This is a genomic window from Ensifer sp. ZNC0028 (genome assembly GCF_000799055.1).
GTDB lineage: Bacteria > Pseudomonadota > Alphaproteobacteria > Rhizobiales > Rhizobiaceae > Ensifer.
Window position 1 is genome coordinate 1 of sequence record NZ_JTLA01000108.1, and the last position, 56973, is coordinate 56973.

Consider the following 56973-nt stretch of genomic DNA (forward strand, 5'->3'; position numbering starts at 1 on the left):
GGCCCGCCTCTGGCGGGCCGTCGCATGAGGAGGAATGAATGCGCCGAACAAAGGCCGATGCAGAAGCAACGAGGCAGAAGATCCTGAGCGCCGCCGAGCGCGTCTTCTACGAAAAGGGCGTCTCGAACACGACGCTGGAAGAAATCGCCAAGGCCGCCGGCGTGACCCGTGGCGCCATCTACTGGCACTTCGCCAACAAGACCGACCTGTTCCTCGCGCTGCACGACGCTGTGCCCCTGCCGCAGGAAGACATGGTCGCCCGCGAGATCGAAGCGGAAGCTGCCGACACCCTCTCCATCCTCGAAGGCGCCATGGGCGACTGGTTGGATGTTCTCGCCGCCGACGAGCAGCGCCAGCGCATCCTTACGATCATGCTGCGCACCAATTACGACGGCGACCTCGGCGAGGTGCTCGCCCGCCAGAAGGAACTCGACGAGCACCATAACGTCGTGCTCGAACTCGCTTTTTCCCGCGCGCTCGCCAAGGGGCAGATGCACGAGACCTGGACCCCGGCCTCGGCGACGCGGACGCTGCACTGGATGATGCTGGGGCTCTGTACGGAATGGCTGCTGTTCGGCCGCCGCTTCGACCTTACGGCCGAGGGGCGCGAAGGGTTGAGCCGGCTCTTTGCCAGCTTCCGCGCGCCGGCCGTTACGGCAACGGCCGTCGCCGCACGCCTGTAACCACCGTAGCCGGCACCCCAGAGAGTACCGGCTACACAAGGGCCTTCCGGACCCCTTAGCTGAATACCACGGTCTTGTGGCCGTTGAGCATGGCGCGCCGCTCCAGGTGCAGCTTGACGGCGCGCGCCAGCACCCGGCTTTCGATATCGCGACCGGTGGCGACGAAATCTTCCGCTGTCAGCGCATGGCTGACGCGCTCCGTCTCCTGCTCGATGATAGGCCCCTCGTCGAGGTCCGGCGTCACGTAATGCGCGGTCGCCCCGATCAGCTTCACCCCGCGCTCATGCGCCTGATGATAGGGCTTTGCCCCCTTGAAGCTCGGCAGGAACGAGTGGTGGATGTTGATCGCCTTGCCGTAGAGGCGCCTCGACAGATTGTCCGAGAACACCTGCATGTAGCGGGCGAGGATGACGAGATCGGCGCCGGTCTCCTGAACCAGGCGCAGAAGCCTCTCCTCCTGCTCGGCCTTGTTGTCCTTCGATACCGGCCAACAGTGATAGGCGAGCCCTTCGGCTTCGGCCGTGCGCCGGCTGTCTTCGTGGTTGGAGACGATGGCGACGACCTCCGCGTTCAGCCAGCCCACACGGATCTGGTAGAGCAGGTGCAGCAGCGCGTGGTCGAACCTGGAGACGAGAACGAGGATCTTCGGTTTGACCGCAGCATCCGTGAGCGTGGTCCGCATCTGGAAACGCTCGACGGCCGGGCGAAGCGCGCGCTCGACATCACCGGCCTGAACGCTCGCTGCAACCTGAAAGGCGATGCGCATGAAGAAGCTGTTGGTCCTGGTATCCCAAAACTGGTTGCTCTCGGCGATGTTTGCGCCAAGGGCGGCAAGTTCCGTGGTGACGGCGGCGACGATGCCGGGTTTGTCGTCGCAGGACAGGACAAGAATGAAGGTCTTCGGCGCCATGATCTCCTCCGATTGCAGCCGTTTCGGACGAGGCTTCCAGCCCCTTCCTTAGGGCTGCCTATGAGGAGTTGAACGCGCCGGCAATCGTTCCGGCTGCGGCGGCTTACGCTTTCTATCATCCTGATGGAAAGGCGCCCGGGAGCATGAAATGCCCCCGGGCGCTGCAAGATTCGTCGCATCCGGCTTTTGAGGTTTTCTGAGAGGATTCCATCAGAAAACCCGGTGTGCACGGCTGGATCAGTGCGCCTCGTCCCAGTTGGTCGCCGCGCGCGCGTCGACCTTCAGCGGCACCTTCATGTCGAGCGCCGGCATGGCGGCGTTCTCCATCACCGAGACGACGACCGGAATGGTCTTTTCGACCTCGGCGTCCTCGACTTCGAAGATCAGTTCGTCGTGCACCTGCAGCAGCATGCGGGCCGAAAGCTTCGCCTCCGCAAGCGCCGGTTCCATCTTGACCATGGCACGGCGGATGATGTCGGCGGCCGAACCCTGGATCGGCGCGTTGATCGCTGCGCGCTCGTTGAAGGCGCGATGCGAGGGGATCGACGAGCGGATGTCGGGATAATGCGCGCGACGGCCGAAGATCGTCTCAACGTAGCCGTGCTCGCGGGCAAACACCTTGGTGCCTTCCATGTAGTCGCGAATGCCCGGGAAGCGCTCGAAATAGCGCTTGATGTAGTCACTGGCTTCCGAGCGTTCGATCGACAGCTGGTTGGCAAGACCGAAGGCAGAGATGCCGTAGATGATGCCGAAGTTGATCGCCTTGGCGCGCCGGCGGATTTCGCTCGGCATGCCCTCGACCGGCACGCCGAACATTTCCGATGCGGTCATCGCATGAATGTCGACGCCGTCGGCAAAGGCCTGACGCAGCTGCGGAATGTCGGCAACATGGGCAAGCACGCGCAGTTCGATCTGGCTGTAGTCGGCCGAGAGCAGCTTGTGGCCCGGCGTCGCGATGAAGGCGGTGCGGATCTTGCGGCCTTCGGCGGTGCGCACCGGAATGTTCTGCAGGTTCGGGTCGGACGACGACAGGCGGCCGGTGGTCGTGGCAGCGAGCGCGTAGGACGTGTGCACGCGCTTCGTCTGCGGATGGACGAAGCCCGGAAGCGCATCGGTGTAGGTGGACTTGAGCTTGGTCAGCTGTCGCCAGTCGACGATCTTGCGCGGCAGTTCGTGCCCTTCGGCTGCGAGGTCTTCCAGAACCTGCGCCGAGGTCGACCATTGCCCGGTCTTGGTCTTAGAGCCGCCGGCAAAGCCCATCTTGCCGAAGAGGATATCGCCGAGCTGCTTCGGCGAGCCGATGGTGAAGGTTTCGCCGGCAAGCTTGTAGATCTCGTCCTCGAGACCGGCCGCACCCTGGGCGAGCTCGCCTGAAAGCCGCGACAGGATCTGTCGGTCGACGGTGATGCCGCGGTCTTCCATGCGTGCCAGAACGTCAACCAGGGGCCGCTCCAGACGCTCATAGACGCGCGTCAGCCCCTTGGCGGCCAATCGGGCCTTCAGGATATGCCAGAGCCGCAGCGTGACGTCCGCATCCTCGGCGGCGTAGGCGGTCGCCCGGTCGATGTCGACGAAGTCGAAGGTCACCGACGACTTGCCGGTTCCGGTGATGTCCTTGTAGGCGATCGGCTTGTGGTTCAGCCAGCGCTCGGACAGCGAGTCCATGCCATGGGTGCCGTTGCCGGCATCGACGACGTAGGACATCAGCATCGTGTCGTCGAAGCTTTCGACGGTGACGCCGTGCCGCTTCATCACGAGGTAGTCGTATTTCAGGTTCTGCGCGACCTTGAGGACGGAGGGGTCCTCCAGCAGGCGCTTCAGCCGGCTCAAGGCTTCGGCGACCGGGATCTGGTTTTCGGCGAGCCCGCCGCCGAGCAGGTCGCCGACGCCGGTCTTGTGGATCAGCGGCACATAGGCCGCCCGGATCGAGGCGCCGGTCGGATCGGCCTTGTGGTCGGCGATCGCCAGCGAGAAGCCGACAAGGTCGGCCTGCATGGCATCGAGCGAGGTCGTTTCCGTGTCGAAGCCAACGACACCGGCTTCGCGCGCGTCCGATATCCACCGGTCGAGGGTGGCGATGTCGCGGATCGTCACATAGGCGCTCCGATCCATCGGCGCCTTGGCGAAGATCTCAGCGCGCGCGGCAGCGAGCGCCTCGGGCGTCGCGTCCGCGCCATTCGCTTCGGCGGCACGCGACAGGACGGCGGCCGCTTCCGCGGCCTCGCCACGGGCGACAGCCGCGGTGGAAGAGCCTTCGCTGACCTTTTCCGCTCCATCGCCCTTGTCGAGATCAGGGCCGCGCGCATCGGCGCCCCATTCCACCGGCACTGCGGCTGCTTCGACGGCATCGGCGTCCGTGCCGGTCGCAGCGGCGACACGACGCGTCAGCGTGGTGAATTCCATCGCCTTCAGGAAGGCGATCAGCTTCGGACCGTTCTGCGGCTCCAGGCTCAGCTCTTCCAGCGGAACGTCGAGCGGCGTGTCGGTCTTGAGTTCGACGAGCTGTCGCGACAGCCGGGCGAGGTCGGCATTGGCGATGATGTTTTCGCGGCGCTTGACCTGCTTGATCTCGCCGGCGCGGGCCAGCAGCGTTTCGAGATCGCCGTACTCCTCGAGCAGCTGTGCGGCCGTCTTCGGGCCGATGCCGGGAATGCCGGGAACGTTGTCGGTGGAATCACCGGTCATCGCCTGCAGGTCGATCATCTTTTCCGGCGGCACGCCCCATTTCTCGATCACTTCCGGGATCGAGATCTGCTTGTCCTTCATGCTGTCGTACATCGACACGTTCGAGGTCACGAGCTGCATCAGGTCCTTGTCGGACGAGACGATGGTGACGTCGGCGCCGGCGGCTTCTGCAAGCCGGGCGTAGGTGGCGATCAGGTCGTCGGCCTCATAACCTTCCTTCTCGATGCAAGGCAGGTTGAAGGCGCGGGTCGCGTGACGGATCAGGCCGAACTGCGGGATCAGATCTTCCGGCGGCGCCGTGCGGTTTGCCTTGTACTGATCGTAGAGCGCGTTGCGGAAGGTCTTCGACGAATAGTCGAAGATAACCGCGAAATGGGTCGGCGTAACGCCGACCGACGTGTCGCGCGCATCGGTGAGCAGCTTCCACAACATGTTGCAGAAACCCGATACCGCGTTGACCGGAAGGCCATCGGATTTGCGGTTGAGCGGCGGGATGGCGTGGAACGCCCGGAAGATGAATCCGGAGCCGTCGACGAGGAAGAGATGATCACCGTTTTTCATGGGCAAATGGATAGCGCGGGGCAAGCCAAAGGTCCATTGCGGTTTTCCCGCCAGACACTACATTCTCCACCGGTCGCGGTAGCCGGGATCGCCACCGCGGATTGCGGAAACGGGGGCCGATTTCGCCCTGGGATCGAGCGCCCGAAGGTGCCGCAAGCGGCCACTTAGCTTCACGCAAACGTTACGTATTTGTAATGTCCGATTCAGCGCTGGTATCCTTGAAAAGCCACATTTGAATCCTCAAATCTTACTCAACGGCACCGAGTGATGCCGTCTTCTGGTGATTGGCCTGTCCCCCGCCCGCACCAGATGAGGACAAAGGCCTTATCCCCCTCTCCGGGCCTTTGTCCCGTTTTCAAAAGACCGTCACGGCGCCGCCTCCGCACCGTGACGGTTTTTTGTTTCTGCCGTCCGATCACCTCCGCTCAAATCCCGGTGAACCCCGACAGTCTCAAGGTCCATCGCCTGCATTGTAACTTGTCTTCATGGCGGTTCGGGCGTACCGATAGGCATGGCCTTCAATCGTATGGAATCTGCGACCTACCTGGCCAGCCTGCTGGCGAAGAGCTTTTCGCGCGCGCTTCACGAGCGCGGCCAGAAGCTTGGTTTCGCGCCAGGTCAGTTTCCCATCCTGCTCGAGCTTTGGGCCGAAGAGGGCCTGACGCAGAAACAGTTGCTCGATCGGCTCGACATCGAACAGGCGACGATGGCCAACACGCTCGCTCGCATGGAGCGTGACGGGCTCATCCTGCGCCGCAAGCATCCGCAGGACAAGCGCTCGCAGCAGATCTACCTGACCGAAAAGGCAAAGGAGATGGAGGCGGCCGCCAAGGAGGCAGCGCTCGCCGCCGACCAGTCGCTGCTTGCCGGCCTCAGGAATTTCGAGCGCGAACTGATGCTCGAATATATGCGCATGGCGCTCGCCAGCGTGGCACGCGGCGACAGTCGCGCCTGACGCGCCATCGCCCGGCCTGATCGTTCCATCAAAAAATTTGGCTTAAAGCGGGCGTGCGCCCGTTCTAAAGCAGGGGCAGACGCGCCGATCCGGGCGCCCCGGCACTCCCCTTGCCAAGGCGCCAGGCTCTCCGTTCACCGTCACCTGAGACCTCTGCCCAAAATCGCTCAAATCGATTTCGCTTTGGCGGCACATGCAGTAGGTTCCGGCGAAACTTGAAGCAAGGATATGCATGATGGCTGACATCACCCCCGTTCTCGAACGCGCAGACGCCAACCTGCCAAAGAGCCTCGACCGGCTGTTCGACCTGGTTCGCATCAAGTCGATCTCGACCGACCCGGCCTTCAAGGCGGAATGCCGCAAGGCGGCAGAATGGCTGGTGGCCGAGCTCAACGCTCTCGGCTTCACCGCATCGGTGCGCGACACCCCCGGCCATCCAATGGTCGTCGCCCAACACGACGGCGCCAAGCCCGATGCGCCGCATGTATTGTTCTATGGCCATTACGACGTGCAGCCGGTGGATCCGCTGAACCTTTGGGACACCGACCCGTTCGAGCCCGGCATCAAGGAAATCGAGCCCGGCCGCAAGGTGATCACCGGCCGTGGCACGGCCGACGACAAGGGCCAGCTGCTGACCTTCGTCGAAGCGGTGCGCGCCTACAAGGACGTGCATGGCGCCCTGCCCTGCCGCGTCACCATCCTGTTCGAAGGCGAGGAGGAGTCCGGCTCGCCGTCGCTGAAGCCCTTCCTCGAAGCCAATGCCGCCGAACTCAAGGCCGATTATGCGCTGGTGTGCGACACCAGCATGTGGGACCGCGATACGCCGGCGATCTCCGCTGGCCTGCGCGGCCTCGTCGGCGAAGAGGTCATCGTCCGGGCTGCCGACCGCGACCTGCATTCCGGCTACTTCGGTGGTGCTGCCGCCAACCCGATCCGCATCCTCACCACCATTCTCGCCGGCCTTCATGACGAAAACAGCCGCGTGACGCTGCCGGGCTTCTACGACGGTGTCGAAGAGACCCCGGCCCAGATCAAGGCTGCATGGGAAACGCTGGGACAGACGGCAGAAAAGTTCCTCGGCGAAATCGGCCTGTCGATCCCGTCGGGTGAAAAGAACCGCTCGGTTCTGGAACTGACCTGGGCGCGACCGACCGCGGAAGTCAACGGCATCACCGGTGGCTATACCGGCGAAGGCTTCAAGACGGTGATCGCGGCCGAGGCTTCGGCAAAGGTTTCCTTCCGCCTTGTCGGCAACCAGAACCCGGAAAAGATCCGCGAAGCGTTCCGCGCCTATGTGCGCTCGAAAGTTCCGGCCGATTGCTCGGTCGAGTTCCACGCCCATGGCGGCTCGCCGGCGATCCACCTTCCGTACGAATCGCCGCTGCTCAACACCGCGAAGGTGGCCCTTTCCGACGAGTGGCCGAAGCCGGCCGTCATTATCGGCATGGGTGGCTCGATCCCGATCGTTGGCGACTTCCAGAAGATGCTCGGCATGGAATCGCTGCTGGTCGGCTTCGGGCTCTCCGACGACCGCATCCATTCGCCGAACGAGAAGTACGAGCTGCAGTCCTATCACAAGGGCATCCGCTCCTGGATCCGCATCCTCGACGCGCTCGCCGCCTGATGATCCGTGCGGGACGGGGCGCGGTTTTCCGCGCATCCCGCCCCGCATATTTGACCCGAAAGCCGTGGCGAAGCCCTCCGCCACGGCTTTTTTCGATTTGATTGCGCGGCCGCCGATGATGCAGCCCTTGCGCGCAAACCCCGCTTCGACGCGCACGCATCGCTGCCCGATCGGCGCCATGCCCGCGCTTTACCGTTTCCCCTTCGCTGTTTCCCGGCGGTTTCTCCGCTGTCGGCGGGCCGTCAATCCTTGACCTCCGGGGTCTCAGGTGCTTCCTTTTTGTGAAACAAATCACAAAGGGAAATCGGATCGTTGGCAAGGGTAAGGACCGAAGCGTCGCGCTGCGGGCGTGATGCTATGACAAAGCGGCTCAGAAAACAGATCGTCTCCGCTCGGAGAATCCCTCCGGCCGCTGCAATGGAAGTGTCCTTGAAACACCCCTGCCACGCCCTCGCACCGATCGCGGCACCGGCATGAAGCGGCTGCAGACCTATTTCTGGCCCGTCGTCGGCCTTCTCGCGATCCTGTTTTCGGTCAACGCGCTCTACCATGAGCTGCGCGGCCTGTCGTTCGACGAGTTTCTCGCAAGCTTCAATGCGATTTCGCTGAAGAGCTGGCTTCTGGCGATCGGCTCGACGCTGCTCGCCTATGCGGCGCTGGCGGCCTACGACCGGCTAGCACTCGACCACCTCGGCCACCGCATCTCACTCTGGTTCATCACGCTCTGCTCGTTCACGACCTACGCGCTGTCGCACAATCTCGGCGCCTCGGTGTTCTCCGGCGCGGTCGTGCGTTACCGCGCCTATCGCTCCAAGGGGCTTTCCCCGGGCGAGGTCGGCGTGCTGGTCGCCTTCTGCTCCTTCACCTTCACGCTCGGCACCTTGGTTCTATCGGCCGTCGTGCTGCTGATGCGTCCCGACATCATCGAACGTTTTGCCGAATTCCTGCCGGTGGAAATGTCGCTGACCACGGGCGTGCTGATCCTCATCGTCATCGGGCTCTATGTCATCGGCAGCCTCGTCGGGCTGCCGTCGTTCCGCACCCGCTGGTTCCAGCTGCACTACCCCAAGCCGAAGATCGTATTCCGGCAGCTGGTGGTCGCGCCGGTGGAGCTGATCGGCGCCGCCGGGATCATCTATTTCGCCCTGCCGGAAGCCGGCAATCCGGGTTACATCGTCATTCTCGGCATCTTTCTCGCGTCGTTCTCCGCGGCCCTGCTTTCGCATGCGCCGGGCGGGCTCGGCGTGCTGGAACTGATCTTCATCGCCGCCTTGCCGGAAATGGATCCGGCGGCCGTGCTTGCGGCGCTTGCGATCTTCCGGCTGCTCTACCTGATCATCCCCTTCATCCTGGCACTGGTTGTGATCCTGGTGTTCGAGCGGGCGCGGTTCGTGGCGGAGCGCCACCAGCCGAAAGGAAGCGACCTCCCCTAGGCGAGGCGCGTGTCCATTATCAGGGCGCGTTGCAGACCGTCGGCAGCGCCTGTTCGAGCGGCCCCTTCACCTCGTGCAGGCGCGCCGCTTCGATTTGGTAGGGCGTGAACGGCGGCACCTGCAGCGACGGATTAATGATGCGGGTGACGTAGCAGCCGGCGAAAAACCGCACCCGCCCCCGCTTCTCGATCGATTTCACCGCGACGGGAACGGCGGAATAGATGCTGCCCGCCCCGGCCTCCGTCTTCACCTTGCCGACCTTGATCTCGACAGACACCGTGCGCTCATAGCCGCGGGTGAAGGCCTTGAAGCCGCCGACAGGCTTCGATTCGCCGAAATAGCCATAGGCGCGGGCATATTCCTTGCGGTTGACGGCATTGTAGAGCGAGCGCACGAGCGCTGCCCCATCGGACCGGTCATCGACATAGGCGACGCTGTCTTGCGCCAGAGCCTCGCCGTTCAAGGCCGCAAAGGCGCCGAGGGCGAAGACGGTGGATCGAAGCTTCATGGCAGTCCTCCTTTGTCGTGGCGGCAGCCGAACATAACAATGAGGCGAAGCCATAGCAGGATTCGCGAGGTGATCGATAACGGCATAGGCCATCGTCCGGCGCGGCGCCGGCGATCCGTATGACCTCAGGAGATATGGGAGGCGACGGGTGCCGATGAGCAAAAAGCCACGGCCGTAAGCGCAAATGAAAAGAGCCCCGTGTGGGAGGAGGTACACGGGGCTCTCGAACTTGATCGACAGCTGGGAGGAGGAGTGCCGCCGATCCGCATCGGGCGCCGCGGGAGGAGGTGCAGCGCTTCGATAAGTCGTATAATAATTATGCGTCGCAACAATTTCAAGACATCATTTTTGCACTGCACAAAATCGTGAAGGGAAGGCAGGGTCGAGAGGCATCTTTCCTGATGCCCAGCCTCAAGGCGGCGCTCCGATGGCCAGCCGAGCCTCGGTAACTTCATGGAAACCACAACCACTGATGGATGTTTCCTTTTATTCAGCTTTTTCGATATACGACTATACGTAAGTTTATAAGAAATTTTCACTCAGTAATTGCAGGCGCTCAGATGAAATTGCTGCTCCAGATTCCGACCGCGCTCATCGTTGTGCTGATACTCGCGACCTGGCTTGCCAGCCTGCGTCTCGTCGTGCTGCCGCCCGGCTCCCTGAAGCTGAGGTCAATGACGGCGCTCGTCTATCAGGGGCATGGCTTCCGCCTGGTCGACAGCCCGCTCGGCATGTGCGGACGTCAGGCCTACCCGGCGGCCGACTGCGAGGAGGTGGCCGTGAACCATCTGGGCAAGCGGGTTCTGCTGCGCCTGCCCTTCAGCCAATGGCTCTACGATTTCACCGATCCCTATCCGGTGAGCCCCACGGCATCGGTCGAAGCGACACCGTTGCGGACCTCCATCCAGTAGGAACCGGCGCGTGCAGGCGGGACTTGAGGGCGTATGCGAGCCCACCGTCAAGGTTTTGAACCGTCAGGCTTTTTCACAACGACTTTCTTAACCACCCCTTAAATTGCCGCATTTAAAGTTCACCCGGTCGCCGTGGCGGATGGGCGTGGGACGCCGTTACCGCCGTCGAAATCGATTGGCCGCAACGATAGCGCCAAGGGCCACCGCTGGGCGGTGAGGGATAGATCAAACGGCATGGCAGCAAGCGGCAGATCAGGACAGCGGATCGAGCCATCGTTCGGCGGAAACGAGGACGATGACGACGACGATTTTCGCGTCGAGGCCAGCGACCGCGTGACCACCAGCCGCAAGGCGCCCCGCAGCAAACCTTCCGGAAACAGCAGCAGAGGCAGCGGCAAGAAGAAGCCAGCAAGCAAGCGCGGCGGCGGACGTCGCGGCTCCGGTGGGGGCGGTCTTATCGGCCTTGTCCGCACCCTGTTCTACTGGTGCATCGTGCTTGGGATCTGGGGCGCCATGGGCGTCGGCGGCCTTGTGCTCTACTACGGCGCGCGCATGCCGAGCGCCGAAAGCTGGTCGATCCCGGAGCGCCCGCCGAACGTCAAGATCCTTGCCGTCAGCGGCGACATCATCGCCAATCGCGGCACCACCGGCGGCGAAGCGCTGTCGCTGGAAAACATGTCGCCCTATATTCCGCAGGCCGTCATCGCCATCGAGGACCGCCGCTTCTATTCGCATTTCGGCATCGATCCGCTCGGTCTTGCCCGCGCCATGCTGACGAACCTCACCACCGGCCGCATGGTCCAGGGCGGTTCGACTCTGACGCAGCAGCTGGCCAAGAACCTGTTTCTCTCGCCGGAGCGCACGCTGGAGCGCAAGGTGCAAGAAGTGCTGCTCGCCTTCTGGCTCGAGCAGAAATATTCCAAGGACCAGATCCTGGCGATGTATCTCAACCGGGTGTTCTTCGGCTCCAACGCCTATGGCGTCGAAGCGGCCTCGCGGCGCTACTTCAACAAGTCGGCGCGCGACGTGAACCTCGGCGAGGCGGCCCTGCTCGCCGGCCTTTTGAAAGCACCGTCCCGCCTGTCGCCGGCGCGCGACCCGAAGGCGGCGGAAGAGCGCGCCCAGGTCGTTCTCGGCGCCATGCGCGAGGAGGGCTACGTCACCGACAGCGAAATCAAGACGGCGATGTCGCAGACCCCGACCAAGGCCAAGAGCTATTGGTCGGGCGCCGAGCACTATGTCGCCGACATGGTGATGGACCAGCTTCCGGGCATGATCGGCGAGATCAAGGAAGACCTGGTCATCGACACGACCATCGACCTCAATCTCGAAAAGAAGGCCGAGGAAGTGATCGCCGCGACGCTCGACGCCGACGGCAAGAAGCTCGACGCCTCGCAGGCCGCCCTCGTCTCGGTCGACGGCACCGGCGCCATCCGGGCGCTCGTCGGCGGCAAGGACTATGCCGAGAGCCAGTTCGACCGCGCCTCCAAGGCCAAACGCCAGCCGGGCTCGGCCTTCAAGCCCTTCGTCTATGCCGCGGCCATGGAGATCGGCCGTACCCCGATGTCGATCCGCAACGACGGCCCGGTCCGGATCGGCAACTGGACACCCGAAAATTACGACCAGAAATACCGCGGCGAGGTGACGCTGGCCGATGCGCTCGCCAATTCGCTGAACACGATTGCCGCGCAGCTCGTCATGGAGGTCGGCCCCTCGAACGTCGTCAAGGTCGCGCACCGCCTCGGCATCGATTCCGAGATGCAGGCGAACGCCTCGATCGCGCTCGGTACTTCGGAAGTGAGCCTCGTCGAACTGACGTCGGCCTATGCCCCGTTCATGAATGGCGGCTTCAAGGCAACGCCACACGTGATCCGCCGCATTTCCAAGGCGGACGGCACCGTGCTTTACGAAAACACCTACGACAACCCGCCCCGCGTGCTCGATCCGGCGATCGTCAGCGAAATGAACCAGATGCTGCTGCGGGTGCTGACCAAGGGCACAGGCAAAAAGGCGCAGCTGAAAGGCTGGGAAGCGGCCGGCAAGACCGGCACGACGCAATCCTTCCGCGACGCGCTGTTCGTCGGCTACACCTCGAATCTCACGACCGGCGTCTGGTTCGGCAACGACGACGGCAAGTCGATGAAGAAGGTCACCGGCGGCGGCCTGCCGGCCAAGGCCTGGCACGACTTCATGATGGCGGCCCACGAGGGCCTCTCGCCGTCGCCGCTGTTCGGCACGACCGGCGTGCAGCCGGTCTTCGACGACGGCACCGCGCCGCCTTCGGGCGACCTGATGTCCGGCGATCCGGAAGCCTTTCCGGACGCACCCGTCGGCGTTGATGGCGGCGTTGCGGTCGGGCAGCGTCCGGTCGACCAGGGCGGCGCCCCGTGGGGCGGCCAGACGGCGGACCAGGGCAACGGCGGCATGGTGCCGCCGGCCGATGTCGGCCAGACGACCGGGGCCACGCGCCGCACCACGCTTTTCGATATTCTGACCGGAGGCTGAGCCCGCCTGAACCGCGATTTTACAGGGGATCCGGCCCGCGGGCAGGCTCCGGCGCGTGAGCCATTTCGGGCCTGATAAATACCGGGCTTGCTTTTGCCCCCAAACGCCCCGCAGAATGCCTTGCAGTCCGAAACGCCGGTCCTTATATACGCCGCATCGGCGCAGTCTAAGCTGCGAAGAAATCCAAAGACCATCCCGTTAGGGGCTGTCTCACGAATGCCTGACCGGGTTCCGACAGTCCGCTGCAAGGAGAGAACGACATGGCTAAAGTTATTGGTATTGACCTGGGAACGACCAACTCCTGCGTCGCCGTCATGGACGGTAAAGACGCGAAGGTGATCGAAAATGCCGAGGGTGCGCGCACGACCCCCTCGATGGTGGCCTTCAGCGAAGACGGCGAACGTCTCGTTGGCCAGCCGGCCAAGCGCCAGGCTGTCACCAATCCGGAAAACACGCTTTTTGCGATCAAGCGCCTGATCGGCCGGACCTTCCAGGATCCGACCACGCAAAAAGACAAGGACATGGTTCCTTACAAGATTACCAAGGCCGACAATGGCGACGCCTGGGTCGAAGCGCACGGCACGGATTATTCCCCGTCGCAGATCTCCGCCATGATCCTTCAGAAGATGAAGGAAACGGCCGAATCCTACCTCGGTGAAAAGGTCGAGAAGGCCGTCATCACCGTACCGGCCTACTTCAACGACGCCCAGCGCCAGGCAACCAAGGATGCCGGCAAGATCGCCGGTCTCGAAGTTCTGCGCATCATCAACGAGCCGACCGCGGCAGCGCTCGCCTACGGCCTCGACAAGAAGGACGGCAAGACGATCGCCGTTTACGACTTGGGTGGTGGTACCTTCGATATCTCGGTTCTCGAAATCGGCGACGGCGTCTTCGAAGTGAAGTCGACCAACGGCGACACCTTCCTCGGTGGCGAAGACTTCGACATGCGTCTGGTCCAGTACCTCGCCGGCGAGTTCAAGAAGGAACAGGGCATCGACCTGAAGAACGACAAGCTCGCTCTTCAGCGCCTGAAGGAAGCCGCGGAAAAGGCCAAGATCGAGCTGTCCTCGTCGCAGCAGACCGAAATCAACCTGCCGTTCATCACGGCTGACGCTTCCGGTCCGAAGCACCTGACGATGAAGCTGACCCGCGCCAAGTTCGAAGCGCTTGTCGACGACCTGATCCAGCGCACCGTCGCGCCGTGCAAGGCAGCCCTCAAGGATGCCGGCGTCTCGGCTGCCGAGATCGACGAAGTCGTTCTCGTCGGCGGCATGAGCCGCATGCCGAAGGTTCAGGAAACCGTGAAGCAGCTGTTCGGCAAGGAGCCGCACAAGGGCGTGAACCCGGATGAAGTGGTCGCCATGGGCGCCGCGATCCAGGCCGGCGTTCTGCAGGGCGACGTCAAGGACGTTCTTCTGCTCGACGTCACCCCGCTGTCGCTCGGCATTGAAACGCTCGGTGGCGTCTTCACCCGCCTGATCGAACGCAACACGACGATCCCGACCAAGAAGTCGCAGACCTTCTCGACCGCCGACGACAACCAGTCGGCCGTGACGATCCGCGTCTCCCAGGGCGAGCGCGAAATGGCTGCAGACAACAAGCTGCTCGGCCAGTTCGACCTCGTCGGCATTCCGCCGGCACCGCGCGGCATGCCGCAGATCGAAGTGACCTTCGATATCGACGCCAACGGCATCGTGCAGGTTTCGGCCAAGGACAAGGGCACCGGCAAGGAACACCAGATCCGCATCCAGGCATCTGGCGGCCTCTCCGACGCCGACATCGAAAAGATGGTCAAGGACGCCGAAGCCAACGCCGAAGTCGACAAGAAGCGTCGCGAAGGCGTGGAAGCCAAGAACCAGGCCGAAAGCCTGATCCACTCCAGCGAGAAGTCGCTGAAGGATTACGGCGACAAGGTTTCGGAAACCGACCGCAACGCGATCTCCGACGCGATTGCCGCGCTGAAGACCGCCGTCGAAGCGTCCGAGCCGGACGCCGAAGACATCAAGGCCAAGACCAATACGCTCATGGAAGTGTCCATGAAGCTCGGCCAGGCGATCTACGAAGCGCAGCAGACGGAAGCCGCCCATGCGGATGCAGCCGCCGACGCTGCCCGTGACGGCGATGTCGTCGATGCCGACTACGAAGAAGTCAACGACGAAGACGATCGCAAGCGTTCGGCCTAAGTCGCCCTTCAAACAGACGAAGAAGCCCGGGTTCGCCCGGGCTTTTTTGTTGCCGGTGTCGTCCGTCTCGGCGCGCAATATCGGCGATCGGCACCATGACTTGCCGCAAACGTACCTTTTCCGACAAAAAACCGTATCTACCGCCGTTCGGGCTATGGTATCGCGCTTCAAGGTTTACTAAATCGGTGGCAAGGTAAACGGGCAGCCGCCGAGCCATCGCGCTGGCTTGCCAACAGGATAATCTTCTACGAATGAAACGTGATCTCTACGAAACGCTTGGTGTTGCCAAGAACGCCGACGAAAAGGAGCTGAAGAGCGCCTTCCGCAAGCTCGCGATGAAGTATCATCCGGACAAGAACCCCGGCGACGCGGCAGCGGAGAAGACCTTCAAGGAAATCAACGAAGCCTACGAGATGCTCAAGGACCCGCAGAAGCGCGCGGCCTATGACCGTTACGGTCACGCAGCCTTCGAGCAGGGCGGCATGGGTGGCGGCTTCGGCGGCGGTGGCGCTGCCGGCGGCTTCTCCGACATTTTCGAAGACATCTTCGGTGAGATGATGGGCGGCGGGCGCCAGCGGCGCTCATCGGGCGGTCGCGAGCGCGGCGCCGATCTTCGCTACAACATGGAGATTTCGCTCGAGGAAGCTTTCGGCGGCAAGACGGCGCAGATCCGGGTTCCGACCTCGATCACCTGCGACGTCTGCACCGGCTCCGGCGCCAAGCCCGGCACCAGCCCCAAGACCTGCGGCACCTGCCACGGCTCCGGCCGCGTGCGCGCCGCTCAAGGCTTCTTCTCGATCGAACGCACCTGCCCCACCTGCGGCGGCCGCGGCCAGACGATTACGGATCCTTGCGGCAAGTGCCACGGCCAGGGCCGCGTCACTGAAGAGCGCACGCTCTCGGTCAACATTCCGGCCGGCATCGAGGACGGCACCCGCATCCGCCTCTCGGGCGAAGGCGAAGCCGGGCTTCGCGGCGGACCGGCGGGCGACCTCTACATCTTCCTCTCGGTCAGGCCGCATGAGTTCTACCAGCGCGACGGCGCCGATCTCTATTGCAGCGTGCCGATTTCGATGACGACGGCTGCCCTTGGCGGCAAGTTCGACGTCACCACGCTCGACGGCACCAAGTCGCGCGTGACCGTTCCCGAGGGCACCCAGGCCGGCAAGCAGTTCCGCTTGAAGGGCAAGGGCATGCCGGTGCTGCGTTCGGCGCAATCGGGCGACCTCTACATCCAGATTCAGATCGAAACGCCGCAGAAGCTGACCAAGCGCCAGCGCGAACTGCTGCAGGAATTCGAGCAGATCTCGTCCAAGGACAACAACCCGGAATCGACCGGCTTCTTTGCCCGGATGAAGGATTTCTTCGATACGCTGAGCGACTAAGGCTTCAAGCCCGACGCATTATAGAGCGCCGCGCGCCGGAAACGGTTGCGCGGCGCTTCTGTTTCAGAGCAAGGCCACGAGCTGCCAAAGCCCGGTCAAAACGAGCGCTACCCCGGCGATGCGGGACAGGACCCTGCCGCCGGGCACCACCTTCTCCGCCAGAACGAAGATGGCGATGGCAGCGATCCACAGCACGTTCATCACTCCACCGACGAACAGCAGCGCCATCAGCGCCCAGCAGCAGCCGACGCAATAAAGCCCGTGCCGCACACCGAGGCCAAAGGCGCCGCCCGCCTCGCGACGAAAGCCGCCGTGGTTCTGGATGAAAAGCAGCGGCGCCTGGCACTGGCTAAGACAGCGATCCTTGAGCGGCGTGAACTGGAACAGGCCGACAGCGACCAGCACGATGCCGCTGAGAAACCCACTGGCGCTTGCAAGTGCCGGCGTGAGCAACAGGGCGCGATCGAGCAGCCATTGCCCGAGAACGGCGACGAGCGCGAACAGGAGCCACGCCGACAGGTAGCCGACGGCAAAGAAACCGGTGGCGGCAAAGGGCTTGCCCTGTTGTGCCGCCTGGCGGCCGACGCGGGCATAGAGCAGGATCATCGGCGTCGCCGACGGCACCATCATGCCGACCATCATCACGGCCCACATGACGAAGGCATAGGCGAAGGTCGTGACGGTCCAGGGAGCGGCAACCGTGCCCGCCATCGATGCCATCGAGCCCTCCTGCGCGCCCATGGTCATTGGCATCTCCATGGGCATATCCATGTCCATGCCGGAGCCCATATCCATGCTGCCGGAGGGAACCGGGGGAGCAGCCATGTCCATGACCGACGCCAGCCACAGGACATAGAGCCAACTGACCGCCGTCAGGGTAACCAACGCCGCCACGACGACGACGCGGTCACGTCTGAGTAGGGTTTCGAGCGCCGTGTCTCCCATCGGCGTCAGTGGATCACGCCGCTTTCGGTCAAATGCATCCGGGCGAAATGGGCATGCGAATCCGCAAGCGCCAAAGTCAGCGGCCCTTTCGTATCGGCCCATCCGCGTCCGACCTCGCAAAGATCGTATTCGAAACCGTGAGGCAGATTGATGCGTGCCTGGTGAGCCATGCCGGTCACCGGATTGAGGATCGGCTCACCGCGCGCGACAAGCCAGCCCGGCACCTCCAGCCGCGCCGTTCGAGCACCGATATCGACCTCGAGATCGATCTCGGCAAAGACCGGATCATGCATGGTCTCGAAGGTGGTCGCGAAGACCTGGAAGAAGGTCGCTCCGGGCTCCGTATCCTCGCCGCTCATGATGCGCAGCAGCGCGCCGCGCTGCTCGTCCGATGCGCGGATATCGACGATCGGCACCACCTGCCCCCTGCCCTCATGGATCGCGCCTGGCCAGGCGGCGATCAGGCCGCCGCGAAGCCCATCGAGCCGCGTGTCGCCGTGATAACCTTCCTCGATCTCGAAGGCGCCAACGGCGCTGCAATGGCCTTGGGTCGGCAGGGCATTGAACTGGCAGGGGCAGCCATAGGCGCAATTGCAATGAATGAACTCACGCCCCTTCATCATCCATCTGACACTCGTCATCGTCTCCTCCTGGGATCTGATCGGTGTTCGTCTCGCGTATTCGCGCAAACGGATGCCTTTTATTAGAGTTGAAAAATATACTCTTCTCCGTCGCCGATGCCAACGGCGGGCAATGGTCAGAGACGGGAACACGACAGCACCGCGGGTCGGTCAGACCCGCGGTGCTGGGATGATCAGGCATTTGCGCCTTTTATCGGCGCCCGTCCTAGAGCGTCGCCATGCCGCCATCGACGATCAGTTCGGCGCCGACGGTGAAGGTGGCTTCGTCGGAGGCGAGGAAGACCACGGCCTTGGCAATCTCGCTCGCGTCGCCAAAGCGGCCGAGCGGGATCTGCGCCGCGATCGCGTCGACCACCTGCTTGTTCTCCTCGGGCGTCGGGGCGTGGCCGTCATGGAGCGGCGTGCGGATCGGGCCGGGGCTCACGGCATTGACCCGGATGCCGCGACCGATGAGTTCACCCGAAAGCGTGCGGGCGAGCGACAGCAGGCCCGCCTTGGTCAGCGCATAGACGCTGGAGGTCGGCATGCCGATATGGGCGTTGATCGAGGTGTTGAGCACGACCGAGGCGCGCTTCGAGAATACGGGCAGCAGCGCCTGAATCAGGAAATACGGGCCCTTGACGTTGATGGCGATCGAGCGGTCGAAGCTTGCCTCGTCCCACTGCTCGACCGGCTGCAGCTTGGCGATGCCGGCATTGACGAACAGGATGTCGAGCGTGCCGAAGGCGGCACGGATCTTTTCGGCAACGGCCGCCTGGCCGGCGACATTGCCGGCATCGGCCTCGATGATAAGCGCGGCCTCGCCAAGGACGGTTCGGGCTTCCGCGATGTTCTTCGGGTTGGTGCCGGTGACGGCAACACGTGCGCCTTCAGCAATGAACTGGCGGGCGGTTTCGAGACCGATGCCGCTGGTGCCGCCGGTGATGAGCGCCGTCTTGTTCTCCAAACGTGACATGATGAAATCCTCTTGCTGGGTTGAGGAGGAGGCCTGATCGATTGGCCGTCCTTCGATGCCCACAGATATGGCGGAAAACGGTCGTTCGGATTAGTCTCCCAATCATGGAACTCGAATTCGGAAAAACCGAACGATGATGAAGATCGAAGGAATAGCTGCCTTTGTCGCCGTGGCCGAAGCCGGCTCGATCAGCGAGGCGGCACGTCGCCTGCGGCTGTCCAAATCCGTCGTCAGCGAGAGAGTGGCAGAACTGGAACGCGGGCTCAACGCCACGCTTCTCCACCGCACCACACGCAAGCTGACGCTCACGGAGGATGGCATTGCCTTTCGCGAGCGCGCCATCCGGATCATCGGCGAAGTGCAGGCCGCCGCCGATGATCTTGCCGAACGCCGCGGGTTGCTGACGGGACCGCTTCGGATCGCAGCCCCCGTCAGCTTCGGCCGAAGGCATCTCGGCCCGGCGCTCTATCCCTTCCTGGCCCAACACCCGGAGATCGAGCTGACGCTCGACCTGGACGACCGGCGGGTCGATGCCGCCTCCGAAGGCTACGATGCGATCGTGCGCCATGGGGTGATCGCCGATTCGCGCCTGGTCGTGTGGAAGCTTGCCAGAAGTCGGCGCCTGCTGGTCGCCGCGCCCGGCTATCTCGATCGGCACGGCACGCCCGCGTCGCTTGCCGAACTCGAAGGCCATCGGGGCATCTTCTACACCAATCGCGGTGCTGCCGACTGGCGCTTCGAAGGGCCCGGCGGGGCGACGGTCGTGCGTGCCCGCCTGGCGCTTGGCATGAACAATGGCGACATGCTGCACGACGCCGCCGTCGCCGGGCTCGGCATCGCGCTGTTGCCCGCCTTCATCGCCGGTCCGGCCGTGCGGGAAGGGCTATTGAACGAGATCGACGTCGGGCTCAGTCCAGAGCCAGAGTTCATCTACATGGCGCACCCGGAGGGCCGGCGCGCCTCCACCAAGCTCAGAGCCATCGCCCAGCACCTCAAGGCAGCCTTCGGCGATCCGCCCTATTGGGATCCGTGACGGTTTCCGCAATCCCGGCACAATCGTTGCGGGCGACGGTATCGCGCCGATCGCCGATCAAGTCTTGACCAAGGCTTGACCGAAACCGGCTGGCATCATCAGCGCATCCCCTGACAACCGAAAACTGGATTCCTATCTCTCATGCGGAACCGCTTTCTGAACTGGATCGTCCTTATGGCGCTTGGCACCAACGCTCACGCAAGTCCGCTTCCCCCGCCCACCGACGCAGAAATTCAGGAGATCCTGGCCGACCGAATCGACAAGCAGCAGCAGTCGGTCGGTATCGTCGTCGGTATCATCGATGCCAATGGCCGGCGCGTCATCGCGCATGGCCATCCGGCCAAAGGCGATCCGCGCGCCGTCGACGGGCAGACGGTGTTCGAGATCGGCTCGATCACCAAGGTCTTTACCGCGCTGCTGCTGGCCGATGCGATGGAGCAAGGCACGCTCAGCCTCGGCACACCTGTGGTCACGCTTCTGCCCGAGCGCGTGATCATGCCCGAGGACAAGCAGACGCCGATCACGCTCGGCGACCTCGCAACGCACATGTCCGGCCTGCCGCGGCTGCCCAGCAATATGGTGCCGGCCGACATGAGCAATCCCTATGCCGGCTACGACGCGGCAAAGCTCTATGCCTTCCTCTCCAGCCACAAGCCGCAGCGCCGCCCCGGCGTCGAGCATGAATACTCCAACCTCGGCGCCGGGCTTCTCGGCCACGCGATCGCGCTGAAGGCCGGGCTCTCCTATGAAGACCTCATCATCAGCCGCATCGCCCTTCCCCTCGGCATGAAGGATACGGCCATCACGTCGCGACCCGACTGGGCCGAACGCCGGGCAACGGGCCACGACGCGGCCCTGGAGCCGGTCAGCGACTGGGATCTCGACGTTCTGCAGGGCGCAGGCGCCCTCCGCTCGACCGTGGACGATCTCCTGCTTTTCCTCGAGGCGGCCATGGGAAAGACGGCATCGCCGCTCGCTCCCGCCTTCACCACTCTGCTGGCGACCCGCCAGCCGATCGGCAACGGCGATCGCGATCAGCAGGCGCTCGGCTGGGTCGTCTCGGGCAAGGGCGACGAGCAGTTCATCTGGCACAATGGCGGCACCGGCGGTTACCGATCCTTCGTCGGCTACCGTCCGTCGACGGGTGTCGGCGTGGTCGCCCTGTCGAATGCGTCGACCGACGTCGGCGTCGACGACATCGGCCGCCATCTGCTCAATCGCAGCGCGCCGCTCGCGCCGCCAATCGTCAAACGCACGGCCATAGCGATCGATCCGGCGCGCTATGATGCCTATATCGGCACCTACAGGCTGGCTCCGGATTTCGAACTTACGATCTTTCGGGATGGTGAAAGCCTTTTTGCCCAGGCGACCGGGCAGGATCGGCTCGAAATCCTTCCGGAGGCCGAGCACCGCTTCTTTACGAAGCTCATCGATGCCCAGATCAGCTTCACGCTCAAGGGCGACCGTGCCGAAAGCCTGACCTTGCACCAGGGCGGGCAGAACAGCCCCGCACCTCGGGTCTCGAAATGATAGTCGCCTCCCGCCTCATAAGCAGGCGGGAGGCGATTTCCGCATCGATCAGAACAAGAGATCGATGGTGAAGTAGGCGAGCGCCGAAATCGCCGCCGCGGCCGGCATGGTGATGAACCAGGCAATCACGATGTTGCCGGCAAGCCCCCAGCGGACGGCCGAGACCCGGCGGGCCGCGCCGACGCCGATGATCGCGCCGGTGATGGTGTGGGTGGTCGAGACCGGGATGCCGAGCCAGGTGGCGGCAAAGAGCGTGATCGCCCCGCCGGTTTCGGCGCAGAAGCCCTGCATCGGGTTGAGTTTGGTGATCTTCGACCCCATCGTATGCACGATCCGCCAGCCGCCGAACAGCGTGCCGAGCGCGATCGCCGCCTGGCAGGTGATCACCACCCAGAACGGCACGTAGAATTCCGAGCCGAGATAGCCCTGCGAGTAGAGCAACACCGCGATGATGCCCATGGTCTTCTGCGCGTCGTTGCCGCCATGGCCGAGCGAATACATTGAGGCCGAGATGAACTGCATCACCCGGAAGGTGCGGTCGACGGCAAAGGGCGTCTGGCGCACGAAGATCCAGGAAACGATCAGCACCAGGAGCAGCGCCAGGAAGAAGCCGATCGCCGGCGACATGAAGATGGCGCCAACGGTCTTCAGAAGTCCGGTCCAGACGATGGAGCTGAAACCGGTGCTGGCAAGACCGGCACCGACGAGGCCGCCGATCAGCGCATGCGACGAGCTCGAGGGGATGCCGAAGAGCCAGGTGACGATGTTCCAGACGATCGCGCCGATCAGGGCCGAGAAGATCACCAGCGGCGTGACGATACCGGGATCGATGATGCCCTTGCCCAGCGTTTCGGCCACGTGCAGGCCGAAGAACAGGAAGGCGATGAAGTTGAAGAAGGCCGCCCACATGACCGCGTACTGCGGTCTCAGCACCCGTGTCGAGACGATCGTCGCGATCGAGTTGGCGGCGTCGTGCAGACCGTTCAGGAAGTCGAAGAACAGCGCGATGCCGATCAGCCCGACGAGCAACGGAAAGGCGAGCGTCGCATCCATCAGACGTTCTCGATCACGATGCCGCTGATTTCATTGGCGACGTCCTCGAAGCGGTCGACCACCTTTTCGAGTTCGCCATAGATCTCGCTGCCGATGATATAGGCCATCGGGTTGCTGGCGCCGTGGCGGCGGAACAGGTCCTTGAGGCCCTGTTCGTGCAGTTCGTCGGAGCGGCCCTCGATGCGGGTGACTTCTTCGGCGATCGCGATCAGGCGGTCGTGATTGGCGCCGATCCGATCGAGCAGCGGAATGGCCTCGGCGATCAGGTGCGCGGCCTTGACGACCGTGGTGCCCATTTCGCGCATGCCGGGATCGAAGCTCTTCTGTTCGTAAAGGCGGATCGTCTTGACGGTCTTGTGCATCATGTCGATGGCGTCATCCATCGACTGGATCAGATCCTTGATGTCGCCGCGGTCGAAGGGCGTGATAAAGGACCGGCGCACGGCCAGCAGCACCTCGGCGGTGATGTGGTCCGCCTCATCCTCGAGCGCGACGATCCGGTCGCAGTGTTTTTCCAGATCGTCGCCGCCAGCGAGAACCTTGTCGAGCGCATCGGCAGCACCGACGACGGTGCGCGAATGTTTTGCGAAGAGGTCGAAGAAGCGATCCTCGCGGGGAAGAAGTTTGCGGAACCAGGCCAGCATCACACGTATATCCATCTGTGGATTGTCATGCGGCTGTCATATTTCACTAGGTCCTTTATGAAAAGCACCGAATCAAAGGGGTTTGTCGCCTTTCCCCTGTCGATATCGGCCTATCTTGCACGATATGGCGACGCGTCCCATTTCGCCTTGCCTTGGCAGGCGCTTTCGTCCTAGCTGCGCCCAACGTCGAATCCGGACTGCCGATGCCAAACAAGGTCTTTCTCAACCGCCTGAAGCTTACGGAGTTCCGCAACTATGCGGCCCTCTCGCTTGAGCTCGATCAGCGCCATGTGGTGCTGACGGGGGAGAACGGCGCCGGCAAGACCAACCTCATGGAAGCCGTCTCTTTCCTTTCGCCCGGCCGCGGCCTCAGGCGCGCAGCCTATGCGGACGTGACCCGGGTCGGTGCCGGCGACGGGTTCTCGGTCTTTGCGGAAGTCGAGGGCATGGAGGGAACCGTCGAGATCGGCACCGGGACTGCCGGCGTCACGGAAGGGCAATCCCGGCGGCTGCGGCTGAATGGAACACCGGCAGCGACCGTCGACGAACTGACCGATCACCTGCGCGTCCTCTGGCTGACGCCATCGATGGATGGGCTCTTTACCGGGCCTTCGGCCGACCGGCGGCGTTTCCTCGATCGTCTTGTGCTGTCGCTCGATCCGGAGCACGGCCGTCGCGCCAGCGAATTCGACCGGGCGATGCGCAGTCGCAACCGGCTGCTCGGTGAATTCCGCCCGGACCCTTCCTGGCTGACGGCGATCGAAAAGGAAATGGCCGGTCTCGGCGTCTCCATGGCGCTGGCGCGGCAGGAAATGCTCGGTCTGTTGACGGCGCTGGTCGAGCGCACTGTCGACGAGAGCGTCTTTCCGTCGGCGCGCCTGGCGTTGTCGGGCTTTCTCGACGACGAGGGCCATCGTCCGGCCTATGATCTGGAAGAACAATATCTGACGATGCTGCGTGATGGACGTCCGCGCGACGCCGCGGCGGGGCGCACGCTCGACGGGCCGCACCGGAGCGACCTGCTCGTGCGTCACCGCGAGAAGGACATGGAGGCAGCACGCTGCTCGACCGGGGAGCAGAAGGCGCTGCTCGTCGGCCTGGTGCTGGCGCATGCGCGCCTCGTCGGCGACATGACCGGCCACGCGCCGATCCTGCTGCTCGACGAGATCGCCGCCCATCTCGACGTCAACCGGCGCGCGGCTCTGTTCGATCTCGTCGACGGCCTTGGCGGCCAGGCCTTCATGACCGGGACGGACCAATCGATGTTTGAGGCGCTCGGCGAACGCGGCCGCTTCCTGACCGTTTCGCATGGCAGCGTTACGGGATAAGCAGAAGTCACCGAGGAGGATTGCCATGACCGGTGAGAACAAGCTCGACCAATCGGAGATCACCCGTTACGCCCGTCATATCGTGCTGCCGGAAATCGGCGGCGCGGGGCAACAACGGCTGAAGGTAGCCCGCGTGCTGGTGATCGGGGCCGGCGGCCTCGGCGCTCCGGTGCTTGTCTATCTTGCCGCCGCCGGCATCGGCCGGATCGGCATCGTCGACGACGATGCGGTCGCGCTTTCCAACCTGCAGCGGCAGATCATCCACCGTACCGAAGACATCGACCGCGCCAAGGTCGAGCGGGCCGCCGAGGCGATCACATCGCTCAACCCGCATGTCTGCGTCGACGAACACAGGCTGCGCCTCAACGCCGACAATGCCGAGGCGCTTTTCCGGCAGTACGATCTGGTGATCGACGGCTCGGACAATTTCGATACCCGCTCCCTCGCCGCCGATACGGCGGCAGCGGTCGGCATTCCGCTGGTGACCGGCGCCGTCGGCCGCTTCGACGGTTCGCTGACGGTGCTTATGCCCTATAGCGCCGGCCCCGATGGACGACCGAACCCCTCCTACCGCGATCTCTTTCCCGAGCCGCCGCCGGCCGGCGTCGTGCCTTCTTGCGCCGAGGCCGGCATCGTCGGCGCGCTGACGGGCGTCATCGGCACGCTGCAGGCCATGGAGGCGATCAAGGTGATTGCCGGCTTTGGCGAACCGCTGGTCGGGCGGCTCTTGATGTACGACGCGCTGACGGCACAGTTCAACACCATCCGTTACCGCAAGAGGGCATAGCGATGGTGCAGATCTTTCGTATCGACGAAGCATTCGACCGGCACGAGGAACTGTTGGCCCTGATCCTTGGCGCCTTCTCCTACATGGACGGGCGGATCGACCCGCCCTCGTCGGCGCATGCGTTGAACATCGAATCGCTGCGCGACAAGATTGCCGACGAGATCGCCTTCGGCGTCAGCGATGGCGAGCGGCTGGTCGGCTGCATCTTCTGCAAACCCGAGGACGATTGCCTCTATATCGGCAAGCTTGCCGTCGCGCCTGAGACGCAAGGAAAGGGCATCGGCCGAATGCTGCTCGCTGAAGCCGAAGCGACGGCGCGTGCGCTGAAACTTCCGGCGCTGAGACTGCTGACCCGCGTCGAACTCGCCGACAACCACCGCGCTTTTGCCGCCTGGGGCTTCGTTCAGAGCGACACGATGTGCCATCCCGGATTTACCCGGCCGACGGCGATCGAGATGCGCAAGGCGCTTTAGTTTTCGAACGTCAGCCAAGCAGATCCGCGACCGCACGACAGGATCGTGCGGCGTTTCGCGATCAGTCGCGGCCCGGCAGAACCCGGTCCGGCGGACGGTGGCCGTCGAAGAAGGTGCGGATGTTGATCACCACCTTCTCGCCCATGTCGATGCGGCCTTCGAGCGTGGCCGAACTCATATGCGGCAAGAGCACGACCTTGCCTTCGCCGGCAAGCTTGATCAGCTTCGGATTGACCGCTGGCTCGTTCTCGAAGACGTCGAGGCCGGCGCCGGCAATCTTGCCTTCACGCAGGCACTTGATCAGCGCCGTCTCGTCGATAATGCCGCCGCGGGCGGTGTTGACGATGTAGCTGTCCGGTCGCATCAGGGCGAGCCGGCGGGCGGACAGCAGATGATAGGTCGCCGGCGTCGACGGGCAGTTGACCGAAACGATGTCGACGCGGGCGAGCATCTGGTCGAGGCTATCCCAATAGGTCGCCTCCAGCATCTCCTCGGTTTCCGCCTTCACCCGGTGGCGGTTGTGGTAGTGGATCGAAAGGCCGAAGGCCTTGGCGCGGCGGGCAACAGCCGTCCCGATCCGGCCCATGCCGACGATGCCGATGCGCTTGCCGGCAATGCGGCGGCCGAGCATCCATGTCGGCGACCAGCCGGCCCATTCGCCCTTGCGGTCGGTCAGGATCTGCGCACCTTCGGCAAGCCGGCGCGGCACCGCAAGGATCAGCGCCATCGCCATGTCGGCTGTGTCTTCCGTCAGCACGTTGGGCGTGTTGGTGACGGTGATGCCCTTGCGGGCGGCGGCATCGACATCGATGTTGTCGACGCCGTTGGAAAAGCTCGCGATCAGCTTCAGCTGCGGGCCGGCCTGCTCGATAAGCGCCGCGTCGATGCGATCGGTCACCGTCGGCACCAGCACGTCAGCGCGTTTGACCGCGGCCACAAGCTCCGGCTGGCTGCGCGGCGTATCGTCGATGTTCAGCTCCGCATCAAAGAGTTCGCGCATGCGCGTCTCGACGATGTCTGGCAATTTGCGGGTGATGTAGACCGTGGGCTTCTTCTTGCTTGTCATTGCTGCGACGGGCCTTGTTGACGGGTCCTTAACCAAGTTGGGCGATACTTTCTCCCTGTAGCCGCAATTTCTACCAGACCCCACCGGGAAGACAAACAAAACTCGCGTCGTCGTCCTCGCGATTTCCGCCCGACCCATGGGCCTCAAGTGAACTGCGCCTGCAAAAGCTAGTGCCACGGAATATGGGCTTCGTCATGCGTCACGTCATTTCCAGATTCTCGCTCTCGTTGATCGCCGCCTGCCTTGGCGCCGCGATCATGACGTCGGCGGCTTACGCTCAGGCCGCCAAGGGCGCCAGCGGGCTGCCGCTGCCGCGCTTCGTCAGCCTGAAATCCAAGAGCGTCAATTTGAGGATCGGCCCGAGCGTCGATTACGCGGTCGCCTTCCGCTACATGAAGCCGGGCGTGCCGGTCGAGATCATCCAGGAATACGATAACTGGCGCCGCATCCGCGACGCCGACGGCACTGAAGGCTGGGTGAACCAGGCGCTGCTCTCCGGCGACCGCACGGCCGTCGCAGCCCCCTGGATGCGCGGCAAGGGCGAAGGCGTCTTCGTCAACATGCGCCGCGACGCGCAGGGCAATTCCCCGATCGTCGCCCGCATGGAGCCCGGTGTCATCGTGAAAGTCGGCGAGTGCAATGGCGACTGGTGCCATGCCGAAGCGCAAGGCGTCGAAGGCTGGATCGCGCAGGGCGAAATCTGGGGCGCCTATCCGGGCGAGGCCTTCAAGTAAGGCCGCGCCCGTCTTTAACCAAAATCAATTGGGGTCGGATCAGGCGAGACCAGCCTGCTTGGCAGCCGTTTCCAGCGAAACCATCGGCCGTGGCCCGATCTGGCCGATAACAATGCCGGCCGCAAGATTGCCGAGCTTGCTGCAGTCTTCCAGCGAACGCCCCGTCGTGTAGCCATGTAGGAAGCCCGCGGCATAGAGGTCGCCAGCACCTGTCGTGTCGACCACCTGGGCGATCGGCGTTGCGCCGACACGAACCCGCTCTTCTCCACGCACGACCACCGAACCTTCTTCGCTGAGCGTCACGGCGGCGAGCTTGCAATCCTTCGACAGCTTCTCCAGCGCCAGATCGAAATCCTCGGTCTCGTAAAGTGCCAGCGCTTCCTGCTTGTTGGCAAAGACGATATCGACCGTGCCGGAACGCATGAGGTCCAGGAACTCGTCGCGATAGCGGTGAACGCAGAAGCTGTCGGACAGCGTGATCGCGGTCTCGCGGCCGTTTGCATGGGCGATCCGCGCGGTCTCGCGAATGGCGTCCTTGGCGCGCGGCGGATCCCAGAGATACCCTTCGAAATAGGTGACCTTGGATTGGGCGACGACCTCGGGCTCCACGTCCTCGGGGCCGAGTTCGACGCAGGCGCCGAGATAGGTGTTCATCGAGCGCTCGCCGTCCTCGGTGACGAAGATCATCGAGCGCGCGGTCGGCGGCACGCTTTCGAGCGGCTTCGTCTGGAAATAGACGCCTTGGGCGCGAATGTCGTGGGCGAAGATCTCGCCGAGCTGGTCGCTCGCGGTCTTGCCGAAATAGGCGGCACGACCGCCGAGGCTGGCAACGCCCGCCGCCGTATTGCCGGCACTGCCGCCGGAGGCTTCGACCGCCGGGCCCATGCGCGAGTACAACAACTCGGCTCTTTCGGCATCGATGAGGTTCATGGCGCCCTTTATGATGCCGTTTTCATTGAGAAAGGCATCGTCGCAGCGCGCGATGATATCAACGATGGCGTTGCCGATCGTCAGCACGTCGTATTTTGTCATGAACCTCGTCCGGTCTCCGTGATGGCCGGTGTTCGTTAATACCGGTTTTCCGGCCATTTGGAAGACAAAAGACGCGTGCGGGCGGCTTCACGCCGTAGGAAGCGCGCTTTCGTCATAGGCGGCGGCGAATTCGGCACTCGGGGGAATGGGCTTGATGATGTCGATCAGCACGCCATTCGGATCGGCCGTGATGAAATGACGCTGGCCGAAATCCTCATCGCGCAAGGTCTTCAGGATCGGCAGGCCGGAGGCAAGCGCCTGCGCATAGATGCGATCGGGATCCTCGACCTCGAAGTTCAGGAGAAGACCGCGGGTGGGCGCGCGCGCCTCTTCGGGGATCGTCTCGTGGCGGTAGTCGAGCACGGCAAGCGTCACATGTTCGTCCTCGATCGATTGCAGATGCACATACCAGTCGCTGGTGAAGAGCGCCTGGAAACGGAAGTGATCGATGTAGAAGGCGGCAGTGGCGGCAACGTCAGCCGTCATGATGACCGGGTAATAGCTCGTCGATTTCATGGCTTTTCCTCGCTCCTGCTATATCATACAATCTGTATGTTTCTTTAATTAACATACAGGCTGCATGTATGCAACAGGACATTTCCCGCCGCTCCAACCGCGAGCGATCCGACACGACCCGTGCCGCGATCCTCGATGCTGCCCGCGGCCTCTTTGTCACCAGGGGCTATGCCGACACCTCGACGCCGGACATCGTCGCAGCCGCCGGCCTCACCCGCGGCGCGCTCTATCACCACTTCGAGGACAAGAAGGCGCTGTTTCGCGCGGTGGCAGAGCGGGAAGCACTGGCTGTGGCAACGTCGATCGAGCAGGCAACGTCAGGGGATCTCTCGGCACGCCAGGCACTAAAAGTCGGCGCCAGCGCCTATTTCGGCGCCATGCGCGAGCCGGGGCGTATCCGGCTGCTCCTGCTCGATGGGCCGGCCGTCCTCGGCAAGCGGGAAATGATGGCGATCGACGCGGCCAACGCGCAGAGAACGCTCGAGGAAGGGATCGCCGAGGCAATGGCTCCGTTCACCGTTTCGGCCGAAAGGCTGTCGGCCATGGCCTCACTGCTTTCGGCTGCCTTCGATCGTGCGGCGCTCGACATTGCCGATGGCGCGTCGAGCGAGGTTTACGTCGAAACGATCGGCACGCTGATCGACCGGATGGTTTCGGCCTGACGGCTCAACCAGCAGCCGAGATCATCTGCGGCGGCAGTTCGACCAGTGGCGCCGGGATGTCACAGGTCTTTTCCGGCGACTTGCAGAGGTCGGCGATGACGCAGCGCTCGCATTCGGGCTTGCGCGCCTTGCAGCAGTAGCGCCCGTGCAAGATCAGCCAGTGGTGAGCGTGGTAGAGATACTCGTCGGGGATGATCTTGATCAGCTTGTCTTCCACCTCGTCCGGGGTCTTGCCCGGCGCCAGACAGATCCTGTTGGCGATGCGCAGGATGTGGGTGTCGACGGCGATCGTCGACTGGCCGAAAGCCATGGAGAGCACGACATTGGCGGTCTTGCGGCCGACGCCCGGCAGCGTCACCAATTCCTCCCGCGTGCGGGGCACTTCGCCGCCAAAATCCCGGATGAGCGTCTCACTCAGCGCGATGACATTTTTTGCCTTGTTGCGGAAAAGTCCAATCGTCTTGATGTAGTCCCGGACCTTCTCCTCGCCGAGCGCCAGCATTTTTTCCGGCGTATCGGCGATGGCAAAGAGCGCGCGCGTCGCCTTGTTGACGCCGGCATCGGTCGCCTGTGCCGAGAGCGCCACTGCGACGACCAGCGTGAAGGGATTGACGTGCTCGAGCTCGCCCTTCGGCTCCGGCCGCTGGATCGAGAAGCGCCGGAAAATCTCCTTGAGCTCGTCCTGGCTATAGAGGCTCTTCACCCGCGGCGTGGCGCGGCGGCCGGCGGCAGGCTTTGGTTTGGCGGCGCGAACAGGCAATTTCGGCTTCACGTTTTTCATGATGCATCTATAGTCAAAGGTCATGATCAATGGCAACGCCACCACCCCATCCGAGGACGCCCCGGTCTTCACCGCCGAGCTCACGCCCTATCGCTCGCTCGGGCGGCGCGGCTTCAAGATGTTCTTCCTGATCGCCGGGCTCCTGAGCCTCGTTCACGGCATCGTCTTCCTCATCATCGGCGCCTGGCCGGTGGTGTTCTTTTTCGGGCTCGACTACCTCCTGCTGTTCGGCGCCTTCTGGCTGAACAACCGCTCGGGGCTCAGCCGCGAAGAGGTCAGCGTCAGCAGGACGGACGTTTCGGTGCGCAAGTTCACGCCCTCGGGCCGGATCAGCGAACATCGCTTCAATCCGTTCTGGGCACGCTTGAACGTCGCCCGGCATCAGGAAATCGGCATCGTCTCGATGACGATCAGCGGCGGCGGCAGGCGAACCGATATCGGCTCGTTCCTCAACCGCGACGATCGCGAGACCTTTGCGCTGGCGCTCTCGGGGGCGCTTGCGACCGTGCGCCGCCGCTGACGCCCGGCGCTTGCAATCGCGGCACCCGGCGATCGCATGTTTTCAAGTTTCGGGTGGTTGGCGGGGCCAGCAAATGGTTACCTGTGACAAGACAGGAGAAGAGCCATGAACATTGCGACATCCGTACCCACCGACATCACGCCGAAGGGCACCGACTACGATACGGTCAGCCGCGTGATCGAAATGCTCACTGAGGACTATCGCGACCAGCCGTCGCTCGAATCCGTGGCGCAGCGCCTGAAGCAGTCGCCGACCCAACTCCAGAAGGTCTTCACCCGCTGGGCGGGGCTGTCGCCGAAGGCATTCCTGCAGGCCGTGACCCTCGACCATGCCAAGCGCCTGCTGCGCCAGGAAGACATGCCGCTGCTCGAAACCAGCATCGAAGTGGGCCTCTCAGGACCAAGCCGGCTGCACGACCTGTTCGTCACCCACGAGGCGATGTCGCCAGGCGAATGGAAGGCGCGCGGCGAGGGTCTGACGATCCGCTACGGCTACCACCCCTCGCCCTTCGGCACGGCGCTGGTGATGATCACCGAGCGCGGCCTCGCAGGACTTGCCTTCAACGATATGGGCGGCGAGCAGGCGAGCTTCGAGGACATGGCGCAACGCTGGCCGAACGCCCGCTACATCGAGGACAGCGCGGCGACCGCCCACTATGCCGCGCGCATCTTCGATCCGTCGCGCTGGCGACAGGACGAGCCGCTGCGTATCTTCCTGATCGGCTCCGACTTCCAGATCCGGGTCTGGCAGGCGCTGCTGAAGATCCCGCTCGGCTGCGCCACCACCTATTCGAATATCGCCGGGAACATCGGACAGCCGACGGCATCGCGCGCGGTCGGTGCGGCTGTCGGGCGCAACCCGATTTCCTTCGTCGTCCCCTGCCATCGCGCGCTCGGCAAGAGTGGAGACCTCACCGGCTATCACTGGGGCCTGACGCGCAAGCGCGCCATCCTCGGCTGGGAAGCCGGCAAGGCGGCCGACGGCACGATCTGATCGCCAGGTTTGCCGGCATTATCGGAGACACAAAAAAGGGGCGCCCAGCGCCCCTTTTCATTTCCTGGCCATCAGCGATCAGTGAGCGCCGGACATGTCGCCGAGCACTTCCTTGGAAGCGACGGTCGAATTGGCGTTGAGCTTGTAGACCATCGGCACGCCGGTCGCGAGGTTGAGCTTCAGGATCTCTTCCTTCGACAGGCGATCGAGCACCATGACCAGCGAACGCAGCGAGTTGCCGTGGGCGGCGACCAGCACCTTCTGGCCGGAGAGCACGCGCGGCAGGATCTCGGTCAGGTAATAGGGCCAGACGCGGGCGCCGGTGTCACGCAGGCTCTCGCCGCCCGGAGGCGGGATGTCGTAGGAGCGGCGCCAGATATGCACCTGCTCTTCGCCCCACTTTTCGCGGGCGTCATCCTTGTTGAGACCCGAGAGGTCGCCGTAGTCGCGCTCGTTCAGCGCCTGGTCGCGGATCGTCTCGAGCGAGGACTGGCCGACAGCGTCGAGCACGAACTGGCAGGTGCGCTGGGCACGGACGAGATCCGAGGTGAAGGCGATGTCGAACTTGATGCCGTAGTCGGCAAGCGCCTTGCCGCCGGCCTTGGCTTCCTCGACGCCGAGTTCCGTCAGATCCGGATCACGCCAGCCGGTGAACAGGTTCTTCAGGTTCCAGTCGCTCTGGCCGTGCCTGACGAGGACGAGAGTACCGCTCATGTCGAATTCCCCTTGAGACTTGAGAGTGGAAAGGTCAGTTGAGCCCGAGAACGTCGAGCATCGAATAGAAACCGGGCTTCTGGCTGCGAGCCCAGAGTGCGGCGGTGACGGCACCGCGCGCGAAGATCGAACGATCCGTGGCGCTGTGCGACAGGGTCACCTGCTCGCCCTCACCGGCCAGGATGACCGAGTGTTCGCCGATGACCGAGCCGCCGCGCAGGGTGGCAAAACCGATCGTGCCGGCCGGACGCGGGCCCGTATGACCGTCACGCACGCGCACCGAATGGTCGGCAAGCGCGATATCGCGCCCCTTCGCCGCCGCAGCACCGAGAAGCAGGGCCGTGCCCGAGGGCGCATCGACCTTGTGCTTGTGGTGCATTTCGAGGATTTCGATGTCCCAGTCGGCCGGGCCGAGCGCCCGCGCCGCCTTCTCCGTCAGCACGCCGAGCAGGTTGACCCCGAGGCTCATATTGCCCGACTTGACGATACGGGCGTGGCGCGCGGCGGCGCGGATCTTCGCCTCGTCGTCGGACGAGCAGCCGGTGGTGCCGATCACATGGACGATGCGGGCCTGGGCCGCGAGACCGGCAAACTCGACGGTGCCCGCCGGTGCGGTGAAATCAAGGACGCCTTCGGCTTCGACGAAGGCTTCGAGCGGCTGGTCGGTCACCGGCACGCCGATCGGACCAAGCCCGGAGAGTTCGCCCGCATCGCGGCCGATGAAGGGAGAACCCGTGCGCTCGACGGCCGCATGCAGGCGCACGCCTTCCATCGCGTGAACCGTCCTGATCAGCGTCTGGCCCATACGGCCTGCCGCACCCACCACCACGAGCTTCATATCGTTCGCGCCCATCGGTGAGTTCCTCCTTGTCCGCTAGTGGATTTGGGCGCCGGCCGGCGCTTCGGGCGTTTCGCCATCCGGAGACTGCTCCTCCGAATTCTGGCCCTGGAGATTGTGGAGCCGAGCGTAGAGACCGTCCGGCCGCCGTGCAAGATCGGCATGGGTGCCTTCCTCGACGACGCAACCATCCTTCATGACGATGATCTTGTCGGCATTGACGACGGTCGAGAGGCGATGCGCGATGACGATCACCGTGCGGCCATCCATGGCGTGGTCGAGCGCCTTCTGCACCGCGGCTTCCGATTCGGTGTCGAGCGCCGAGGTGGCTTCGTCGAGCAGCAGGATCGGCGCGTTGCGGACGAGCGCGCGCGCAATCGACAGGCGCTGGCGCTGGCCGCCGGAGAGCGTCATGCCGTTCTCGCCAACCGGCGTGTCGTAGCCCTGCGGCTGCGCCAGGATGAAGTCATGGGCGTAGGCGAGCCGTGCGGCTTCCTCCACCTCGGCATCCGTCGCGTCGATGCGGCCGTAGCGGATGTTGTCGCGGATCGAGCCTTCGAAGAGATAGGGCTGCTGCGACACATAGGCGATGCCCTTGCGCAGCGACAGTTTGGTAACGTCGGCGATGTCCTGACCGTCGACCAGGATCTGGCCGGACGCCGGATCGTAGAACCGCGGAATGAGGCTGATGACGGTCGATTTGCCGGCACCCGAGGGGCCGACGAGCGCCGTCGTCTTGCCGCCCTCAGCCATGAAGCTCACGCCCCGCAGCACGTCGTCGCCATTCGGATACTTGAAGCGCACGTCGCGCAGCTCGACGGTCGCGTTGGTAAATGCCAGTTCCTTGGCGTCGGGCTTGTCGCGCTGGTGCGGCACGGTATCGAGGATCTCGTAGACCATGCGGGCGTTGACGGCGGCGCGCTCGAGCGAGACCTGAAGCCGCGCCAGGCGGCGGGCCGGGTCATAGGCCATCAGCAAAGCGACGACGAAAGCGAAGAAGGCGCCGGGCGGTACGTCGGCATAGATGGCGCGGAACGCCGAATAGGCAAGCACCGCCGAGATCGCGAGACCGGCGAAGGTTTCGGTCATCGGCGCCGTGCGCTCGCTCAACCGGGCAATGCGGTTGGCACGGTTTTCGGCGCGATCGACGATCGCCTCGACCTTGCCGCGAAGCTCGCTCTCCATCGTAAAGGCCTTGACGATGGTGATGCCCTGAATGGTTTCCTGCATCGCGCCGAGAACGCGGCTGTTGACTTCGATCGCCTCGCGGGTGGCCGAACGCAGGCGCTTGGACACATAGCGCAGGCCCAGAAGCAGCGGAGGTGCGGCGACGAAGACGATGATCGACAGCAGCCAGTCCTTGGCAAACATGACGCCGACCAGGCCGATCAGCGTCAGCAGGTCGCGCGCGATCGAGGTAACGGTCAGATTGAGCACGTCGCGAATGCCGCTGACGTTCTGGCTGATCTGGGCGGCGAGTTGCGCCGAACGGGTCTCGTTGAAATAGCCGACGCTGAGCGCCATCAGATGGGCATAAAGACGGCGCTGATAGCGCGCGACGATGTTGTTGCCGATCTTCGAAAGCGCGACGGCCTGGCCGTAAGTTGCAAAGCCGCGCAGCACGAAGGCGGCGAGGATCGCGCCGCAGACGAGCAAAACGATGTCCGCCCGCTTGTTGGCGAAGGCCTCGTTGATGACGGTTTCCATGATCGAGGCGGTAAAGCCTGTCGTGGCAGCGACCACCGCCAGGCAGCCGATGGCAAAAGCATAGCCGCGAATGTGGTCACGACCGTTTTCCGCAATGACCCGCTTGAGGATCCCGCTGATCGTATCCGAATCGACCGCGTGCTGTTTTTTCTTGCTGGCGCTCAAAAAGCCCGTCTTCCCTGGAACCAATCTGGAGGGCCGGCATCCGGCCCGATCTTTCCCGGGGCTCTATAGTGGTTTGATATCGCTTTGGCGAGTCTTTGCGCACGCCACGGTCTCAGCTTCTCCAGCGGCGTCCCTCCGTTGCCACACCGAAATCCCTCGGCGTGCGGGCAAAGGCCGCCAATCCCGAGAGCGCGGCCATCGGGTGAATGACGGCAAAGGTCGGGATCGTTTTCATCAGCGCCGAATGCGGGGCCTTGTCCTCGAAGGCGGCCCGGAAGGGCGACTTCATCAGCGCCGGCAGGATCTTCTGCGAGATACCGCCCGCCAGGAAAACGCCGCCGCGGGCCATGAAGATCAGCGCCATGTCGCCGGCCACGCGACCGAGATAAGTCGAAAACAGTGAGATGGTCTCGATCGCCGCCCTGTCGCTCTCGGCAAGGGCGTGCGTCGTCACTTCCGCGGGGTCCGTCAGAACCGCATCCACGCCATCGGCGGCGCAGACGGCGCGGTAGAGGTTCATGATGCCGCGGCCACAGAGGATCTGCTCGCCGGCCATGCGGCCTTCGATCGGCTCCAGAAATGGCCAGATGTGGAAATCGCGTTCGGTGCGCGGGCCGATATCGACATGGCCGCCTTCGCCCGGCACCGGAAACCAGGTGTGCTGGGCAAAGACCAGGCCGCCGACGCCAAGGCCCGTTCCCGGTCCGAGCACGACGCGGGAGGTCAGCGGCCGGATGCTGCCGCCGCCGATCTGCACCAGGTCCTCGTCCGCCGGAGCGGCGACGGCAAGCGCCTGAGCCTCGAAGTCGTTGATGATCAGCACGTCTTCGAGGCCGAGGCTCGAGAGCATGTCCTTCGGCCGGATCACCCAGCCGGCGTTGGTCAAGGGAATTTCATCGCCCCGAATCGGACCGGCCACTGCCAGGATCGCCGAGCGCGGCTGCACGGAGGTCTTGTCGAGAATGCTCTTTTGCAGCGCCTCCTCGATCGTCTCGAAATCGCCGGTCTTGATCGGCGGCAGTTGCTTCGGGTCGGCAAAGGCGTCGATGAGCAGGGCAAAGCGCGCGTTGGTGCCGCCGATGTCGCCGATCAGGATCGGAAAAGGAAAGCTGTGTTCATTGGTGCCGGACATCGCAAGATCCATCCTGATCGTCATCTTGGGTTGCTGAACTGTCTATCAGACAGAACGGGATGAGGAAAAGTGCGGGAGGATTGTCGCATCCGCCCACCGGAGCCCGCATCATCTGGGGTTGAGGTCGATCAACTGCTCGGCCGTTGCACGATTGAGCGCCATCGGAATGTCGTAGACGATGGCGAGGCGCATCAGCGCCTTGACGTCGACATCGTGCGGCATGGCGGTCAGGGGATCGACGAAGAAGATCAGCAGTTGCACTTCACCGGTCGCGATCATCGCGCCGATCTGTTGGTCACCGCCGAGCGGTCCGCTTTTCAGCCGGGTGATATCGAGGCCTGGGCAGACGTCGAGAACACGGCCGCCGGTCGTGCCGGTGGCTACGATCCGCCAGTCAGCCAGTACCGCCTCATGCGCCTTGGCAAAGTCCGCAAGATCGTCCTTCTTCTGATCATGCGCGATCAGCGCAACACATTTCCGATCCGCCATGCCGGGCCTCGCATCAATATTTAAATCGATTTGATTGCCCTATACATGAGCGCCACGGGAATGGGAAGGCTGATGCCTCCCCGCCCCGCTCGGGTCGCTGGCCTACTGCAGCGTCGGACGCGCCATCGGCACGGGGATATCGGCCGGCGGGACATCGCCGGACGCACCGATCACCTGCTCGATACTATCGCTCGCTGCGGCCGGCGCGGCAGCCCGGTAGGCCGTGCCAAAAGTGGCGGCCGCTTCCGAGGCGGGCGCCGGGCCGTTGAGAACGAGAGCGCAGGCCTTCGGCAGGTCGGCAAGCGTCGTCACCTTCGGCTTGACCGGCTTCGCGCCCGGCTTCTTGGTCGGTTTTGCCCACGGCTCGTCGGTGAACCACCAGGCCAGCGACTTGTCGCAGCCGTCGCCGGCCGGAACCTCCGCCTGGTCCTTGCAGGTCGAAGCACCCGCGGGGCACTTGATGCGGATGTGGAAGTGGTAGTCGTGGCCGTAGATCGGCCGAACCTTGCCGAGATTCGTGCGGTCGCCCGTCCAGGTATCGCAAAGCTTTTTCTTGATCGCCGGATTGACGAAGACGCGCTCGACCTGCGGATAGCTCGCCGCCAGCATGATCAGCTGCGCGTGCTTCGGCGTCCAGATCGAACGGTCGACCGTCAGGAACTTGTTTTTCTGCAGCATCGAGGTGGCGGAGATATCCTCGCGTTCGCGATAGCTGAGCGTGCGTTGCGGCATCGGCGTCAGCCAGATGTCGGCATCGAGCCCGATCTGGTGCGAGGCGTGGCCCGACAGCATCGGCCCGCCGCGTGGCTGCGAGATATCGCCGAGCAACAGGCCCGGCCAGCCGACCTTGTTGGCGGCATCATGGGAAAACTGCTCGATCAGCGCGATCATCTGCGGGTGGCCCCAGCGGCGGTTGCGCGACAACCGCATTGCCTGCCAGGTCGGCCCGTCGGTCGGGATGGCGACACCGCCGGCAAGGCATCCCTTGGCATAGAAGCCGTAGGAATTTGCCGCCATCTCGGCAGGCAGAGCCTTGGCGCCGAAGAGCGTCTTTGCCGGCACGTCGTCGGCCGCCGCGTTGTCGGCGATCAGGAGGCTGGTTCCAAGCAGCAGCGCAAGAAACGCCGAGCCGCAACGTCGAAATGGAGCAATCATTGAATTTCGTCCCGTTTGTCTCGCAGACAGCAGCGCCGATCTACGCATGCCGTGTCCGGCGCCCCCCATCCTAAGGCCCCGTCTTTGCCTCAGCCTTACGCGTTACACGCGTGTGAATCACCGGGATGTGACTCAAAAATTTGGCCTGATTTGCGGCGGTGCCTGTCATTTGCCCTGATTTCGCCTATGCTCTCGCAAAAGAAGATTGAAATATAAAGGGGTAAGGGCTGGATGCCATACGTCTGCAGGACCATGAAATCAGGCTTCGCTGCCTCGCTACTGGCAGCGGCGTTTCTTCTCTTCCCTGCTGCAGGCAATGCCCAAGAACAGCCCGTCTGGCGTCACGGAACATCATCAATCGGCGAACTCAAATACAAACAGGGCTTTGCCCGTTTCGACTACGTCAATCCTGACGCTCCCAAGGGTGGAGAGCTGCATCTGTCGGAAAACGGGACTTTCGATACGTTCAATCCGATCCTTTCCAAGGGCGAGGCGGCAAGCGGCGTGGCCTCTCTGGTCTTCGACACGCTGATGAAATCGGCCGAGGACGAGATCACCACCACCTACGGCCTGCTCGCCGAGGCGGTTTCCTATCCTGACGACATTTCCTCGGCGACCTTCCGCCTTCGCCCGGAGGCCAAATGGGCCGACGGCAAGCCGGTAACACCCGAGGACGTCGTTTTCTCGTTTGAAAAGGTCAAGGAGCACAATCCGCTGCTCTCCAACTATTACCGCCATGTGGTTTCGGCGGAAAAGACGGGGGAGCGCGACGTCACCTTCCGCTTCGACGAGAAGAACAACCACGAACTGCCGAACATTCTCGGGCAGTTCCCGATCCTGCCGAAGCACTGGTGGGAAGGCGTCGACGACAAGGGCAACAAGCGCGACATCAGCCGCACCACTTTGGAACCGGTCATGGGTTCCGGCCCCTACAGGATCGCCTCGTTCCAGGCCGGCGGCTCGATCCGGTTCGAGCGCCGCGACGACTATTGGGGCAAGAACCTCAACGTCAACGTCGGGCAATATAATTTCGGCGTGATCAGCTACGCCTTCTTTAGCGACAGAAACGTGGAATTCGAAGCCTTTCGTGCCGGCAACGTCGATTTCTACCGAGATCCCAGCGCCAGCCACTGGGCAACGGCCTACGACTTTCCGGCGATGAAGGACGGCCGCGTTGTTCGCGAGGAGATCGAAAACCCCTTGCGCGCAGCCGGCATCATGCAAGCCTTCGTGCCGAACATGCGGCGGGAGAAATTTCAGGATCAGCGGGTGCGTGAGGCGCTGAACTATGCGTTCGATTTCGAGGACCTGAACAAAAATCTCGCCTACAACACCTTTCAGCGTGTCGACAGCTACTTCTGGAACACGGAGCTTGCTTCCTCCAAGCTTCCCGAAGGTCGCGAAAAGGCCATTCTGGAGGAGCTGAAAGACAAGGTCCCGCCGGAGGTCTTCACCACCCCCTATACGAACCCTGTCAACGGCGAGCCGCAGAAGGTGCGCGACAACCTGCGCAAGGCACTCGCGCTGTTCAAGGAGGCGGGTTACGAGCTCAAGGGCACGCGCCTGGTGAACACGAAGACCGGCGAGCCCTTCACCTTCGAACTGCTCCTGTCCAATCCGTCCTTCGAGCGCACCGTCACGCCCTTCATCAACAGCGTCAAGAAGATCGGCATCGATGCCCGCATCCGCACGGTGGATGATTCGCAGTACACCAACCGCGTCAGAAGCTTTGACTATGACATGATCTACGGCATCTGGGCGCAGACGCTGGTGCCGGGCAACGAACAGATCGACTACTGGGGTTCGGCTTCGGTCAATCAACAGGGATCGAGAAACTATGCCGGCATATCCGATCCGGCAATCGACGAGCTCATCCGCCGGATCATCTTTGCACCGAACCGCGAGGAACTGGTGGCAACGACACGGGCACTCGATCGGGTCCTTCTCGCCCACCACTACGTCGTGCCGCTGTTCTATTCGAAGAACGTTCGTGTCGCCTACTGGAAACAGCTCGTCCGCCCGCAGGAGCTTCCCTACTACGGAATAGGCTTCCCGGACGCGTGGTGGTCGAAAAACGCCTCCCCCAAATGAAGTCCTTGCGCTCGGATGGCGTCTCGATTCCAAATGCAAAAAAACGAATCACTGAAACAAGCCCCGATCCGGGGCCCGCAAGGAGACACAGGGATTGAGACACCATAGACGGCATGCCGACGCTTCGCCGGTCCGGGCCACCGCCCACACGTCGATCGAAAGGCCCGCCTGATGGGTGCCTATATCCTGCGCCGCCTGCTTCTGATGATCCCGACGATCTTCGGGATCATGGCGATTTCCTTCATCGTGGTGCAGTTCGCGCCGGGCGGCCCGGTCGAGCAGGTGATCTCGGACCTGACCAATGCCGGCGGTTCCGATCGCCTGTCGGGCAGCAGCGGCGACCTGATGCAGGCCGGCGGCGACGAGGGCGGGCGCTATCGCGGCGCCCAAGGCCTCGATCCGGAATTCATCGCCAAGCTCGAAAAGCAGTTCGGTTTCGACAAGCCGCCGCTCGAGCGCTTCGCCACCATGATGTGGAACTATATGCGCTTCGATTTCGGCGAGAGCTTCTTCCGCAACACCTCGGTGATCGACCTGATCAAGGAGAAGATGCCGGTCTCGATCTCGCTCGGGCTATGGATCCTGCTGTTCTCCTACGCAATCTCCATCCCGCTCGGCATCAAGAAGGCGGTGTCCGACGGTTCCGCATTTGACGTCTGGACCTCCGGCATCATCGTCGTCGGCTACGCCGTGCCGAGCTTCCTCTTCGGCATCCTGCTGATCGTCGTCTTTGCCGGCGGCTCGTTCTTCGACTGGTTCCCGCTGCGCGGCATCGTCTCCGACAATTTCTGGCAACTGCCCTGGTGGCAGAAGATCCTCGACTACATCTGGCACATGACGCTGCCGCTGATCACGCTGCTGCTGTCGGCCTTTGCAACGACGACGCTGCTCACCAAGAATTCCTTCATCGACGAGATCAAGAAGCAGTATGTGACGACCGCACGGGCCAAGGGCCTCACCGACGGTCAGGTGCTCTATGGCCACGTGTTCCGCAACGCCATGCTGATCATCATCGCCGGCTTCCCCGGCGCCTTCATCTCGGCCTTCTTCACCGGTTCGCTTTTGATCGAATACATCTTCTCGCTCGATGGCCTCGGTCGGCTCGGCTATGATTCGGTCGTCAAGCGCGACTATCCGATCGTCTTTGCTACCCTCTTCATCTTCTCGCTGATGGGCCTGCTCGTCAGCCTGCTGTCGGACCTCATCTATACCTGGGTCGATCCACGCATCGACTTCGAGCGGAGGGATGTCTGATGGCAAGCGTCACGACCTCCCCGGCCGCTGTGGCGCCGCGTGGCTGGCTGTCACCGGTCAACCAGCGCCGCTGGCAGAACTTCAAGGCGAACCGGCGCGGCTACTGGTCGCTCTGGCTGTTCCTGGCGCTGTTCGGGCTCAGCCTGGTCGGCGAACTCATCGCCAATGACAAGCCGATCATCGCCTCCTACAAGGGCGAACTCTTGTTCCCCGTCGTCATCGATTATCCGGAGGAAAAGTTCGGCGGCTTCCTGGCGGAGACCGATTATCGCTCCGATTTCATCCGCGACGAGATCGAGGCCAACGGCTGGATGATCTGGCCGCCGGTGCGCTATTCCTACCAGACGGTTAATTCCAACATCCCGCATTCGGCGCCGACCAAGCCCTTCTGGCTGATGGACAAGGAAGAGCGCTGCTCCGCCTATCCGGACAAGACCAGCGACCGGAACTGCATCGTCGGAAACCTCAACTGGCTCGGCACCGACGACCAGGCTCGCGACGTCTTTGCGCGCATGATCTACGGCTTCCGTCTTTCGGTGCTCTTCGGCCTGACGCTCACCATCGCCTCGGCGGTGATCGGTGTCACCGCCGGCGCCATCCAGGGCTATTTCGGCGGCTGGACCGATCTCCTGATGCAGCGTTTCATCGAGATCTGGTCGTCGATGCCGGTGCTCTACATTCTGCTGATCATCGCCGCGATCCTGCCGCCGGGCTTCTTCATCCTGCTCGGAATCATGCTGCTCTTCTCCTGGGTCGGTTTCGTCGGCGTCGTGCGCGCCGAGTTCCTACGGGCGCGCAACTTCGAATACGTCAACGCGGCACGCGCGCTCGGCGTCGGCAACGGCACGATCATGTATCGTCACCTCCTGCCGAACGCGATGGTGGCGACGCTGACCTTCCTGCCTTTCATTCTCTCCGGCTCGATCACGACGCTGACCTCGCTCGACTTCCTCGGCTTCGGCATGCCGCCCGGATCGCCCTCGCTCGGCGAGATGATCGCCCAGGGCAAGTCCAACCTGCAGGCGCCCTGGCTGGGGCTGACGGCCTTCTGCGTCATGTCGCTGATGCTGTCGCTGCTGATCTTCGTCGGCGAAGCCACGCGCGATGCCTTCGATCCGAGAAAGACGTTCCGGTGAGCGCGACGATGACAGACCCCCTTCTCTCCGTCCGCGACCTCTCCGTCGCCTTTCACCAGGGCGGCAACACGTCCGTTGCCGTCGATCACATCTCCTTCGACATCAAGCGCGGGGAAACCGTGGCGCTTGTCGGCGAATCCGGTTCGGGCAAATCGGTCTCGGCCAACTCGATCCTGAAGCTTCTGCCCTACCCGTCGGCCAGCCATCCGAGCGGCGAAATCCTGTTCAACGGCAAGGACCTCTTGAAGGCCAGCGATGCGGAACTGCGCCATGCGCGCGGTAACGACATCACCATGATCTTCCAGGAGCCGATGACCTCGCTCAACCCACTGCACTCGATCGAGCGGCAGATCGGTGAGATCCTTGAGCTACACCAGGGGCTGCAGGGCGCGGCGCGGCGCACGCGCATTCTCGAGCTACTCAACCAGGTCGGCATCCGCGAGCCGGAAAAGCGGCTCAGCGCCTACCCGCACGAGCTCTCGGGCGGCCAGCGCCAACGCGTGATGATCGCGATGGCGCTCGCCAACCGGCCGGAACTCTTGATCGCCGACGAGCCGACGACAGCGCTCGACGTCACCGTACAGGCACAGATCCTCGAACTCTTGAAGTCGCTCAAGGATGAGCACGGCATGTCGATGCTGTTCATCACCCATGACCTCGGCATCGTGCGTAAGATCGCCGATCGCGTCTGCGTGATGACCAAGGGCAAAATCGTCGAGACCGGACCGACCGCCGAGATCTTCGCCAATCCCCAGCACGCCTATACCCGCCATTTGCTCGCTTCCGAACCGAAGGGCAACCCGCCGCCATCGGACACGTCGAAGCCGATCGTCATGGAAGCCTCCGACATGAAGGTGTGGTTTCCAATCAAGGCCGGCTTTCTGCGCAAGGTGGTCGACCATGTGAAGGCGGTCGACGGCATCGACCTGAAGCTGCGTGCCGGCCAGACGCTCGGCGTCGTCGGCGAATCCGGCTCAGGCAAGACGACGCTCGGGCTGGCGCTGGCGCGGCTGATCTCGTCGAAGGGCCGCATCGCCTTCATCGGCAAGGACATCGACCGCTACAGCTTCAACGAGATGCGGCCGCTTCGAAACCGGATGCAGATCGTCTTCCAGGACCCTTACGGTTCGCTGAGCCCACGCATGTCGGTGGCCGATATCATCGCCGAAGGCCTGAAAATCCACGAACGATCGCTGTCGGACAACGCGCGCGATGCCCGCGTCGCCGCGGCGCTCGAAGAAGTGGGCCTCGATCCTGCGACCCGGTGGCGCTATCCGCACGAGTTCTCCGGCGGCCAGCGGCAGCGCATCGCCATTGCGCGCGCCATGGTGCTGAAGCCGCAATTCGTGATGCTCGACGAACCGACCTCGGCGCTCGACATGAGCGTTCAGGCGCAGGTAGTCGACCTGCTTCGCGACCTGCAGGTAAAGCATGACCTCGCCTATCTGTTCATCAGCCACGACCTCAAGGTCGTGCGCGCCCTTGCCAACGAGATGATCGTCATGCGCATGGGCAAGGTGGTGGAGCAAGGCCCAGCCGAGCGCATCTTCAATGCGCCGAGCCAGGACTATACCAAGGCGCTGATGGCAGCCGCCTTCAACCTCGAAGCCGTCAACTTGACCGCGATCCGCCAATAGGTGTCCGAATGTCCGCAAAAAGCCCCGTCATCGTCGATCTGAAGTTCATTCCGGAGGAAGTCGAGGCGGCGCTTCGCGGGGCCTTCCCGGATCGCGAGGTGATCAACCGCGCCGATGCGGTTCACCACAACCGCGATCTCTCGGGCATCGACTATGCGGTCGTCTGGAAATCGGCGCCGGATCTTTTCGAGCGGGCGCCCGATCTCAAGGTGGTGTTCTCCGGCGGCGCCGGCGTCGATCACGTGCTGACGCTGCCGGGTCTTCCCGAGGTGCCGCTGGTGCGCTTCGTCGACCAGACGCTGACGACGCGCATGAGCGAGTGGGTGGTCATGCAGTGCCTCCTGCACCTGCGCCAGCACCGCGCCTATGAGACACAGGCGGCGAAACGCGAATGGCGCGACCTGACCCAGCCGGAGGCGGCCGACATCACCGTCGGCGTCATGGGCATGGGCGTGCTTGGCCAGGACGCCGCCCGCAAGCTATCGACCATGGGGTTCAAGGTCATCGGTTGGTCGCGCAGCAAGCGCGATGTCGCCGGCATCGAGACCTTCGGCGGCAACGAACTCGACAGCTTCCTGGCACGCAGCGACTTCCTCGTCGGACTGCTGCCGCTGACGCCGGACACCCGCGGCATTTTCAACCTGCGCCTGTTTGCAAAACTCAGCCGCAATGGGCCGTTTGGCGCACCTGTCTTCATCAATGCCGGCCGCGGCGGTAGCCAGGTCGAAGCAGACATCCTGAAGGCGCTCGATAGCGGCGTGCTCGCCGGTGCCTCTCTCGACGTGTTCGAGCAAGAGCCGCTCGCCCAGGACAGCCGCTTCTGGACACTGCCCAACGTCTACGTCACGCCGCACGTGGCGGCATCCTCCGACGTCAAGGCGCTCTTCCGCCATGTGGAGCAGCAGATCGCCCGCTTCGAAGGCGGGCAGACGCTCGAACATGTCGTCGACAAAGTAGCCGGCTACTGATTCAGCGAGAGCAAGGCGCAGCGCTTGCTGCGCTTAAGCTGCTGCCAGAGGCGCAACGTCTGATTCCGCAATGCGAACGGGGTGTCTTGCCTTCATCGGCAATGATCGAGGAGGCTCGCTTCGACGGTCCCGCTCACAGCCGATCAAGGGCGGCGATAGCCCGTCGGCTGCTCATAGAGCCAGCCGATCCGCTCGATCGAGGCTTCCAACCCTTCGCGCGCAACCGTCATCGTGTGGCCGTTGGCATGGATCAGGGTTTCGTCGTCCTCCATCAGCGCGACGTGGCCTTTCCAGAAAACGAGGTCCCCGCGCTTGAGTTCTTCGCGCGCAATCGGTGTTCCCAGGCCCGTCGCCTGCATGTCGGAATCGCGCGGCGCCTGCCTCCCGACCATCATCATCGACAATTGCACGAGGCCGGAGCAATCGATGCCGAAGCCGGAACGCCCGCCCCAGAGATAGGGCGTTTCGACGAAGCGGGCAGCAACCGAGACATAGTCTCCCGGCACGACATTGCCGACCTCGATGCAGTGATTGGCGATGACCGCCTGGCCGCCGTCGAGCAGGAAATAGCGCGTTCCCCGGGTCTCGCGCTCATCGATAACCGTCAGCCGGCTGCCCATCGACAGCGGATAAACGGTTGGGAAGCGCAGATCATGGCCGGTATAGACGAAGGTGCGCGGCGCGGTCACGACATGGGTCGGGCTCTTGAGCACCGGCGCGAGGCAATATTCCGGAAGGTAGCCGACATAGCCGTCGAGGTCGGCCTTTACCCAGCACCAGCTGTTGCTGGTGTCGAGCACCCGGACCGATTCGCCGAGCAAGAGTTCGGTATCGGTGCCGCAGGCGAGATCGGGCTTGGCACGCAGCGGCGCAACCGGAACCGAGACGCGCGCAACGCTGCCCTCAACATAACGTTCAGCCTCCACGACGCCGCGAAGGCGGCTTTCGGCAAGGTCTGGTCGATAGGCATTCAGACGGCGGTCGGGCAGTGTCGACATATCTACTCACTTCAGCTGCTTGCGGCCCTGATCAATGATCAGGTCACCGAGTTTTTCAAGATAGAGAGCACCCTCAACTGTCCTTTTGATGACGACGTTGCGGCGATCACGATCGTCGCGGACGCGATCGACAAGGCCAAGCGCGCCCATGGTGTCGAGCGCGCGGGTGATGACCGGCTTGGTGACACCGAGCGTCGCCGCCAGTCCGCGCACGGTGTGCGGCGGCGGCACGAGGTAGATCTGCAGCAGAATTGCCAGCTGCCGCAAGGTCAGGTCGCGGCTGTCGACGCGAACCTGAGCGAGCGACACCGAATGCCAAAGCCCGAGGGCCTGGGAGGGCGTTAGCTCGATCGGCAATGGCGGCTCCTACGCAAGATACTGATCCGCCACGATAGCGGCGGATCGTTACGCAAGCGTTTCTTTGCCGGTTCCGCCTGGCTGCGGTTACTTCGCCATCTTCTGGACGTGCTGGTAGAGCGCGCGGATCGCCTGCGCCTCCCCGCCAACCGTCGAATGCGGACGCTCGGACGGAGCCCATCCGAAGATGTCGAAATGCACCCAGCTCTTGGCGTTGGTGACGAAGCGCCGGAGGAAGAGTGCCGCGGTGATCGATCCGGCCATACCGCCCGCCGGCGCGTTGGTCAGGTCGGCGATACGGGCCGAAACATCCTTGTCATAGCCGTTATAAAGCGGCATCCGCCACATCGGATCGTCGACCTCGAGGCTTGCTTCCGTGAGATCATGGGCAAGATCGGCATCGTCCGTGAAGAATGGCGGCAGGTCCGGACCGAGCGCGACGCGGGCGGCACCGGTCAGCGTCGCCATGTCGACGAGCAGATCGGTCTTTTCTTCGTCTGCATAGGCCAGCGCGTCGGCGAGGATCAGCCGGCCCTCGGCATCGGTGTTGTCGATCTGAACCGTCAGACCCTTGCGGCTGCGGTAGATGTCGCCGGGCCGGAAGGCGTTGGCCGAGATCGAGTTTTCGACCACCGGCACGATGACGCGCAGATCCACCTTGAGCTTGGCGTCCATGATCATCAGCGCCAGGCCAAGCACGTTGGCGGCACCGCCCATGTCCTTCTTCATCAACAGCATGGAGGCCGACGGCTTGATGTCGAGACCACCGGTGTCGAAGCACACGCCCTTGCCGACGAGCGTTACCTTCTTGTGGCCCTTTTTGCCCCAGCGCAGCTCCAGCAGGCGCGGAGCCTCGGCGCTGGCGCGGCCGACGGTGTGGACCAGCGGGAAGTTCTGCGTCAGCAGCGCCTCGCCCGTAATGACCGAAACATCGGCCTTGTAGTGGGCGGCCAGCGCGCGGAACGCCGCTTCGAGCGCTTCCGGTCCCATGTCGTTGGTCGGCGTGTTGATAAGGTCACGGGCGAGGAACACGCCGGCGAGCTGGCGCTTGATATCGGTTGCGTCCGCATCGGCCGGAATGAGCAGCGTCGGCGGTTCGCCCTTGGCGGCCTTGTAGCGCTCGAAGCGATAGGAGCCGAGGCCGTAGCCGAGCGCGAGCCGGTTGGCCGTCAGCGGCGCCGTTTCGATATGCCATTTGCCCGCCGGCAGCGCCCGCGCCAGCTTGCCAGCCAGGAACGGCGCTTCCGACGGATTGCTGCCGAGGCCGAAGAGCGCGCCACCAAGATGGCCGTCGGCGGACGGGATCAACAGCACCGCGCCGGAATCGGCCGTGAAGCCTGCCTTGCGCGCCCAGTCCAAAGCGATCGGGTCGATCGTCCCCGTCTCGATATGCGCCGGCGTGACGGCGAAGATCGGCAGGGTCTTGCCGGCGCTGGTGTTGAACGGCGACGGCCGCTCGATGAACTGATAGGGGGCCATGAAAGTCCTCGGCTGACAGAGATGGAATCGCGCCATTAACGCTCTGTTAGGGTTAACAGATTATTGCTGGAGTGAAAGTTGCGCCGGTGTTGTCTGAAGTTCAGGTGCGCGAATGCATACTGGGGACACACATGGCCAAATATACGACCTCATCCTCGAAACACGCCCGTTTCTTCCAGGGCGCGGCAATCGCGCTGGTGGCGCTTGCGCTTGCCGGCTGCGCCAATCAGCCGAAGAAGGAACTGACGACGGGGTCGATCTCCAGAACGTCGAAACCGGTGCAGTCCATGACCGCGACCGAGCTTTCGGCCGCTGCCGAAAGCATCGGCCAGGCCTACGAGAAGAACCCCAAAGACCGCGAAGCGGGGCTCAACTACGCCAATCTCCTGCGCATGACCGGCCGCAACGAACAGGCGCTTGCGGTGATGCAGCAGGTCGCGATCAACCATCCGTCCGACCGCGAAGTGCTCGGCGCCTACGGCAAGGCCCAGGCCGCCGCCGGCCAGCTCGAGCAGGCGCTTGCGACGATTGGCCGGGCGCAGACGCCCGACCGTCCGGACTGGAAGCTGAAATCGGCCGAGGGCGCGATCCTCGACCAGCTGGGCCGCGCCCAGGAAGCGCGGCTGCGCTACCGCGAGGCCCTCGAGCTCAAGCCGAACGAGCCGTCGGTGCTTTCCAATCTCGGCATGTCCTACCTTCTGACCAAGGACCTTCGCACCGCCGAAACCTATCTCAAGTCTGCGGCAAGCCAGCCCGGCGCCGATAGCAGCGTGCGCCAGAATCTCGCGCTCGCCGTCGGCCTTCAGGGCCGCTTCCAGGAAGCCGAGACGATCGCCCGCCAGGAGCTTTCCAGCGAACAGGCGGAAGCGAACGTCGCCTATCTGCGCTCGATGCTGTCGCAGCAGGGCGCATGGAAAGAACTCGCCAAGGCCGACGACAAGAAGGTCGCCAACTAAAGGCGAACCGCATTCTTCGGAGACGCCCTTGGCGCCTCCAGGCTTCCGATCTACTGCCTAAACAGTCAGCAAGTCTGCCGCGCACATTTGCGCGGCATGCCTGTCTACGGCTGCGCACAGGCAATCCCCTGACGATAATTGAGCGCCGGTGGCGGTGCGCCGCTGCCTAGAACTTGTCGGCGACCTGGATGCCCGCCGGTCCAAGAATGACCGCGACCAGCACCGGCAGGAAGAACAGGATCATCGGCACGGTCAGCTTCGGCGGCAGAGCGGCCGCCTTCTTCTCGGCTGCGGTCATACGCTGGTCGCGGCTTTCCTGTGCAAGCACGCGCAGGGCCTGGGCGATCGGCGTGCCGTAGCGGTCCGCCTGAATCAGCGCCTGGACCACGGATTTGACCTCATCGAGGCCGGTGCGCTGACCGAGATTTTCAAGCGCAACCCGGCGCTCGGGCAGGAACGACAGTTCCGCCGTCGTCAGCACCAGCTCTTCCGCAAGCTGCTGCGACTGGGACGCCACTTCGTCGGCGACGCGGCGCATGCCCAGCTCCATCGACACGCCCGATTCGACGCAGATCAGCAGGAGGTCCAGCGCGTCCGGCCAGGCCCGGCGTATAGACGCCTGGCGCTTGGAGATCGCGTTGGTCACGACGATGTTCGGCGCGTAGAAGCCCAGATAGGCAAAGCCGATCGCGAAGAACAGCCGCACCATGAACGGTTTGTCGACAAAGTTGCCGAGGACGAAGATGTAGACGAGCGCTACGAGCAGGAACAGGAAAGGCAGGCAGAAGCGCGCGAACAGGAAGGTGTTGAGCGCGTTCTGCGAGCGGAAGCCGGCCATTTTCAGCCGGTTGACGGTGTTGTCGTCGACGAGCGCGGAACGCAGATTGAGGCGTTCGACGATCTGCCGGATGGAGGCGTTGTTCTGCCCGCGCAGGCTTGCCCTGCCGTTCTGTACCTCGGCGGCAAGCCGCGCACGTTCGCGCGCCCGGATCTGCTCGCGCTCGGTGGCAACGGACTTCATCCGCTTGCCGAGGTCACCGCGATCAAAAAGCGGCACGATCAGCGAATAGAAGGTCGCGAGCACGGCGAGCGAAACCAGGACGGCGATGACGACGTTCGGATCGGTCAGGGTCTTGATCAGGTTCGTGCTCATCGAGGCCCTCAGATGTCGAAGTTGATCATGTTGCGCATCACCCAGATGCCGATGCTCATCCAGAACAGGCCGGCACCGATGATCAGATGACCGCGCGGGTCGGTGAAAAGCACCATCATGTAGGCGGGCGATGTCAGGTAGACCAAGAGCGCGACGATGAACGGCAGGGCGCCGATGATGCAGGCCGAGGCCTTGGCTTCCATCGACATGGCGCTGACCTTTGCCCGCATCTTCTTGCGCTCGCGCAGGACCTTGGACAGGTTGCCGAGGGCTTCCGAGAGGTTACCGCCCGCCTGCGCCTGGATGGCGATCACGATGGCGAAGAAATTCACTTCCGGCAGAGGAATGCTGTTGACCATGCGGGCGCAGGCCTCGGTCACGCTCAGGCCCACCTGCTGGGATTCGACCACGCGGCGAAACTCGGTCTTGACCGGTTCCTGACCGTCGGCGGCGATGAGACGCAACGCGTCGTTCAAGGGAAGGCCCGACTTGATCGAGCGGACCATGACCTCGAGCGCGTTCGGGAACTCCTCGAGAAACTTCTTGCAGCGCCGCTTGATCAGGTAGCCGATGAACCAGCGCGGCAGGCCGAGACCGGCGACCAGGCCAAAGCCGGCGGCAATGGCAAGCCCGGCCCCCGCCATCAACACGACAAGAAAAGCAAAGAAGCCGAACAGTGCGCTGAACAGATAGAAGCGCCCGATAGAGATCGACAGGTCCGCCTGTGTCAGACGCACCTTCATCGAAGGGGCAGTCTTGGCCGAGCGCTCCTGCTGTTTCTTTTCCAGCTCCTTCAGCGAATCCTGGACGGATTTTCTCCGTTTGGACAGTTCACTCACGCGGTCGCGCGCGGCCTTCATCTTGGCGCGGTCGGTTTCCGCTGCGCTGATCTTGCGTACGCGGCCTTCCGCCTTCTTTTCGCTTTCGATGCGCGAGAACAGCAGGCCGTAGGCAAGCGCCGCCGCCGATATGGCGACGAGGGCCGCGAGTGCCAGAACGGTGATGTCTATCCCGAACATCGCAGCTCCTAGCCCTTGTCCATCGCGTCGAGGGTCGCAGCCAGGCGCTTGTCCTCGTTGAAGTAACGGGCACGATCCCAGAAATGCGGCCGGCCGATGCCGGTCGACATGTGGCGGCCGATAATCCGTCCGCCGGCGTCTTCACCGTCAATCTCGTAGCGCATCAGGTCCTGGGTGATGATCACGTCGCCTTCCATACCCACCACCTCGGTGATGTGGGTGATGCGGCGGGACCCGTCGCGAAGGCGGGACGCCTGGATGATGACGTCCACCGATCCGGCGATGATCTCGCGCACGGTCTTTGCCGGCAGCGTATAGCCGCCCAAGGCGATCATCGACTCCATGCGGCTCAGGCATTCGCGCGGCGTGTTGGCGTGGATCGTCCCCATCGAACCGTCATGGCCGGTGTTCATCGCCTGGAGCAGGTCGAAGACCTCCGGGCCACGCACTTCGCCGACGATGATGCGTTCCGGCCGCATGCGCAGGCAGTTCTTGATGAGATCGCGCATGGTGATCTCGCCTTCGCCTTCGATATTCGGCGGGCGAGTTTCGAGGCGCACGACATGCGGCTGCTGCAATTGCAGTTCGGCTGTGTCTTCGCAGGTGATCACCCGCTCATCCGTGTCGATGTAGCGCGTCAGGCAATTGAGCAGCGTCGTCTTGCCCGAACCCGTGCCGCCCGAAATGACGATGTTGCAGCGGACGCGGCCGATGATCTGCAGGAGAACAGAGCCCTCTTGCGTGATCGAACCGAAGCGGACCAACTGTTCGAGCGTCAGCTTGTCCTTCTTGAACTTGCGGATGGTCAGCGCCGTGCCGTCGATGGCGAGCGGCGGGGCGATGACGTTGACGCGGGACCCATCCGGCAGGCGCGCGTCGCAGATCGGGCTCGATTCATCGACGCGACGGCCGACCTGGCCGACGATGCGTTGGCAGATCGAGAGAAGCTGCGCGTTGTCGCGAAACCGGATTTCCGATTCCTGCACCTTGCCGGAAACTTCGATGAAGGTCTGGCCGGCACCGTTGACCATGATATCGGCGATGTCGTCGCGGGCAAGCAGCGGCTCGAGCGGACCGTAGCCCAGAACGTCGTTGCAGATATCGTCGAGCAGTTCCTCCTGCTCGGAGATCGACATCGCGAAATTCTTGATCGTGATGATGTCGTTGACGATATCGCGGATTTCCTCGCGCGCGCTCTCCGTATCGAGCTTGGCGAGCTGCGACAGGTCGATCGTGTCGATCAGCGCGGAAAAGACCTGCGATTTGGTGTCGTAATAGTCTTCCGTTCGCGCCTGCCGCCGCCTTGCCGGCGGGGCGGGTGTCGGCGATCTGGCGCCAGCGGAGGGCGTATCGGCGAGAACCGGAACGGCGCGCTCGACCACCGGCGCTTGCACCGCAGCCACGATCGGCGGCGGGGCGGAAACCGGGGTGCCGCCGCCTTTACCGAAGCCTTCGTTTCCGCGCTTGCCAAACATCTGGGTAATCCTACGTCCTATTTCCTGCCGAGCGCTGCGAGCATCTTGCCAAGGCCGCCGCGCCGGGCCTTCTTCATCGTCACGCGGCCGGTCAGAAGATGTGCGAGCTGCGAGAAGGTTTCAGCGGCCGGCGCCTTCTTGTCGATTTCGGCAATCATCCGCCCGCTGTTCGAAGCGTTGCCGAACAGGGCCGCGTCGAAGGGAATGATGGCTGCCGCTTCGATTTCCAGCGAATCGCAGAACTCGTTGGCGGCAATCTCCGGCCGCTTCGGCATGCCGACCTGGTTCAGCACCAGATGGGGCGGCTTGTCGTTGGGGCGCAGCCTCTTCATGGCATCGAGCAGGTTCTTGGTGTTGCGCAGGCTCGCAAGGTCGGGGATCGCCGTGATCACCACCTCGTCGGCTTCGCCGAGCACGGAGCGCGTCCAGTCCGTCCACAGATGCGGGATGTCGAGAACGGAAACCGGAGCGCTGCGCTGCAGGATCTCGAGGATCGGGTGGAAAGCTCCGGTCTCGAAATCATAGGCGCGGTCGAGCATCGACGGCGCGGCAAGCAGCGACAGGTGCTCGGAGCATTTGGTCAGCAGGCGATCGAGGAACACCTCGTCCAGGCGCTCCGGCGCAAAAACCGCTTCGGCAATGCCCTGCGGCGGATCCTGGTCGAAATCGATGTTAGCCGTGCCGTAGGGCAAGTCGAGATCGGCGAGAATCGTTTCGGTCGAGAACAGGCTGGAGATGCCCCAGGCGCAATTGTGCGCGATCACGGACGATCCGCAGCCGCCCTTCGCACCGATAAAGGCGATGCTTCGCCCCAAGGGTTCGGCATCCGGGTCGACGAAGATCGCCGACACGGCCGTGAGAATATCCGGCATCGATACCGGCGCGACCATGTATTCGGAAATGCCGTTGCGGATGAGTTCGCGGTAGAGCCCGATATCGTTGTGCTTGCCAACGAGGATCACCTTGGTGCTGGGGTCGCAGACCTCAGCCAGCGGCGCCAGTTCAGTCAGCAGCGACCGCGGCTCCGTCGCCGTCTCGAGGATGATCAGGTTGGGCGTCGGTACGGTCGCAAACATGTTCGCGGCGGCGTCGATGCTGCCGCTGTTGATGCGCAGGCTCACTTTCGCCATGCGTCGATCCTGCCCGCAGCGCTCCATCAGCCGCAACATCGCGTTGCTTTCGCAAAACGCGTGGATCGAAATCCGCGGCAACGGCCGAACCTGCTCCAGATCGCTCGTGCGCGCATCGAAGGACGGGTCGTCCCCCTCGGCGCCAGTTTCGATCCTGTAATCGATGGTACTCATCTTTTCATCCAGCCGATATCAGTTGAAGGTGATGACCGTGCCGTCCTTCTTCTCGGTTCCACGCCAGTCCGAGATCACCTGGCCGCGCTGCACCGCGTCGATCGGCGACGTTTGACGCGGCCCGAGGAGGTCCGTCGGATTGGCGATCTGAGCCGCCAGGTTTGATTGCGTGGCGCAACCGAAGTTGTAGTAGTTCTTGTTTTCCATGGTGTTGAGGTTCAGGTCCTCCGGCCAGGTGCCGCAAGGTCCCGTCTGCGCCGTGATCGCCACATAGCTCAGACGGATGGGCGCGGCATCGCCGTAGGGTCCGGCGTCATAGCTCGTCTCCAGCAACCTTTTGGGCGGCACGCCGGCGCTCGCCAGCACGCCGCGGATCTCCCGGCGCATCGCCTGGGCTGCGTGGCTGTTGGCAGCCCCCCGCGGCATCATGATCTGCACGACCCCGCTTGCCGAGTTGCGATAGTCGGCTGCAAAGCCGGCGATGACATCGCGCGTGCCCTGGGTGAGACGGCGATCGCCCGAGGCAATCGGGATGTCGATGACCCGCTCCCCTTCGGCAAGCACGATCGGATGCCGGGTGCGGTAGTCGTCGGGTATGGAGCCGGTCGCCAGATTGTCCCGCGTGCCGCAACCGGCAAGCAGGGCACCGGCCAGCACCAGGATGGCCGCCCGGCTCGTGCGACGGATGAATGTTCCTGACGGACCTGAGGACATGGCGTTCGGCCTTTCGGAATTCGCGTGAGAATCGGTTCGAAGCGTCATGACCCAGCCTATTTGTAGATGAAGCCAACGTTGCCGTGGTAACGGCCTGCCGGAGCCACTGCCTCCGGACGGCCGTAAATGCGGTTCACGCGACCGAGGAAGTAGCTGTCGAGGTCGTTGACCGGATTGAAGTTGTCGTCAGGCCGGGAGATCGCGCTTCTGGCAACCGGGCGGACCAGATAGGGCGTGGCGATGATGACCAGTTCGGTCTCGTTGCGCACAAAGTCCTTGCTGCGGAACAGCGTGCCGAGAACCGGGATCTTCGCTGCGCCCGGCAGGCCGGACATCGCCTGGCGAATGTTGTCCTGAACCAGGCCGGCGATCACGATCGAGCCCCCGGACGGGAGCTCGACGCTGGTCGAAGCTTCGCGCTTGCGAATACCAAGGAAGGTGTTGCCCGGGATCGTGTTCTTGCCGTTGCCGGTAACGACAGATCCCTCGTAGGTGGGCTCAGAAACGTTCGTCTCGATCTTCAGGCTGATGCGGCCAGGCCCGAGCACGACCGGCTTGAAGTTCAGGCGGATGCCATATTCGACATCGTTGACTTCGCGGATGACCTTATCTTCAGTAACTTCCTGCGTTCCCGGCAGACGGAATTCGCCGCCGACGTAGAACTTCGCTTCCTGTCCTGAAATCGCCGTCAGGCTTGGTTCAGCCAGCGTCCGCATGACACCGGCCTGCTCCATCGCGTTGATGTAGCTGGAAATCGTCGTACCGCCGACTGTCTTGTTGATGATCGCGTTCACGCCGATGCCGACCGCATCGCCGAGGTTGGCCGGGTTGCGGAAGGCGATACCGCTTTCGCCGTCGCCAACGCGGCCGTTGAAGCCAAGCTGTTTCAGCACCTGGCGGCTGACCTCGGCAACGGTGACCTTGAGATTGACCTGGTCGTCGCCGTCGATCGTTAGAAGGTTGACGATCTGCGACACCTGCCGGTCTTCGGCGAAGATATCCGCGTCGCCGTTGTTGCCCTGGGCCGTGATGTTGCGTGTGGTCGCTTCACCGCCCTGGAGGAAGGCCTTGGCAAGGTCGACGGCGCGGGTGGAATCGAGCGGCGTGCGCACGGTACCGGTCAGCACGATGTTGTCCGAGACGATCTCGACATTGATATCGGCATCCGGAATGAAGCGGCGCAGGTTGGACTGAAGGTTGGAGACATCGCGCTCGACCTCGATGTCGAGGGAGACGATCTCCTCACCGTTGGGACCGAAGACGAAGATGTTGGTCTGGCCGACGGACTTGCCGAACAGGTAGATGCGCCGCGAGGTGCGGGTCACGGCGTCGGCGAGCGACGGGTCGGCGACGAGGATATCATGCGCGTCCGCTGGCAAGTCGACGACCACGGCCTTGTTCAAACCGAGGCTGACCTTCTTCTTCACGCCCGGGCCGCTTTCGACGATGCGGACGACCGAGGACGCGCCGGCAAAGGCTTCCGTCGGCGCCGGCAGATACATGCCGGTCACCGCCAGGCAGAATGATAGGCCGGCTGCGACAGACGCCCGAAATTTGTTTCCGCTCCGCTTCACCTTATGCCCCGTGCTCACCTGGTTCCTGCCCGTGTCTGTCATTGCTGCGTCTGGCCGACCGTGCCATCGCCCTTGACGATGGAGCCGGACTTGATGACCTGAATGTTCGGTTGGCCGTCGCCGCTCAGCAGATAGTCTGCTGCATCCGTGTCAGGCTCCTGTGCGTCGGCGACGCTTCGAAGCGCCAGCGAAATGCGTTCCGCCATCTGCTGTGCGACCGTCATCACCTTCGACTGGTCAGGCGTAAGTTCCAGCGTGGCCGTGGTTCCGACCACCGCTTTGGTGCCGTCATCCTTTTCCTCGACCTGCTGGTCGATCGCGAGCACACGCACATTGCTGAGCACGGTTTCGGTCAGATAGAGCTCGCCGTCACCTTTGCGCACCATGATCACGTCGACGCGGTCGTTCGGCAGGATGAAGCCGCCGGCACCGGTGGCGACCGTGATTTCGGTCGCGACGGCGCGCTTACCCGCTGGGAGCAGCGACGACATGATGCGGCTGGACGAATCGGCCACCTTTTCGTGACGAACGGGTTCGCCGTTGAAGATCGGCAGGCGCACGACCGCGCCGGTCAGATCGTCGATCGCAGTCGGCTGGTTTTCTTCGGTGATGATGCCATCGA

The 56973-nt window shown here is 63.4% G+C and carries 51 protein-coding genes (1 of these 51 only partly in view); 23 read left to right on the forward strand and 28 right to left on the reverse strand.

Features of this window, described 5'->3' with window-relative positions; all coding sequences use genetic code 11:
• Nucleotides 1-38: 38 nt before the first annotated feature.
• Nucleotides 39-683: a TetR family transcriptional regulator gene (locus L981_RS24980; RefSeq protein ID WP_043622665.1), complete on the forward strand. Its 645-nt coding sequence runs from the start codon at nucleotides 39-41 to the stop codon at nucleotides 681-683.
• Nucleotides 684-738: 55 nt separating this feature from the next.
• On the opposite strand, the gene purU is transcribed toward L981_RS24980, so the two are convergent.
• Nucleotides 739-1593, reverse strand: a complete 855-nt coding sequence (gene purU / locus L981_RS24985) for a formyltetrahydrofolate deformylase (RefSeq protein WP_052202009.1) — start codon at nucleotides 1591-1593, stop codon at nucleotides 739-741.
• 237 nt (nucleotides 1594-1830) lie between these two features.
• Entirely contained in the window at nucleotides 1831-4839 is a 3009-nt protein-coding gene (gene polA, locus L981_RS24990; protein ID WP_043622670.1) for a DNA polymerase I, read from the reverse strand.
• A 511-nt stretch (nucleotides 4840-5350) separates the two neighbouring features.
• Between polA and L981_RS24995 the strand changes: the two genes are divergently transcribed.
• From L981_RS24995 to L981_RS25005, 3 genes are all read left to right on the forward strand, one after another.
• On the forward strand, nucleotides 5351-5794 hold the full coding sequence (locus tag L981_RS24995) for a MarR family winged helix-turn-helix transcriptional regulator (RefSeq protein ID WP_043622674.1): 444 nt from the start codon (nucleotides 5351-5353) through the stop codon (nucleotides 5792-5794).
• A 232-nt stretch (nucleotides 5795-6026) separates the two neighbouring features.
• Complete coding sequence (locus tag L981_RS25000; protein ID WP_156134228.1) at nucleotides 6027-7418, forward strand: M20/M25/M40 family metallo-hydrolase; 1392 nt, start codon at nucleotides 6027-6029, stop codon at nucleotides 7416-7418.
• Between the two features lie 473 nt (nucleotides 7419-7891).
• Nucleotides 7892-8851, forward strand: coding sequence for a YbhN family protein (locus tag L981_RS25005; RefSeq protein WP_043622677.1), 960 nt, complete (start codon nucleotides 7892-7894; stop codon nucleotides 8849-8851).
• Between the two features lie 19 nt (nucleotides 8852-8870).
• On the opposite strand, the gene L981_RS25010 is transcribed toward L981_RS25005, so the two are convergent.
• On the reverse strand, nucleotides 8871-9359 hold the full coding sequence (locus tag L981_RS25010) for a hypothetical protein (protein WP_043622680.1): 489 nt from the start codon (nucleotides 9357-9359) through the stop codon (nucleotides 8871-8873).
• A gap of 560 nt (nucleotides 9360-9919) precedes the next feature.
• Between L981_RS25010 and L981_RS25015 the strand changes: the two genes are divergently transcribed.
• From L981_RS25015 to dnaJ, 4 genes are all read left to right on the forward strand, one after another.
• The gene (locus L981_RS25015) at nucleotides 9920-10270 is read left to right on the forward strand and encodes a hypothetical protein (protein ID WP_043622682.1); all 351 of its coding nucleotides are present in this window, start codon (nucleotides 9920-9922) and stop codon (nucleotides 10268-10270) included.
• Between the two features lie 234 nt (nucleotides 10271-10504).
• Nucleotides 10505-12775: a transglycosylase domain-containing protein gene (locus L981_RS25020; protein ID WP_043622685.1), complete on the forward strand. Its 2271-nt coding sequence runs from the start codon at nucleotides 10505-10507 to the stop codon at nucleotides 12773-12775.
• 260 nt (nucleotides 12776-13035) lie between these two features.
• Nucleotides 13036-14958 carry a molecular chaperone DnaK gene (gene dnaK / locus L981_RS25025; protein WP_043622688.1) on the forward strand — a complete coding sequence of 641 codons (1923 nt, stop codon included), beginning with the start codon at nucleotides 13036-13038 and terminating at the stop codon, nucleotides 14956-14958.
• 251 nt (nucleotides 14959-15209) lie between these two features.
• Nucleotides 15210-16343: a molecular chaperone DnaJ gene (gene dnaJ / locus L981_RS25030; RefSeq protein WP_043622691.1), complete on the forward strand. Its 1134-nt coding sequence runs from the start codon at nucleotides 15210-15212 to the stop codon at nucleotides 16341-16343.
• 63 nt (nucleotides 16344-16406) lie between these two features.
• Here dnaJ and L981_RS25035 read toward each other — a convergent pair whose 3' ends face one another.
• The 3 genes from L981_RS25035 to L981_RS25045 all read right to left on the reverse strand — a co-directional run bounded on the left by L981_RS25035 (nucleotide 16407) and on the right by L981_RS25045 (nucleotide 18884).
• Complete coding sequence (locus tag L981_RS25035; protein WP_156134229.1) at nucleotides 16407-17288, reverse strand: DUF2182 domain-containing protein; 882 nt, start codon at nucleotides 17286-17288, stop codon at nucleotides 16407-16409.
• A gap of 5 nt (nucleotides 17289-17293) precedes the next feature.
• Complete coding sequence (locus L981_RS25040) at nucleotides 17294-17929, reverse strand: DUF1326 domain-containing protein (protein WP_043622694.1); 636 nt, start codon at nucleotides 17927-17929, stop codon at nucleotides 17294-17296.
• Between the two features lie 205 nt (nucleotides 17930-18134).
• Nucleotides 18135-18884, reverse strand: a complete 750-nt coding sequence (locus L981_RS25045) for an SDR family oxidoreductase (RefSeq protein ID WP_043622832.1) — start codon at nucleotides 18882-18884, stop codon at nucleotides 18135-18137.
• A 133-nt stretch (nucleotides 18885-19017) separates the two neighbouring features.
• Here L981_RS25045 and L981_RS25050 point away from each other — a divergent pair, with 133 nt between their 5' ends.
• Together L981_RS25050 and L981_RS25055 are read left to right on the forward strand one after the other, a co-directional pair.
• Complete coding sequence (locus L981_RS25050; protein WP_043622696.1) at nucleotides 19018-19917, forward strand: LysR family transcriptional regulator; 900 nt, start codon at nucleotides 19018-19020, stop codon at nucleotides 19915-19917.
• A gap of 141 nt (nucleotides 19918-20058) precedes the next feature.
• A complete protein-coding gene (locus L981_RS25055) occupies nucleotides 20059-21447 on the forward strand; it encodes a serine hydrolase (protein ID WP_043622700.1) in 1389 nt (462 codons plus the stop codon).
• Nucleotides 21448-21495: 48 nt separating this feature from the next.
• Here the strand turns inward: L981_RS25055 and L981_RS25060 are convergent, their stop codons facing one another.
• Together L981_RS25060 and L981_RS25065 are read right to left on the reverse strand one after the other, a co-directional pair.
• Entirely contained in the window at nucleotides 21496-22500 is a 1005-nt protein-coding gene (locus L981_RS25060; protein WP_043622704.1) for an inorganic phosphate transporter, read from the reverse strand.
• On the reverse strand, nucleotides 22500-23144 hold the full coding sequence (locus tag L981_RS25065; RefSeq protein WP_043622835.1) for a DUF47 domain-containing protein: 645 nt from the start codon (nucleotides 23142-23144) through the stop codon (nucleotides 22500-22502). The genes L981_RS25060 and L981_RS25065 overlap by 1 nt, the downstream gene beginning before the upstream one ends.
• A 203-nt stretch (nucleotides 23145-23347) precedes the next feature.
• Between L981_RS25065 and recF the strand changes: the two genes are divergently transcribed.
• From recF to L981_RS25080, 3 genes are read left to right on the forward strand one after another with little or no spacing between them, the layout of a single operon-like run.
• Nucleotides 23348-24472, forward strand: coding sequence for a DNA replication/repair protein RecF (gene recF, locus L981_RS25070; RefSeq protein WP_043622838.1), 1125 nt, complete (start codon nucleotides 23348-23350; stop codon nucleotides 24470-24472).
• Nucleotides 24473-24497: 25 nt separating this feature from the next.
• Nucleotides 24498-25259 (forward strand): molybdopterin-synthase adenylyltransferase MoeB, encoded by a 762-nt coding sequence (locus tag L981_RS25075; RefSeq protein ID WP_043622707.1) that lies wholly within the window; start codon nucleotides 24498-24500, stop codon nucleotides 25257-25259.
• 5 nt (nucleotides 25260-25264) lie between these two features.
• Entirely contained in the window at nucleotides 25265-25732 is a 468-nt protein-coding gene (locus L981_RS25080; protein ID WP_043622841.1) for a GNAT family N-acetyltransferase, read from the forward strand.
• A 61-nt stretch (nucleotides 25733-25793) separates the two neighbouring features.
• Here L981_RS25080 and L981_RS25085 read toward each other — a convergent pair whose 3' ends face one another.
• A complete protein-coding gene (locus L981_RS25085) occupies nucleotides 25794-26798 on the reverse strand; it encodes a D-glycerate dehydrogenase (RefSeq protein ID WP_043622710.1) in 1005 nt (334 codons plus the stop codon).
• A gap of 182 nt (nucleotides 26799-26980) precedes the next feature.
• On the opposite strand from L981_RS25085, the gene L981_RS25090 reads away from it, so the two are divergent.
• Nucleotides 26981-27532 (forward strand): SH3 domain-containing protein, encoded by a 552-nt coding sequence (locus L981_RS25090; RefSeq protein ID WP_034804952.1) that lies wholly within the window; start codon nucleotides 26981-26983, stop codon nucleotides 27530-27532.
• A 39-nt stretch (nucleotides 27533-27571) separates the two neighbouring features.
• On the opposite strand, the gene L981_RS25095 is transcribed toward L981_RS25090, so the two are convergent.
• A complete protein-coding gene (locus L981_RS25095; RefSeq protein WP_043622713.1) occupies nucleotides 27572-28564 on the reverse strand; it encodes an adenosine kinase in 993 nt (330 codons plus the stop codon).
• Nucleotides 28565-28651: 87 nt separating this feature from the next.
• A complete protein-coding gene (locus L981_RS25100; protein ID WP_043622718.1) occupies nucleotides 28652-29080 on the reverse strand; it encodes a VOC family protein in 429 nt (142 codons plus the stop codon).
• A 68-nt stretch (nucleotides 29081-29148) separates the two neighbouring features.
• Between L981_RS25100 and L981_RS25105 the strand changes: the two genes are divergently transcribed.
• Nucleotides 29149-29742 carry a TetR/AcrR family transcriptional regulator gene (locus L981_RS25105; protein ID WP_043622721.1) on the forward strand — a complete coding sequence of 198 codons (594 nt, stop codon included), beginning with the start codon at nucleotides 29149-29151 and terminating at the stop codon, nucleotides 29740-29742.
• Between the two features lie 4 nt (nucleotides 29743-29746).
• On the opposite strand, the gene nth is transcribed toward L981_RS25105, so the two are convergent.
• On the reverse strand, nucleotides 29747-30523 hold the full coding sequence (nth, locus tag L981_RS25110; protein WP_043622844.1) for an endonuclease III: 777 nt from the start codon (nucleotides 30521-30523) through the stop codon (nucleotides 29747-29749).
• A gap of 22 nt (nucleotides 30524-30545) precedes the next feature.
• Between nth and L981_RS25115 the strand changes: the two genes are divergently transcribed.
• Both L981_RS25115 and L981_RS25120 read left to right on the forward strand, forming a co-directional pair.
• Nucleotides 30546-31043 carry a DUF2244 domain-containing protein gene (locus tag L981_RS25115; protein WP_043622724.1) on the forward strand — a complete coding sequence of 166 codons (498 nt, stop codon included), beginning with the start codon at nucleotides 30546-30548 and terminating at the stop codon, nucleotides 31041-31043.
• Between the two features lie 105 nt (nucleotides 31044-31148).
• Nucleotides 31149-32036: a bifunctional helix-turn-helix domain-containing protein/methylated-DNA--[protein]-cysteine S-methyltransferase gene (locus L981_RS25120; RefSeq protein WP_043622727.1), complete on the forward strand. Its 888-nt coding sequence runs from the start codon at nucleotides 31149-31151 to the stop codon at nucleotides 32034-32036.
• Nucleotides 32037-32114: 78 nt separating this feature from the next.
• On the opposite strand, the gene L981_RS25125 is transcribed toward L981_RS25120, so the two are convergent.
• The 6 genes from L981_RS25125 to mepA all read right to left on the reverse strand — a co-directional run bounded on the left by L981_RS25125 (nucleotide 32115) and on the right by mepA (nucleotide 38236).
• A complete protein-coding gene (locus L981_RS25125; protein WP_043622730.1) occupies nucleotides 32115-32750 on the reverse strand; it encodes a 2,3-bisphosphoglycerate-dependent phosphoglycerate mutase in 636 nt (211 codons plus the stop codon).
• 34 nt (nucleotides 32751-32784) lie between these two features.
• On the reverse strand, nucleotides 32785-33603 hold the full coding sequence (gene dapB / locus L981_RS25130; protein WP_043622733.1) for a 4-hydroxy-tetrahydrodipicolinate reductase: 819 nt from the start codon (nucleotides 33601-33603) through the stop codon (nucleotides 32785-32787).
• Between the two features lie 21 nt (nucleotides 33604-33624).
• Entirely contained in the window at nucleotides 33625-35460 is a 1836-nt protein-coding gene (locus L981_RS25135) for an ABC transporter ATP-binding protein (RefSeq protein ID WP_052202010.1), read from the reverse strand.
• 112 nt (nucleotides 35461-35572) lie between these two features.
• Nucleotides 35573-36592 carry a glucokinase gene (locus L981_RS25140; RefSeq protein WP_043622850.1) on the reverse strand — a complete coding sequence of 340 codons (1020 nt, stop codon included), beginning with the start codon at nucleotides 36590-36592 and terminating at the stop codon, nucleotides 35573-35575.
• Nucleotides 36593-36700: 108 nt separating this feature from the next.
• Complete coding sequence (locus tag L981_RS25145) at nucleotides 36701-37081, reverse strand: methylglyoxal synthase (protein WP_043622736.1); 381 nt, start codon at nucleotides 37079-37081, stop codon at nucleotides 36701-36703.
• A gap of 102 nt (nucleotides 37082-37183) precedes the next feature.
• Nucleotides 37184-38236: a penicillin-insensitive murein endopeptidase gene (mepA, locus tag L981_RS25150; protein ID WP_043622740.1), complete on the reverse strand. Its 1053-nt coding sequence runs from the start codon at nucleotides 38234-38236 to the stop codon at nucleotides 37184-37186.
• A gap of 231 nt (nucleotides 38237-38467) precedes the next feature.
• Here mepA and L981_RS25155 point away from each other — a divergent pair, with 231 nt between their 5' ends.
• The 5 genes from L981_RS25155 (at nucleotide 38468) to L981_RS25175 (ending at nucleotide 45322) form a co-directional block, all read left to right on the forward strand.
• Nucleotides 38468-40327, forward strand: coding sequence for an extracellular solute-binding protein (locus tag L981_RS25155; RefSeq protein ID WP_043622743.1), 1860 nt, complete (start codon nucleotides 38468-38470; stop codon nucleotides 40325-40327).
• Between the two features lie 171 nt (nucleotides 40328-40498).
• Nucleotides 40499-41581, forward strand: coding sequence for a microcin C ABC transporter permease YejB (locus tag L981_RS25160; protein ID WP_043622746.1), 1083 nt, complete (start codon nucleotides 40499-40501; stop codon nucleotides 41579-41581).
• Nucleotides 41581-42717 carry an ABC transporter permease gene (locus L981_RS25165; protein WP_043622749.1) on the forward strand — a complete coding sequence of 379 codons (1137 nt, stop codon included), beginning with the start codon at nucleotides 41581-41583 and terminating at the stop codon, nucleotides 42715-42717. Before L981_RS25160 ends, L981_RS25165 begins: the two co-directional genes overlap by 1 nt.
• Nucleotides 42718-42725: 8 nt before the next feature.
• The gene (locus L981_RS25170) at nucleotides 42726-44354 is read left to right on the forward strand and encodes an ABC transporter ATP-binding protein (RefSeq protein WP_043622853.1); all 1629 of its coding nucleotides are present in this window, start codon (nucleotides 42726-42728) and stop codon (nucleotides 44352-44354) included.
• A gap of 8 nt (nucleotides 44355-44362) precedes the next feature.
• Nucleotides 44363-45322, forward strand: a complete 960-nt coding sequence (locus L981_RS25175) for a glyoxylate/hydroxypyruvate reductase A (protein ID WP_043622752.1) — start codon at nucleotides 44363-44365, stop codon at nucleotides 45320-45322.
• A gap of 143 nt (nucleotides 45323-45465) precedes the next feature.
• Here the strand turns inward: L981_RS25175 and L981_RS25180 are convergent, their stop codons facing one another.
• The 3 genes from L981_RS25180 to L981_RS25190 all read right to left on the reverse strand — a co-directional run bounded on the left by L981_RS25180 (nucleotide 45466) and on the right by L981_RS25190 (nucleotide 48156).
• Nucleotides 45466-46320, reverse strand: coding sequence for an NlpC/P60 family protein (locus L981_RS25180; protein WP_043622755.1), 855 nt, complete (start codon nucleotides 46318-46320; stop codon nucleotides 45466-45468).
• Nucleotides 46321-46326: 6 nt separating this feature from the next.
• Entirely contained in the window at nucleotides 46327-46677 is a 351-nt protein-coding gene (locus L981_RS25185) for a helix-turn-helix domain-containing protein (protein ID WP_043622758.1), read from the reverse strand.
• Nucleotides 46678-46764: 87 nt separating this feature from the next.
• Nucleotides 46765-48156: a M17 family metallopeptidase gene (locus L981_RS25190; protein ID WP_043622761.1), complete on the reverse strand. Its 1392-nt coding sequence runs from the start codon at nucleotides 48154-48156 to the stop codon at nucleotides 46765-46767.
• A gap of 131 nt (nucleotides 48157-48287) precedes the next feature.
• Between L981_RS25190 and L981_RS25195 the strand changes: the two genes are divergently transcribed.
• Nucleotides 48288-49112, forward strand: a complete 825-nt coding sequence (locus tag L981_RS25195; RefSeq protein WP_043622763.1) for a tetratricopeptide repeat protein — start codon at nucleotides 48288-48290, stop codon at nucleotides 49110-49112.
• A gap of 166 nt (nucleotides 49113-49278) precedes the next feature.
• Here the strand turns inward: L981_RS25195 and L981_RS25200 are convergent, their stop codons facing one another.
• The 7 genes in view from L981_RS25200 to cpaB are tightly spaced (at most 56 nt apart) and all read right to left on the reverse strand, a layout consistent with a single transcriptional unit that may run on beyond the window.
• Nucleotides 49279-50265: a type II secretion system F family protein gene (locus tag L981_RS25200; RefSeq protein WP_043622766.1), complete on the reverse strand. Its 987-nt coding sequence runs from the start codon at nucleotides 50263-50265 to the stop codon at nucleotides 49279-49281.
• A gap of 8 nt (nucleotides 50266-50273) precedes the next feature.
• Nucleotides 50274-51284, reverse strand: coding sequence for a type II secretion system F family protein (locus L981_RS25205; protein ID WP_043622769.1), 1011 nt, complete (start codon nucleotides 51282-51284; stop codon nucleotides 50274-50276).
• An 8-nt stretch (nucleotides 51285-51292) separates the two neighbouring features.
• Nucleotides 51293-52759, reverse strand: a complete 1467-nt coding sequence (locus L981_RS25210) for a CpaF family protein (RefSeq protein ID WP_043622771.1) — start codon at nucleotides 52757-52759, stop codon at nucleotides 51293-51295.
• Nucleotides 52760-52776: 17 nt separating this feature from the next.
• Nucleotides 52777-54063, reverse strand: a complete 1287-nt coding sequence (locus tag L981_RS25215; RefSeq protein ID WP_043622773.1) for a CpaE family protein — start codon at nucleotides 54061-54063, stop codon at nucleotides 52777-52779.
• An 18-nt stretch (nucleotides 54064-54081) separates the two neighbouring features.
• Nucleotides 54082-54777, reverse strand: coding sequence for a CpaD family pilus assembly protein (locus L981_RS25220; RefSeq protein WP_156134230.1), 696 nt, complete (start codon nucleotides 54775-54777; stop codon nucleotides 54082-54084).
• 56 nt (nucleotides 54778-54833) lie between these two features.
• Nucleotides 54834-56393 carry a type II and III secretion system protein family protein gene (locus L981_RS25225; protein ID WP_052202011.1) on the reverse strand — a complete coding sequence of 520 codons (1560 nt, stop codon included), beginning with the start codon at nucleotides 56391-56393 and terminating at the stop codon, nucleotides 54834-54836.
• A protein-coding gene (gene cpaB / locus L981_RS25230; protein ID WP_043622779.1) for a Flp pilus assembly protein CpaB crosses the window boundary here: on the reverse strand, nucleotides 56390-56973 show its 3' portion. It continues 226 nt past the right edge of the window; 584 of the gene's 810 nt are visible here — the last part of the coding sequence; its start codon lies off the right edge, out of view; it ends in the stop codon at nucleotides 56390-56392. Before cpaB ends, L981_RS25225 begins: the two co-directional genes overlap by 4 nt.

Coding starts and splice junctions, on each gene's coding strand:
- L981_RS24980 (WP_043622665.1), top strand. CDS start 39: ATGCGCCGAACAAAGGCCGATGCAGAAGCAACGAGGCAGAAGATCCTG.
- purU (WP_052202009.1), bottom strand. CDS start 1,593: ATGGCGCCGAAGACCTTCATTCTTGTCCTGTCCTGCGACGACAAACCC.
- polA (WP_043622670.1), bottom strand. CDS start 4,839: ATGAAAAACGGTGATCATCTCTTCCTCGTCGACGGCTCCGGATTCATC.
- L981_RS24995 (WP_043622674.1), top strand. CDS start 5,351: ATGGCCTTCAATCGTATGGAATCTGCGACCTACCTGGCCAGCCTGCTG.
- L981_RS25000 (WP_156134228.1), top strand. CDS start 6,027: ATGATGGCTGACATCACCCCCGTTCTCGAACGCGCAGACGCCAACCTG.
- L981_RS25005 (WP_043622677.1), top strand. CDS start 7,892: ATGAAGCGGCTGCAGACCTATTTCTGGCCCGTCGTCGGCCTTCTCGCG.
- L981_RS25010 (WP_043622680.1), bottom strand. CDS start 9,359: ATGAAGCTTCGATCCACCGTCTTCGCCCTCGGCGCCTTTGCGGCCTTG.
- L981_RS25015 (WP_043622682.1), top strand. CDS start 9,920: ATGAAATTGCTGCTCCAGATTCCGACCGCGCTCATCGTTGTGCTGATA.
- L981_RS25020 (WP_043622685.1), top strand. CDS start 10,505: ATGGCAGCAAGCGGCAGATCAGGACAGCGGATCGAGCCATCGTTCGGC.
- dnaK (WP_043622688.1), top strand. CDS start 13,036: ATGGCTAAAGTTATTGGTATTGACCTGGGAACGACCAACTCCTGCGTC.
- dnaJ (WP_043622691.1), top strand. CDS start 15,210: ATGAAACGTGATCTCTACGAAACGCTTGGTGTTGCCAAGAACGCCGAC.
- L981_RS25035 (WP_156134229.1), bottom strand. CDS start 17,288: ATGGGAGACACGGCGCTCGAAACCCTACTCAGACGTGACCGCGTCGTC.
- L981_RS25040 (WP_043622694.1), bottom strand. CDS start 17,929: ATGACGAGTGTCAGATGGATGATGAAGGGGCGTGAGTTCATTCATTGC.
- L981_RS25045 (WP_043622832.1), bottom strand. CDS start 18,884: ATGTCACGTTTGGAGAACAAGACGGCGCTCATCACCGGCGGCACCAGC.
- L981_RS25050 (WP_043622696.1), top strand. CDS start 19,018: ATGATGAAGATCGAAGGAATAGCTGCCTTTGTCGCCGTGGCCGAAGCC.
- L981_RS25055 (WP_043622700.1), top strand. CDS start 20,059: ATGCGGAACCGCTTTCTGAACTGGATCGTCCTTATGGCGCTTGGCACC.
- L981_RS25060 (WP_043622704.1), bottom strand. CDS start 22,500: ATGGATGCGACGCTCGCCTTTCCGTTGCTCGTCGGGCTGATCGGCATC.
- L981_RS25065 (WP_043622835.1), bottom strand. CDS start 23,144: ATGCTGGCCTGGTTCCGCAAACTTCTTCCCCGCGAGGATCGCTTCTTC.
- recF (WP_043622838.1), top strand. CDS start 23,348: ATGCCAAACAAGGTCTTTCTCAACCGCCTGAAGCTTACGGAGTTCCGC.
- L981_RS25075 (WP_043622707.1), top strand. CDS start 24,498: ATGACCGGTGAGAACAAGCTCGACCAATCGGAGATCACCCGTTACGCC.
- L981_RS25085 (WP_043622710.1), bottom strand. CDS start 26,798: ATGACAAGCAAGAAGAAGCCCACGGTCTACATCACCCGCAAATTGCCA.
- L981_RS25090 (WP_034804952.1), top strand. CDS start 26,981: ATGGGCTTCGTCATGCGTCACGTCATTTCCAGATTCTCGCTCTCGTTG.
- L981_RS25095 (WP_043622713.1), bottom strand. CDS start 28,564: ATGACAAAATACGACGTGCTGACGATCGGCAACGCCATCGTTGATATC.
- L981_RS25100 (WP_043622718.1), bottom strand. CDS start 29,080: ATGAAATCGACGAGCTATTACCCGGTCATCATGACGGCTGACGTTGCC.
- L981_RS25105 (WP_043622721.1), top strand. CDS start 29,149: ATGCAACAGGACATTTCCCGCCGCTCCAACCGCGAGCGATCCGACACG.
- nth (WP_043622844.1), bottom strand. CDS start 30,523: ATGAAAAACGTGAAGCCGAAATTGCCTGTTCGCGCCGCCAAACCAAAG.
- L981_RS25115 (WP_043622724.1), top strand. CDS start 30,546: ATGATCAATGGCAACGCCACCACCCCATCCGAGGACGCCCCGGTCTTC.
- L981_RS25120 (WP_043622727.1), top strand. CDS start 31,149: ATGAACATTGCGACATCCGTACCCACCGACATCACGCCGAAGGGCACC.
- L981_RS25125 (WP_043622730.1), bottom strand. CDS start 32,750: ATGAGCGGTACTCTCGTCCTCGTCAGGCACGGCCAGAGCGACTGGAAC.
- dapB (WP_043622733.1), bottom strand. CDS start 33,603: ATGGGCGCGAACGATATGAAGCTCGTGGTGGTGGGTGCGGCAGGCCGT.
- L981_RS25140 (WP_043622850.1), bottom strand. CDS start 36,592: ATGTCCGGCACCAATGAACACAGCTTTCCTTTTCCGATCCTGATCGGC.
- L981_RS25145 (WP_043622736.1), bottom strand. CDS start 37,081: ATGGCGGATCGGAAATGTGTTGCGCTGATCGCGCATGATCAGAAGAAG.
- mepA (WP_043622740.1), bottom strand. CDS start 38,236: ATGATTGCTCCATTTCGACGTTGCGGCTCGGCGTTTCTTGCGCTGCTG.
- L981_RS25155 (WP_043622743.1), top strand. CDS start 38,468: ATGCCATACGTCTGCAGGACCATGAAATCAGGCTTCGCTGCCTCGCTA.
- L981_RS25160 (WP_043622746.1), top strand. CDS start 40,499: ATGGGTGCCTATATCCTGCGCCGCCTGCTTCTGATGATCCCGACGATC.
- L981_RS25165 (WP_043622749.1), top strand. CDS start 41,581: ATGGCAAGCGTCACGACCTCCCCGGCCGCTGTGGCGCCGCGTGGCTGG.
- L981_RS25170 (WP_043622853.1), top strand. CDS start 42,726: ATGACAGACCCCCTTCTCTCCGTCCGCGACCTCTCCGTCGCCTTTCAC.
- L981_RS25175 (WP_043622752.1), top strand. CDS start 44,363: ATGTCCGCAAAAAGCCCCGTCATCGTCGATCTGAAGTTCATTCCGGAG.
- L981_RS25180 (WP_043622755.1), bottom strand. CDS start 46,320: ATGTCGACACTGCCCGACCGCCGTCTGAATGCCTATCGACCAGACCTT.
- L981_RS25190 (WP_043622761.1), bottom strand. CDS start 48,156: ATGGCCCCCTATCAGTTCATCGAGCGGCCGTCGCCGTTCAACACCAGC.
- L981_RS25195 (WP_043622763.1), top strand. CDS start 48,288: ATGGCCAAATATACGACCTCATCCTCGAAACACGCCCGTTTCTTCCAG.
- L981_RS25200 (WP_043622766.1), bottom strand. CDS start 50,265: ATGAGCACGAACCTGATCAAGACCCTGACCGATCCGAACGTCGTCATC.
- L981_RS25205 (WP_043622769.1), bottom strand. CDS start 51,284: ATGTTCGGGATAGACATCACCGTTCTGGCACTCGCGGCCCTCGTCGCC.
- L981_RS25210 (WP_043622771.1), bottom strand. CDS start 52,759: ATGTTTGGCAAGCGCGGAAACGAAGGCTTCGGTAAAGGCGGCGGCACC.
- L981_RS25215 (WP_043622773.1), bottom strand. CDS start 54,063: ATGAGTACCATCGATTACAGGATCGAAACTGGCGCCGAGGGGGACGAC.
- L981_RS25220 (WP_156134230.1), bottom strand. CDS start 54,777: ATGTCCTCAGGTCCGTCAGGAACATTCATCCGTCGCACGAGCCGGGCG.
- L981_RS25225 (WP_052202011.1), bottom strand. CDS start 56,393: ATGACAGACACGGGCAGGAACCAGGTGAGCACGGGGCATAAGGTGAAG.